The organism is Bacillus sp. FJAT-50079 (genome assembly GCF_018343515.1).
Lineage (GTDB): Bacteria > Bacillota > Bacilli > Bacillales > Bacillaceae_C > Lederbergia.
On sequence record NZ_JAGYPD010000002.1, the window covers coordinates 634385 to 678210 of the forward strand.

The 43826-nt window shown below is 38.7% G+C and carries 36 protein-coding genes and 1 riboswitch (1 of these 37 cut by a window edge); of the genes, 6 read left to right on the forward strand and 30 right to left on the reverse strand.

Going from position 1 to position 43826, the window contains the following annotated elements; genetic code table 11:
• Together KHA95_RS07045 and KHA95_RS07050 are read right to left on the reverse strand one after the other, a co-directional pair.
• Window positions 1-272, reverse strand: partial view of a diaminopimelate dehydrogenase gene (locus KHA95_RS07045; RefSeq protein ID WP_213136768.1) — the start only. 715 nt of this gene lie to the left of the window's left edge; the window shows 272 of its 987 coding nt (coding positions 1-272); its start codon is at window positions 270-272; its stop codon lies beyond the left edge, outside the window.
• Between the two features lie 18 nt (window positions 273-290).
• Complete coding sequence (locus tag KHA95_RS07050; RefSeq protein WP_213136769.1) at window positions 291-1646, reverse strand: TrkH family potassium uptake protein; 1356 nt, start codon at window positions 1644-1646, stop codon at window positions 291-293.
• A gap of 186 nt (window positions 1647-1832) precedes the next feature.
• Here KHA95_RS07050 and KHA95_RS07055 point away from each other — a divergent pair, with 186 nt between their 5' ends.
• The gene (locus KHA95_RS07055; protein ID WP_213136770.1) at window positions 1833-2030 is read left to right on the forward strand and encodes an alpha/beta-type small acid-soluble spore protein; all 198 of its coding nucleotides are present in this window, start codon (window positions 1833-1835) and stop codon (window positions 2028-2030) included.
• 89 nt (window positions 2031-2119) lie between these two features.
• On the opposite strand, the gene KHA95_RS07060 is transcribed toward KHA95_RS07055, so the two are convergent.
• The 3 genes from KHA95_RS07060 to KHA95_RS07070 form a co-directional block, all read right to left on the reverse strand.
• On the reverse strand, window positions 2120-2887 hold the full coding sequence (locus KHA95_RS07060) for a TerC family protein (RefSeq protein ID WP_213136771.1): 768 nt from the start codon (window positions 2885-2887) through the stop codon (window positions 2120-2122).
• Window positions 2888-2940: 53 nt separating this feature from the next.
• A riboswitch (yybP-ykoY riboswitch) is annotated at window positions 2941-3084 on the reverse strand.
• 59 nt (window positions 3085-3143) lie between these two features.
• Window positions 3144-4727 carry a peptide chain release factor 3 gene (locus tag KHA95_RS07065; RefSeq protein ID WP_213136772.1) on the reverse strand — a complete coding sequence of 528 codons (1584 nt, stop codon included), beginning with the start codon at window positions 4725-4727 and terminating at the stop codon, window positions 3144-3146.
• Window positions 4728-5873: 1146 nt separating this feature from the next.
• Window positions 5874-6926 carry a M42 family metallopeptidase gene (locus KHA95_RS07070; RefSeq protein WP_213136773.1) on the reverse strand — a complete coding sequence of 351 codons (1053 nt, stop codon included), beginning with the start codon at window positions 6924-6926 and terminating at the stop codon, window positions 5874-5876.
• A gap of 67 nt (window positions 6927-6993) precedes the next feature.
• Between KHA95_RS07070 and KHA95_RS07075 the strand changes: the two genes are divergently transcribed.
• Window positions 6994-7428 (forward strand): SACOL1771 family peroxiredoxin, encoded by a 435-nt coding sequence (locus KHA95_RS07075; RefSeq protein ID WP_213136774.1) that lies wholly within the window; start codon window positions 6994-6996, stop codon window positions 7426-7428.
• 109 nt (window positions 7429-7537) lie between these two features.
• Here KHA95_RS07075 and KHA95_RS07080 read toward each other — a convergent pair whose 3' ends face one another.
• The 3 genes from KHA95_RS07080 to xylA form a co-directional block, all read right to left on the reverse strand.
• Window positions 7538-8914, reverse strand: coding sequence for a VWA domain-containing protein (locus tag KHA95_RS07080; protein ID WP_213136775.1), 1377 nt, complete (start codon window positions 8912-8914; stop codon window positions 7538-7540).
• Window positions 8915-9147: 233 nt separating this feature from the next.
• Window positions 9148-10647, reverse strand: coding sequence for a xylulokinase (gene xylB / locus KHA95_RS07085; RefSeq protein WP_213136776.1), 1500 nt, complete (start codon window positions 10645-10647; stop codon window positions 9148-9150).
• A 73-nt stretch (window positions 10648-10720) separates the two neighbouring features.
• On the reverse strand, window positions 10721-12049 hold the full coding sequence (xylA, locus tag KHA95_RS07090; RefSeq protein WP_213136777.1) for a xylose isomerase: 1329 nt from the start codon (window positions 12047-12049) through the stop codon (window positions 10721-10723).
• A 153-nt stretch (window positions 12050-12202) separates the two neighbouring features.
• Between xylA and KHA95_RS07095 the strand changes: the two genes are divergently transcribed.
• Window positions 12203-13372, forward strand: coding sequence for an ROK family transcriptional regulator (locus tag KHA95_RS07095; protein ID WP_213136778.1), 1170 nt, complete (start codon window positions 12203-12205; stop codon window positions 13370-13372).
• Window positions 13373-14096: 724 nt separating this feature from the next.
• Here the strand turns inward: KHA95_RS07095 and KHA95_RS07100 are convergent.
• The 15 genes from KHA95_RS07100 to KHA95_RS07170 form a co-directional block, all read right to left on the reverse strand.
• A complete protein-coding gene (locus tag KHA95_RS07100) occupies window positions 14097-14765 on the reverse strand; it encodes a YesL family protein (protein WP_213136779.1) in 669 nt (222 codons plus the stop codon).
• A gap of 80 nt (window positions 14766-14845) precedes the next feature.
• Window positions 14846-15487: a hypothetical protein gene (locus KHA95_RS07105; protein ID WP_213136780.1), complete on the reverse strand. Its 642-nt coding sequence runs from the start codon at window positions 15485-15487 to the stop codon at window positions 14846-14848.
• A 170-nt stretch (window positions 15488-15657) separates the two neighbouring features.
• Window positions 15658-16494 (reverse strand): sugar phosphate isomerase/epimerase family protein, encoded by an 837-nt coding sequence (locus KHA95_RS07110; protein WP_213136781.1) that lies wholly within the window; start codon window positions 16492-16494, stop codon window positions 15658-15660.
• Window positions 16495-16605: 111 nt separating this feature from the next.
• Window positions 16606-16920 (reverse strand): L-rhamnose mutarotase, encoded by a 315-nt coding sequence (gene rhaM, locus KHA95_RS07115; RefSeq protein WP_213136782.1) that lies wholly within the window; start codon window positions 16918-16920, stop codon window positions 16606-16608.
• A 14-nt stretch (window positions 16921-16934) separates the two neighbouring features.
• Complete coding sequence (gene bglB, locus KHA95_RS07120; protein ID WP_213136783.1) at window positions 16935-18020, reverse strand: beta-galactosidase BglB; 1086 nt, start codon at window positions 18018-18020, stop codon at window positions 16935-16937.
• A 183-nt stretch (window positions 18021-18203) separates the two neighbouring features.
• Window positions 18204-20186, reverse strand: coding sequence for a beta-galactosidase (locus KHA95_RS07125; protein ID WP_213136784.1), 1983 nt, complete (start codon window positions 20184-20186; stop codon window positions 18204-18206).
• Window positions 20183-20875, reverse strand: coding sequence for a rhamnogalacturonan acetylesterase (locus tag KHA95_RS07130; RefSeq protein WP_213136785.1), 693 nt, complete (start codon window positions 20873-20875; stop codon window positions 20183-20185). Before KHA95_RS07130 ends, KHA95_RS07125 begins: the two co-directional genes overlap by 4 nt.
• A 13-nt stretch (window positions 20876-20888) precedes the next feature.
• Window positions 20889-21647, reverse strand: a complete 759-nt coding sequence (locus tag KHA95_RS07135; protein WP_213136786.1) for a DeoR/GlpR family DNA-binding transcription regulator — start codon at window positions 21645-21647, stop codon at window positions 20889-20891.
• 36 nt (window positions 21648-21683) lie between these two features.
• Window positions 21684-22940 (reverse strand): L-rhamnose isomerase, encoded by a 1257-nt coding sequence (gene rhaA, locus KHA95_RS07140; protein ID WP_213136787.1) that lies wholly within the window; start codon window positions 22938-22940, stop codon window positions 21684-21686.
• The gene (gene rhaB, locus KHA95_RS07145) at window positions 22937-24358 is read right to left on the reverse strand and encodes a rhamnulokinase (RefSeq protein WP_213136788.1); all 1422 of its coding nucleotides are present in this window, start codon (window positions 24356-24358) and stop codon (window positions 22937-22939) included. The genes rhaA and rhaB overlap by 4 nt, the downstream gene beginning before the upstream one ends.
• Window positions 24359-24373: 15 nt before the next feature.
• Window positions 24374-26443: a bifunctional aldolase/short-chain dehydrogenase gene (locus KHA95_RS07150; RefSeq protein WP_213136789.1), complete on the reverse strand. Its 2070-nt coding sequence runs from the start codon at window positions 26441-26443 to the stop codon at window positions 24374-24376.
• Window positions 26444-26601: 158 nt separating this feature from the next.
• On the reverse strand, window positions 26602-26922 hold the full coding sequence (locus KHA95_RS07155; RefSeq protein ID WP_213136790.1) for a cupin domain-containing protein: 321 nt from the start codon (window positions 26920-26922) through the stop codon (window positions 26602-26604).
• 27 nt (window positions 26923-26949) lie between these two features.
• Window positions 26950-27606 carry a YesL family protein gene (locus tag KHA95_RS07160; protein WP_213136791.1) on the reverse strand — a complete coding sequence of 219 codons (657 nt, stop codon included), beginning with the start codon at window positions 27604-27606 and terminating at the stop codon, window positions 26950-26952.
• 24 nt (window positions 27607-27630) lie between these two features.
• On the reverse strand, window positions 27631-28935 hold the full coding sequence (locus KHA95_RS07165) for a Gfo/Idh/MocA family protein (protein ID WP_213136938.1): 1305 nt from the start codon (window positions 28933-28935) through the stop codon (window positions 27631-27633).
• 3 nt (window positions 28936-28938) lie between these two features.
• Complete coding sequence (locus tag KHA95_RS07170; RefSeq protein ID WP_481748415.1) at window positions 28939-30042, reverse strand: glycoside hydrolase family 88/105 protein; 1104 nt, start codon at window positions 30040-30042, stop codon at window positions 28939-28941.
• 291 nt (window positions 30043-30333) lie between these two features.
• Here KHA95_RS07170 and KHA95_RS07175 point away from each other — a divergent pair, with 291 nt between their 5' ends.
• From KHA95_RS07175 to KHA95_RS07185, 3 genes are read left to right on the forward strand one after another with little or no spacing between them, the layout of a single operon-like run.
• Window positions 30334-32634 (forward strand): helix-turn-helix domain-containing protein, encoded by a 2301-nt coding sequence (locus KHA95_RS07175; RefSeq protein ID WP_213136793.1) that lies wholly within the window; start codon window positions 30334-30336, stop codon window positions 32632-32634.
• Window positions 32635-32650: 16 nt separating this feature from the next.
• The gene (locus KHA95_RS07180) at window positions 32651-33553 is read left to right on the forward strand and encodes a pectinesterase family protein (RefSeq protein WP_213136794.1); all 903 of its coding nucleotides are present in this window, start codon (window positions 32651-32653) and stop codon (window positions 33551-33553) included.
• A 25-nt stretch (window positions 33554-33578) separates the two neighbouring features.
• A complete protein-coding gene (locus tag KHA95_RS07185; RefSeq protein WP_213136795.1) occupies window positions 33579-34376 on the forward strand; it encodes an alpha/beta hydrolase in 798 nt (265 codons plus the stop codon).
• A 457-nt stretch (window positions 34377-34833) separates the two neighbouring features.
• Here KHA95_RS07185 and KHA95_RS07190 read toward each other — a convergent pair whose 3' ends face one another.
• The 7 genes from KHA95_RS07190 to KHA95_RS07220 all read right to left on the reverse strand — a co-directional run bounded on the left by KHA95_RS07190 (window position 34834) and on the right by KHA95_RS07220 (window position 43826).
• Entirely contained in the window at window positions 34834-36387 is a 1554-nt protein-coding gene (locus tag KHA95_RS07190) for a glycoside hydrolase family 43 protein (RefSeq protein WP_213136796.1), read from the reverse strand.
• A gap of 1 nt (window position 36388) precedes the next feature.
• On the reverse strand, window positions 36389-37948 hold the full coding sequence (locus KHA95_RS07195) for a glycoside hydrolase family 43 protein (RefSeq protein ID WP_213136797.1): 1560 nt from the start codon (window positions 37946-37948) through the stop codon (window positions 36389-36391).
• A gap of 227 nt (window positions 37949-38175) precedes the next feature.
• Window positions 38176-39024, reverse strand: a complete 849-nt coding sequence (locus KHA95_RS07200) for an AraC family transcriptional regulator (protein WP_213136798.1) — start codon at window positions 39022-39024, stop codon at window positions 38176-38178.
• Between the two features lie 350 nt (window positions 39025-39374).
• Window positions 39375-40385, reverse strand: coding sequence for a dienelactone hydrolase family protein (locus KHA95_RS07205; protein WP_213136799.1), 1011 nt, complete (start codon window positions 40383-40385; stop codon window positions 39375-39377).
• A 29-nt stretch (window positions 40386-40414) separates the two neighbouring features.
• Complete coding sequence (locus tag KHA95_RS07210) at window positions 40415-41935, reverse strand: glycoside hydrolase family 28 protein (protein WP_213136800.1); 1521 nt, start codon at window positions 41933-41935, stop codon at window positions 40415-40417.
• A 21-nt stretch (window positions 41936-41956) separates the two neighbouring features.
• Window positions 41957-42832, reverse strand: a complete 876-nt coding sequence (locus KHA95_RS07215) for a carbohydrate ABC transporter permease (RefSeq protein WP_213136801.1) — start codon at window positions 42830-42832, stop codon at window positions 41957-41959.
• 100 nt (window positions 42833-42932) lie between these two features.
• A complete protein-coding gene (locus KHA95_RS07220) occupies window positions 42933-43826 on the reverse strand; it encodes an ABC transporter permease (protein WP_213136802.1) in 894 nt (297 codons plus the stop codon).

Here is a 43826-nt window from a genome sequence, read left to right on the forward strand (position 1 = left end):
GTATTAAACTGTTTTGCAAATTCAGGACCTTGTTCAGGTAAATCAGTTGCCGAGCCACCGCATAAAATCATGACATCAATTTTGTCTTTGTATTTTTCGGCATCAGCAATCGATAAAACTTGTACACTCTTATCTAGAAGGGTGACAGAGTTTGGGTCACGTCTTGTGAATACAGCGACTAGCTGTAAATCAGCCGTTTTTTGAATTGCAGCCTCCACTCCCCTGCCTAAGTTTCCATAGCCGACAATACCAATATTAATTTTCTTTTCCATTTTGTACTCCCCCTCATGTTAGCCAATAATGACTCGCTCTTTCGGATAGTGATAATCCGGCGCTTTTTCATTTGTTCCAAGTGTTAACAAGAATGATAAAATACCTATTCTCCCAATAAACATTAACAAAATCAGCAGCGATTTTCCAATCATAGATAAATCAGGTGTAATGCCCATAGAAGCACCGCAAGTTCCGAACGCTGAAGAGACTTCAAAAATAATCGCGATCAAACTTGCATCCTCTGTTATGGCAAGAATCAAAACAGAAGAGCTCCATAAAATAACAGCAAGCAATAAAACAACAAGTGATTTTAATACATCTTCATGATGAATTTCTCGCCGAAAAATTTTAATCGTCGTGTTTCCTTTTGCAAAATGATAAAGAAATAAAATATTTACTGCAAAGGTCGTTGTTCGGATTCCACCTCCAACCGAACTCGGCGAGGCTCCGATGAACATAAGTGCAGACATAAATAAAATCGTCGGCAATGATAACTCGTTAATATCTAATGTTAAAAGCCCCGCACTTCTCATCGTTGTCGATTGAAATAATGCGTAAAAAATCGATTCATGCCATGATTTATCTGCACTAAATCGGCCATACTCAAAAATGAAAATAATTATGGCACCAAATGCTAGCAATAAAAAATAAGTTGATGTTGTTATTTTTGTAAATAAACTAAACTTAAACCTTCGCTTCTCATCCTTATGTAAAATAAACTTTTTCACTTCAATCCATACCGGAAATCCGATCGCACCTAAAATGATGAGAATCATCGTTACAAATTGAACAAAATAATCCTTTGCAAATGGGATTAACGACTGACCAGTAATATCGAATCCAGCGTTTGTCGTTGCACTTACAGAGGCAAATAATCCTTGAAGAAACGCCTCCTGCCACGTAGGAAAATATTTTAAATAGTAAGCACCGAGTACGAATGCACCAATTGCTTGAATGAGTAAAATTAAGAATAAAATTTGCTTTAAAAGTTCAACGAGCCCCGCTAAATTTAATTGATTTTGATCTGTACGAATTAATTGTCTCTGCTTCAATCCGATTTTTTTGCCTAAGATCAGCCAAAAAAAGGTGCTAATTGTCATAATGCCAATTCCACCAATTTGCAGGACGAACATAAGCATAAAAATTCCCGCACTCGTAAACGTATCAGGAATACTAATTGTACTTAATCCAGTTACACTCACAGCACTCGCAGCTGTGAACACCGCATCCATAAACGACCATTCCGCACCCTCCTGACGGGCAAACGGGAGGCTTAATAGGCCGGCCGCAAACATCACCGTAACTAAATAGTACGATACGATAATTCGAAATGGTGTTAACCTTGATATCGGGTATCTTCCAATTCGGTTCATTCAATATGATCTCCATTCTTAACCATTATTCTTCTATATTAAAGAAAAAACCAATTATGTCAATTTCTAAATTCACGTAATGATTGCCCCTGATTCATATTAAAGACAATTCCCCTCACATTTTCCAGACATGCTTTCTCAAAAAAAACTCATACTAGTAGTAAGAAATTCAAAGGAGAGATGATCATGGCAAGACAAAGCAATAAATTACTCGTTCCCGGGATTGAACAATATTTAGATCAAGTGAAATATGAAATTGCTCAAGAATTTGGCGTTACACTCGGCTCTGACACGGCTGCGAGAGGCAACGGATCTGTTGGCGGTGAAATTACAAAAAGACTTGTGAAGCAAGCACAAGCCCAATTAAAGGGATATAGTAAATAATAATAAAAGGTCGCCCAAGTTTAGGGACGACCTTTTTCCGATTGAACAAAAAGAAATCAATTGCATATGATGAAGACAAACGGCTTTTGTTAGTTTTCTTGTAATACAGCAGCTTGTTTTTTCGAGACAAAATATCCACCAGCTGCAATACCGATCAACACAATCCAAAACGTCATTTTCCACCCTGCTGATTCAGGGAAATGCTCATTTAAGATCTGTACTTGCGGGTGTGAAAGGGTAAAAACGGTTAATTTCACTCCGACCCAACCGACGATTAAAAAGGCTGCTGTTTCAAGGGCTGGATAGCGTGCGAGCAATTTTACGAATGATGTTGCGGCAAAGCGCATAATAATTACACCGATGAGTCCACCTAGCAACATGACGATAAATTGCCCAGCATCAATTCCCCCGATGTGGAAGAGTCCAGTAGGCTTTAATGTGACAGCAAGTGCAACGGCGGCAAGCATCGAATCTATCGCAAAAGCAATGTCTGCAATTTCTACTTTTAATACCGTCATCCAGAACGAACTGCCTTTGGAAACATTCACCTTTGTTTTTTCTTTCTCACTATTTTTCCGGTGTTTGATCATATGATGAACTGAAAGAAAGATTAAATAAGCTGCACCTATCGCTTGGATTTGCCATACATTTACAAGAAACGTAATCGCGAATAATGCGGCGAAGCGAAAAATAAACGCTCCAACTAGCCCATAAAACAAAGCTTTTTTTCGCTGTTTTTCTGGTAGATGCTTAACCATAACGGCCATAACAACCGCATTATCAGCGGCTAAAATCCCTTCAAGACCAATTAGTACAAGCAATACCCATCCATACTCTAAAACCATTGACATATCCATAAAATTTCCTCCCTTTGTTTGGCAAGGGCTTTTGGTCATATGGATAAAAACACAAAAAGACCCTTGCCGTAATAGGCAAAGGTCTTGCTAGACAAAGTTCTTGTCAACAAAGCCGGTGAAATAAATTCACGAAATGACGACTTTGTTTCAGGTGGATCGATTGATCACACCTAACGCTACTCCCCTTTGACAAAATGTCAACTATTTCCTTGTTACTATCATTATAAATCATCTTTATCAATGTGGCAAGAACATTTTATTCCGCTTCTGCATCCATCGGGTTACTTAGGTTGATTTCTGGGTGTTTCTGCTGAAACCAACGGAGGGCAAATTCATTTTCAAACAGAAATAATGGCTGATCGTAACGGTCCTTCACAAGCTGACTGCGTTGGCTCGATAATGATTCATCAAATTTATCATTTTCAATCCATCTCGCTATTTTTGATCCAATTGCTTCCATCGACACTTCAGAATTGTATTCATTTTTCATTCGATGCTCAAATACTTCAAACTGAAGCTGCCCGACTGCCCCTAAAATATAATCTTCCATTCGATATGTTTTATAAAGCTGAATCGCTCCTTCTTGCACAAGCTGTTGTACACCTTTATGAAAGCTTTTTTGTTTCATCACGTTTTTCGGCGAGACCCTGACGAATAATTCGGGAGTAAACTGGGGCAGTTTTTCAAACTGAATGTTATCTTTCCCAGCAAATAATGTGTCACCAATTTGATATGTTCCTGTGTCGTACAATCCAATAATATCTCCGCTAACTGCCGCATTGACAGTCGTCCGGTCATCAGCTAAAAATTGAGTCGATTGCGAAAGCTTCATCTGTTTTCCTGTTCGAGCAAGCGTTACACTCATTCCCCGTTCAAACGCCCCCGAGCAAATTCGTAAAAAGGCAATCCGATCGCGGTGAGCGGGATTCATATTCGCTTGAATTTTAAAAATAAATCCAGAAAATTCTTCAGCCGCAGGATCAATTTCTCCATCACTCGCTTGTCGCGGCTGTGGCGCGGGTGCAAACTCTAAGTACGTTTCCAAAAAAGTTTGAACTCCAAAATTCGTTAAGGCACTTCCAAAAAATACAGGCGTCAACATGCCATTATTGATTTTTTCTTCGGAAAACTGATTGCCCGCCTCATCTAAAAGCAAAATTTCCTCTAATGCCTGTGTGTATAAAGCCGATTCTTTTAACGAATGATCCCCAACGATTTCACCGTCATCATCAAGTGCTAAGAAACGATTTTCTTCCTCCACTCGGAATTGCTCAATTCGTCGATGATGGCGATCATAAATTCCATAAAATTCTTTTCCCATTCCAATCGGCCAATTCATGGGATATGATTCAATCCCTAACACTTCTTCAAGCTCAGCAAGCAAATCCAATGGCGGTCTTCCTTGCCTGTCCAATTTATTAATAAAGGTAAAAATAGGAATACCCCTCATTTTACAAACCTTGAATAACTTCAATGTTTGTTCTTCAATCCCTTTGGCTGAATCAATAATCATCACCGCGCTATCAACAGCCATTAACGTTCGATACGTATCCTCACTGAAGTCTTGATGTCCCGGCGTATCGAGAATATTGATTCGATATCCATCAAAATCAAATTGCATTACGGAAGATGTAACTGAAATCCCCCGCTGCTTTTCAATTTCCATCCAATCGGACGTTGCATATTTTCCTGTTTTTTTCCCTTTGACTGTTCCTGCATCACGAATCGCTCCACCAAATAAAAGCAGCTTTTCCGTAATCGTCGTCTTCCCCGCGTCGGGGTGGGAAATAATTGCAAACGTTCGTCTTGATTCCACTTCTGTTTTTAATGTTTGTGCCATCACTCATATTCCTTCCATCTTTCAGTCTTTTTCTATCATATTCCTAGATGTGTTCGATAGCAATAAAAAAATGTATAGATCCTTATATAGCGGGCAATGAATCTGTCTAGCTTAGACGACTAAGAAGCTCGAACGGCAAAGCTCTTCCTTATGGACATGATTTCGGTTAATCTCCGGAATGCAAGCGATTAGATTCGGCCTTATAGACTTGATTGCGATTAAATGCCTTAAAGCTGAGGATTAGAAGATGCCTAAGAGACCCGATTTCGATAAATGTTAGGGAGCTGTCCATTAGAACATGCGCCTAATGGACTTAATTTCGTTAAATGCCATGTGCATGGACATTAGAACTCGCCTAATCGACTCTTTTACGATTTAACGCTATGTACTTGGACATTAGAACTTGCCTAATCGACTCTTTTACGATTTAACGCCATGTACTTGGACATTAGAACTTGCCTAATCGACTCTTTTACGATTTAACGCCATGTACTTGGACATTAGAACTCACCTAATCGACTCTTTTACGATTTAACGCCATGTACTTGGACATTAGAACTCGCCTAATCGACTCTTTTACGATGAAATGCCATGTACTTGGACATTAGAACTCACCTAATCGACTCTTTTACGATTTAACGCCATGTATCTGGCCATTAGAACTTGCCTAATCGACTCTTTTACGATTTAACGCCTTGTACTTGGACATTAGAACTCACCTAATCGACTCTTTTACGATTTAACGCCATGTAAATGGACATTAGAACTCGCCTAATCGACTCTTTCACGATTTAACGCCTTGTACTTGGACATTAGAACTCACCTAATCGACTCTTTTACGATTTAACGCCATGTACTTGGACATTAGAACTCGCCTAATCGACGCTTTTACGATTAAATGCCATGTACTTGGACATTAGAACTCACCTAATCGACGCTTTTACGATTTAACGACTTGTACATGGACATTAGAACTTGCCAAAGAAACTAGATTTTGATCAGTGGCAAAAAACTGCCCCTTAAATTAGATTATTAACAGAAACCTCTTAAATTTGCTGCTCTTGAACTATCGGCTTCAAAATCTAGACGTAAATTATTTAAATTCCTACAAGCTAATAACTAGTTTGTATTTTCCTAACGCATACATCAAATGACTAATGGAGATTGGATATAAGCGATTAATAATTTTTCTGTATTCATTAAAGATGATTCATGTGTTCTTTCAAATGCATGTGATGATTCAATCCCAGGTCCGATCAGGCCATGAACAATATCATGCCCTGCTTTAATCGCGGCGGATGCATCTGAACCGTAATATGGATAAATATCAACGCGATAATCGATCTTATTTTCCCTTGCTAAATTGACGAAATGCTTACGCAAACCATAATGGTAAGGTCCACTTGAGTCTTTCGCACAAATGGAGACGGTGTATTCATCGGATGATTGACCTTCCCCAATCGCTCCCATATCAACTGCGACATACTCAACCGTTTCAGTTGGAATATTAGAGTTGCCCCCATAACCAATTTCTTCATTATTTGAAATTAAAAAATGAGTCGTATATGGAAGCTCAATTCCTTCCTCCTGAATCCATTTAATGATTCGCAGCAAGATCGCCGTACTCGCCTTATCATCAAGGTGACGTGATTTAATAAAACCACTCGCAGTCAATTGAACGCGCGGGTCAAAAGAGACAAAGTCGCCAACATTAATGCCTAACATCCTCGTTTCCTCTGCATTCGTTGTCTTTTCATCAATCCGAACTTCGATATTTTCGTCATTTCTTTTTGCCTCACCGGCGTCTTTATAAACGTGGACAGACGTTTGCTTCATTAAAATCGTGCCCGAATACGTATGGCCCGTTTCCGTTTCAATCGTACAGTACTCTCCTTCGACCGCATTCCAACGAAAGCCGCCAATCATCGAAAGCTTCAATCGTCCGTTCGGTTTAATTTCTTTTACCATTGCTCCTAATGTATCGACATGTGCAGTAAGCATTCGGTGTTTTTCATTATTTTTTCCAGGGATCGTAATGAGCAGTCCACCTTTGTGATTCCTTTTCATTTCAATGTTAAGCCCTTTCAAATATTGCGCACAAAATTCGATGACCTTATTTGTATTGCCAGTGGGACTCGGTATCGAAACGAGCTCTTTGATTAACATGACAATTTCCTTCAAATGTGTTGTATACTTCATAAGTGGACACCCTTTCGTACATTTATTTTTTCTTGAAATCATCATAACATGTGAGGTGAATTTTTCATTGCAAAAACATTCATTTTTATTAGAGGCAAAATGGCCAGGCGGAAGAAATAGCGTCGGAACGATCGATGCAGGAAATTTAAAAACAGAAGTGTCGATTCCACCAGAGATGGATGGGCCTGGAGTTGGAACAAACCCAGATGAAATGCTGCTCGGGGCTGCTGCCACTTGTTACATTATTACACTTGCGGCGATGCTTGAGCGTGCATCGATTCCCGTCAAGACACTAACAATGCAATCTGAAGGGATTGTAGAAGTCGAAAACGGCGTCATTACATATAAAGAGATTATTCACCGTCCCACTCTACAATTGGTTGAGAAAGCAGATGAGAAAAAGGCAGCAGTGTTGGCAAAAAAAGCGGAATCAAGTTGTATGATCTCGCGAGCGCTTGCCGGTAATGTTGTGATTGGGCTTGAACCTCAAATTTATAGCTAAATTTTTATTAAAGGCATTTTCAAACAATTATTTTCTCCCTATATGTGATTTTTATAAACCTCTAAAAAAGCGATGGAACATTAAATGCTGTTCCATCGCTTTTAGGTAATCATTGATTTTTTTTATCAATTGTCTCGTTAATCTTTTTATTGCCCTCGTCGACGTAGTCCCTCCATTGTTGGTTACCGCTATCGACGCTTTCTCTCCAAGCTTGATTCCCTGTATCAACAGCATATCGCCATTTTGCATCACTATAGTCAACGATCATCGAAAACATTTGAAAGACTGGATGACCATGATCTTTGAATCGTTCCTTTAAATAGTTTTGGGCGGTTTTCATTCGTTCCTTTTCTCGGTTGCTTTTTTCTTTCATACTTTCTTTTGTACTAAAAGCTAATTCTTTCTTTTCTTCTTTAATTTCGAAGGCCTTTGATTTTCCTTCTTCTTTCCATTCCAGCCATTTTTCCTGGATTTCCTCATATTGTGCTCTCATATATTTTTTTAGATCGAGTTCTGAATTCACGTAAGTAAATTCTCCCTTACCCGCTGTCGCCACTTCTTTCAGCAGTTTCTGTCCTGCATCATCATCTACGTCAAAGCCGATAATATTCACAACAGTCTCAATATCTGCTGCAACTAACTCTTCAGCCGCTTTTACTGGGTCACCGTCACATGTTTCGATTCCATCACTAACAACATAGACAACGACATCATCGGCACCCTCAGGGATGTCTTCTTTCACTGTCTCCAAGCCAAGAGCGATCGGCGTCCAACCCGCTGGTTTTACTTGATCAAGTGATTGCTGAAACTCTTGCTTGTCAAAATTGCCATTATAAAGATTCTCCGAACTGCTGCACGATAATTGTTTATCCGCATCGCTTCCGCTTCCTTTATGACCATAGACACGCATAGAAATGGTCGCATCTTCGGGCACTTGTTCAGCAAACTCCATAACAGCTGCTTTGGCAGCCTCCATCCTTGTCTTATTACCAGATGCCGCCTTCATACTCCCACTCGCATCAATTAAAATAGCATAATGGGCGGTTTTTAATGTTGGTGAATTTACCGTTTCATCAGGTCGGTCAATGTTCACCTCGACACTGGAATCAAAGCTCACAAGAGTTTCCATTTCTTCATGATAATCTTCGGATAGCAAATAGATCATTTCTTCCAAGTACTGTTCTTTCGTTAAATCATCTGGTAATTGTTCAAGTGCTTCATTCACCTTATTTTCGTCATACTGGTCACCACTATAAATGCCCGGATAGCGCAATAATTCCTTTTCTATATCCGTTAATTCACGATTTGCATTATGTATCTCATAATACTTAATTTCTTTTGGCTCATACCCTGTTTCTTCCTGTATTTCTTCAGTTTCTTTTTGTTCAGAAGGCTCTGCCTCAGACTTAACTGATTCATTGTCTTTTGATGAACATGCTGCGAGTAAAATTAACATGATGATGATCCCAAATAAACGTTTATTCAATTCGACTCTCCTTCAATCACTTTTTCCTCATCATATCTCAATTTCCTTTCTCCTTGAAGGTGTCGAAATTCCTATTTCATGCGGTTTCTCCTATATCTATATAACTAGTCCATCGAATTTTAAATCTTGCTACCCGCCCCCAGAAAGTGAAGTATCTAAAGCGTCAATCAATATACATGAACAAACAAAAGTGTCCAAAATGTCAATTTCTCAGACTTTTGGACACTGTGTCATTATTTTCTATACACAAGCAACTCCTCATTTAGTTGCTTCGTAGATTTGTACACATCTTGATATAACTTGAATAATTGCTTATATTTTTGAACATTTTCCTCATTTGGTTTATACGATTCCGTAATCGAAAGGAAGGCGTCTGCACATTCCTGCAATGAAGCAAACCAGCCAGAGCCAAATGCCGCAAGCATCGCAGCCCCCATTCCAGGTCCTTGCTCACTTGCAAGCTTAACAATTTTCACGTTAAAAATATCAGCTTGCATTTGCAGCCAATGCTCATTTTTTGCACCGCCGCCAATCGATACAACTGTATCAATATTCTTACCGTTTTCTCTGAAAATTTCGATCGACTCATTTAATGAGAACGTAATTCCTTCTAGAACAGCACGGACAAAATCTTTTCGTTCATGAGAAGCATCCATGCCGATAAAGCTTGCACGAATCGCGGAATCTGCATGTGGCGTTCTCTCTCCTACTAGATACGGGGTGAAAAGTAAACCATTCGCCCCCACTGGTACATCTTCGATTCCTTCAAGTAACGTATCGAAATCAATTTCTTCTGCAAAGACATCCTTAAACCAGCTTAAACTATATCCAGCTGCTAACGTAACCCCCATCGTATAAAATCCATCCGCTTCACCATGGTTGAAATAATGGACTTTACCGGCAAAATCTTGATCGCCTCTCGCTTCATAGGAAAGAACAACACCAGACGTGCCAATGCTGCACATCGTATTTCCTTCAGATAGAATCCCTGATCCAATCGCACCACAAGCATTATCTGCTCCACCCGCAAACACTTTGACTGTTTTAAACAATCCCGTTTGTTCTGCTATTTCATTCGTAATCGTTCCAGTCTGTTCATGAGATGCAACGAGTGGCGGACAAAGTTCAATATTGATACCGAGCAGCTCACACATATCCTTGCTCCACTTTTTCCCTGCTACATCAAGCAGCAGCGTGCCAGCCGCATCTGAATATTCACTATGCAAAAGCCCTGTTAAACGGTAGCGCAAGTAATCCTTTGGTAACAAAAAGATCGCCGATTTTTCAAACACTTCCGGCTCATGTTCTTTCACCCAAAGCAGCTTTGGTAAAGTAAATCCTTCTAATGCCGGATTTTTAGTAATCTCCAGCAGTTTCTCTTTGCCGACGACTCTTTCAATCTCTCTGCATTGCTTCGTCGTTCTCGTATCATTCCAAAGAATCGCATTTCTTAACACTTGATGATCGTGATCAAGCAGCACTAAACCGTGCATCTGTCCAGAAAAACTCATCCCTTCGATGGCTTCAATATTACCTTCAAATTGATCAACAAGCTCTGCTAAACCAGCGATCGTTTTCTCTACCCATTCCTCTGGATTTTGTTCACTATATCCCGATTTTTCTTGAATGAGCGGGTATGATTTAGAGACCTCCTGGCAAACCTCTCCTTTTTGATTCATAAGTAAAATTTTTACCGCACTTGTCCCTAGGTCGACTCCAATTACATATTTCACAAATGCTCACCTTCTTTTAGAATAATGGAAAAAAGGTGCTGGAAAGATGAACGTTCCCAGCACATGATGATCATTAACCTTGATTCGCTAATGTTTCTAATAAATATTGATTTACAATTGCTTTTAGACGCTCTTGTCTACCGGAAATATTTTTAATTTCTCCTAATTGCAATGCATACGCTTCAAGCTTATGGAAATCTGTACGTCCTTCCACAATATCAAGACCAATACCTTCAGTGAAGCTTTTGTATCTTTCAGCAATGAAATCTTCTAATACGCGGTCTTCAAGTAATTTATGCGCTACTTTTAGGCCAATTGCAAAGCTGTCCATTCCAGCAATATGTGCGTGGAATAAATCTTCAGGCTCAAACGAACCTCTGCGCACTTTTGCATCAAAGTTTAGTCCACCTTTTCCTAGTCCACCGTTTTGTAAAATTTCATACATTGCTAGAGTTGTAGAATACAAGTCTGTCGGGAATTCATCAGTATCCCAGCCAAGCAATGTATCCCCTTGGTTCGCATCAACCGATCCAAGCATGCCATTGATTCTAGCGACACGCAGCTCATGTTCAAATGTATGCCCCGCTAGCGTAGCATGGTTCGCTTCAATATTAAATTTAAAATGCTCGTCAAGACCGTAGCTCTTTAGGAAAGCGATTCCAGTTGCAACATCAAAATCATATTGATGTTTTGTCGGCTCTTTCGGCTTTGGTTCAATTAAGAATGGACCATCAAAACCAATTTCTTTTGCATAATCAACAGCCATATGGAAGAAGCGTGCTAAGTTATCTTGTTCTAGCTTCATATCTGTATTTAATAGCGTTTCGTAGCCTTCACGTCCACCCCAGAATACATAGTTTTCTGCGCCAAGCTCTTTCGCTGTTTCCAATCCTTTTTTCACCTTTGCTGCTGCGAATGCATATACATCTGCATTGCTTGATGTCGCTGCACCGTGAACGTATCTTGGATGCGTAAACATATTTGCTGTGTTCCAAAGCAATTTCGTTTTACTATCTTTCATATAATCTTTGATCATTGCTGTAATCACATCAAGATTTTCATACGTCTCTTTCAACGTATCTGCTTCAGGAGCAATATCAGAATCGTGGAAACAGAAAAATGGAACATTTAATTTTTCGAATAACTCGAATGCAGCCTCAACACGTGCTTTTGCTAAATCCATACCTTGGTATTTGTCCCACGGACGCAACATTGTTCCAACTCCGAAAGGATCAGTTCCATTCGCAGTAAATGTATGCCAGTAAGCAACGGAAAATCGTAAAAGCTCCTCCATTGTTTGTCCATTTACAATTTCCTCTGGATTATAATACTTAAACGCAAACGGATTTTTAGAACGTGCACCTTCATATTGAATTTTACTCACATTTTCAAAATAAGCCATAATGAATGCCTCCTCATAATTTTTGATGACGTTTTCATTGTCTGAAAAAAGTATACCACAACAAAACTTTCTTTGTCCATTGGATAAACAAAGTTTATTTTTATGATAAAATATTGGATAATAAGTTCATACATATATAAGGAGTAGAAAATCATGAATGTCACATGGAATCAACAGGTTGTGAAAAAAGAAAATAAAACGCTCGTCTTGCAAATCATTCGAAATCATGAGGAAATCTCTCGAGCCGATATTGCTCAACGTTCTGGCTTGAATAAAGGAACCGTATCATCGTTAGTTGCCGAATTATTGGAGGAACAGCTCGTGCTTGAGAAAGGCCCTGGTGTTTCAAGCGGTGGCAGGCGTCCTGTCATGCTAACGTTCAATCATGCAGCTGGTCATTCAATTGGGATTGATCTCGGAGTTAATTATATTCATGCCGTATTAACCGATTTAAGTGGCACAATGATCATGGAGCATTCTAATGCATATACATCCTCTTCGATTGAACAAACGATGGATATCGTGAAAGAACATATTCGTAAATTAAAAGAAAGCGCCCCACCAACTCCGTACGGAATTACTGGAATTGGCATTGGTGTACCCGGCTTAATTGATAAGGATAGCGCCGTCTTACTGGCGCCAAACCTCGGCTGGAAAAACTCTTCGATTCGAAAAGAAATTGAAGCGGCTTTTGACATTCCTGTTATCGTTGAAAATGAAGCGAATGCCGGCGCATATGGGGAGAAAGTATTTGGTTCAGGCAAGGATATTGAAAATCTCGTCTATATTAGTAGTGGAATTGGGATCGGAACAGGTATTATTATTAATGGAGAGCTTTATAAAGGAGTTAGTGGCTTTTCAGGAGAATTTGGTCATATGACCATCGATGTAAATGGAGAAACTTGCAGATGTGGCAATATCGGTTGTTGGGAATTGTATGCATCTGAACAATATCTTCAGCGAAAAAATCCCACTCAATTAATGATTGATGATCATTTTCTTGATCACTTAATTGATAGTGCAAAACAAAATGATCCGAAAATCATCGAATTGTTCGAGCAAACAGCCAATTATTTAGGCGTTGGCATCGTGAATATCATTCATGCAATGAACCCGCAGCAACTCATTATTGGCAATCGACTTTCTGCCGCTAAACAATGGATGGAGCCGATTATTCAAGAATATGTTCAAAAGCATGCACTTACTTCACATATGAATCATATTCAAATTACTTTTTCCACCCCTTCATTTCCGGCTACGGCCCTTGGAATGGCGGCATTTTCATTTGAAAGCTTTTTAAGGGAAAGAATGGCGATCATTTAAAAAGAGGCGGTTTACGGAAGGCGCTGAAAATGATGGATTGTTGATTTTGTATTCGGCACTCACTCATTTAAATTTGATGTCTTAATAAAACAGTAAAAAAGTTACACGCCCCGCTTTAAATAAGGATTTTATACTTCTTTATTTTGGTTTGTTAAATCGTTTAACAAAATTTTTACTCCGTTGATTTCCGTTCCAGGCGAACGCTTTCCGGGGGGCGTGCCGGTGAGCCTCCTTGGTCGCTTTGCGCCTTGCGGGACCTCACCTATCACTCTCTCAATCCCTCAGGTCGTCTCCCTTCACTCCAATCAACTAAGGATGCTTCTGTTCAAAAGTCATTGACTTAAATAATGTAAAATCTTAACTCATTTCCGTGAAATACTTTCAATATAAATTCCCCATCTGGAACTTTTAGAAATTCATAAGATGATAGGAATTTTGAGTTAGCTAAAATAGCCTCATCGTGATTTCCAGTAATCATTGATATATCATTTTTCGAAAAAATATTTAAAACTTCATTTGTATCTGGTCCTACAATAAATATGTTCTATTTATTGTCTTTTATCAATCTCACTTAATGCAGAGACGTTTCCGTTCTTGCTCCCTTCATTTTTAAATATATTTGGTATTGTACATAAAGAAAAAACAGACTAAATCGCTACGGGAAATAGTCTGCTAATCACTACTCTAATTTAATTGTCTCCCCCTTATTGGAATTGGTTACAATTTATGCCTCGTTTTTTCCTAGTTCTTCACTTTCCATCTTCTCCTTGCTTTCTTCCTCACGCAATTCTAGTTTTGTAAATGCCAGGTTCGCTCCCCAGGAGATTGCGTAGGCGTAGATACTCACTCCAAACACAGGGATTAGTCCTGGTATTTTCATCATAATAAAATAAACAGCAAAACAAGCTACTCCCATCATAATTGTGACGAATGGAAACATGATCATTATAAAAAACGAATTTTTAAACACTTGAAACAGCCGTACATCGTAATGAACAAAAACAGGAAATAAATACATCAGAACAAGTCCAAAAATAAATAACACGGAAACGAGTGGGAGATGAAAAAATCGGACAAAATCACTTGGGCTTGATTTAATAAATTGGAAATCAATATAAAGTACATAAACGATCAACACAATAATAAGCCCTAATAGATTACTTTTAATAAATTCTTTTTTATATGAAGCCCAAAACGTTTTAAAAACTGGAATATCAGGCTCTCCTCTTACCCATTTGCGCATGACGGCGAACATCGCTGCCGTCGACGGAAAAAATCCGAAAACAATTAATCCAGGAATAAGGAATACAAGCCATAATATATTAATATAGAAAAAGCGCCAAATCCATTCGGATATTCGATAAAATCCTCCCATGATGCCACCCATTTGCATGATGATGCCCCCTAGATTGTGATTAGTCCATTATACTATATTACTATCCTTATTTTCAGCACATTCTGACAAAACACATTCTATTTTTCTTCTACCATATAGGATAGGAAGGTTGAAACATTTGCTTCATTTTTCGTATTTCCTGGTATGCATAATACAACATTCTCATCATAAATTGCGTTTTCAAATAATTTTATCGCTGAGGCATGAATTCCCGTTACTCTTTCATCTTCTGACATATATATTTGATCATCTTGATAAGGCAATGCTTGTGCTCCGCTTAGCTCTTTAATATCCAAAAGATTCCCTTCGAGATTCATTTCATCGAAGAAGCTTTTCTCGACGAGTAATACATCAATAAATCCTCCGGCAAGTTCAGCTGCCATTTTCTGCAATCCTACTTGCATTTGTGGGTCGATGTTAGTTGTAGAGAAAGGAACAGCTTGAATGCTAATCTCATACTTATCCCGTTCTTTCTCATTTAGAAGTTCGACATTTATCTTCTCCGTTATATCCTCAATTTTTGCCGTGTCCATTTTTTCCCCGACGATCATAATATTCAGCATGACATCCTTTTTATTAATGATTCCATTTATCGTCGTTGAAGCGATTACAACTAATACAATGACGCCGATCATATGGAATTTATAATAATGCCATATATAGTTTACTCTTTCTTTTCCACTCATTGGTGCCAAAATCTCTTTTAAGCTTTTCTTCATTCATTCCACTACTTTCTTATGCTTTTTAAACAATGATCTAACTCTATTTTAGCCTATATTTCAGCTCATAGACAGATGCTATTTTTAGAAAAGATGAAAATTCTACTAAATAACAAAATATAGACTCAAAGGAGCCGTCATTCGACGATCTTTTGAGTCTATTTTGTCATTTACGCATTTTCATATTTTTCTCGTAAAAATGCAATACTATCATCGATGTACGGTTCTGTTGTGCTTTCCATCAAGAAATTAATTTGAGGCTTGATTGGCTTAATTAACTTCATCACGAAATCATAGTTTAATAGGCCTTTACCGACCGCAGTAAATTCAAGCTTACCATTTTCGATAACGAAATCTTTGGCGTGAACGATTGCAATTCGATCGCCGAATAGATCAATCGCCTCTTCGATAATTCCCTCTTGATTTTCATACGTTTCGGCAGTAAGTAAATTCACTGGATCGAAAATAACTTGTAAATTATTCGAGTCAACAAGGTCTAACAATCTTCTCATTAGTTTTGGTGTGTATAAAGGATGATTCACGCCTGCTTCAATTCCGACAATGACACCGAATTTTTCCGCTTCAGCAACAAGCTCCTTTACACTTTCGACAACATCAAGGAATGGTTTTTCATGAAAGTTATCAACCGTGTAACCCATTTTGGCATTTACATTTCCAGTCTCTGTTCCGACAATGCTGCATCCGAAATCTCTTGCATAGCGGATATGCTCTTTAAAGCGATCAAGTGCTTTTTGACGCTCCTCCAAATCAGGGTGAATCATATTTATGTAACAACCTAGTACGGCAATTTGAATGTCATGCTTTCGAAATGCTTTTCCAATATGATGAGCAAAACCTGGCGATAAACTGCCTAGGCTCGTATTTAAATCTGGAAACGATTTCCCAAGTGCTAGCTGCACAGCCGATAATCCTTTACTAGCTACTTCCTCAACAAGCTCTTCCAGTGGACGATTTGAAATATCATGTGCTCTAATTCCTAAATTCAACTTTTATCACCTTTCTTTATATCGCTACTTCTATCAATCTGTAATCCGCTTACATTATATCATATACAAATGCCATGAGCCCCGAAAAGGACACATGGCACGGGATTGTCATTAATTCAAATAAAATACTTGTTTAAGAGCTAATGAAACTGGACTATGATCCTCATTTGTCTTCATTAATGGCGCCATATATTTCCACCATCTTTGACATACATCTGTTTCAGCCATTCGTTCCCATTTTTCTTCGCTTTCAATTTCAACATAAGCGAATAGCTGTCCTGTTTTTTCATCTAAAAAAATCGAGTAATGATGTGCGCCATGTGCTTTTAATTCAGCAGCCATTTCTGGCCAAAGTTCATTATGGCGCTTTTCATATTCTTCATATGCATGTTTATGAACATACATAATCGAAGCTTTTCGAATCATGTTTGCCTCTCCCTTTAAATATTGAAGTATAAATACTCGACTAATGCAAGAATCGCCATCGATTGTCCATAAGGCATAGCTGTAACGGGAATTTCTTTATAAAACTCCAATGTTTCACCCATCGCGGTTCCTGCGGAAACATGCTGAAGCTCTCCTATTTCATTAATATTGTCAATTACAGCTTGGACCGCTTTCATGCCCATTGGCAAATAATTTGTACTTACATAACGTTGGCGAACTGCCTTTAATGTTCCAAAGCCAAAGCCTGCTGTACAAGAGGCTTCTACATACGATGTTGGATCTAGTAATAATGTATGCCATAACCCATTTTCATTTTGACATTTTTCAAGTGCTTCTAGCTGACGATCAAGTGTGTCAACGAGTACTTGACGAACAGCATCATCCTCATGAAGGTCAACTAAATCTAAAAACTCAGGAATCGCAATCGTTATCCATGCATTCCCTCGCCCCCATAAAGCTTCAGCAAAATTATGATTTCCTTCAAATGTCCAGCCATGAAACCATAATCCCGTTTTTTTATCGAATAAATATTTAATATGAATGATAAATTGCCTTTTTGCTTCCTCTACATATTCTTGCTTATTAAGCAAAAGACCGATTTTTGCCAACGGCAGCACACTCATCATTAATGTGTCATCCCATAGCTGCCCATTATTTTCCGACCCAAAAACGATATGTTGAAATCCTCCATCCTTTGTTCTTGGCATATCATGATAAAGCCAATCACCCCACGTTTCTAAATAGGGCAAATACGTAGGATTGTTCGTCTCCTCGTATAAATACGCTAATGTTAACATTTGTACCATCGTATTTACATTTTTCTCAACAGGAGGTTCTTGGAATTGGCGTTCAAACCAATCAATGATCATCGCCAACACGTTTTCATTCTTTGTTAATTTATAATATTTCATCATGCCATAAAGTCCAACGCCTGCTGTCCATTCCCAATAATGAAAGCTTTTGTTATCTATGAATCTCCCATCTGCAAGCGGGATTGCATATTTGCCATCTGGATCATTCAAATTAACTAGATTGTTGATAAGCAATTCAATTGTCGCTTCAATTTTTTGCCTTTGCATTTGATGTCTCTCCTTTTCAATGTAGGTATTGACTTCCGCTTCAGGCGGACGCGGCGTGCGATGAGCCTCGGGCCAACAGATGTTGGTCACGAAGCCATTGCCATACGATGTGGCGTCTCACGTTTACCGCATCTCCCGCTGGAGCCGCCTTCCGCTCTAGTCAACTAATAGAAAATAACAATTTTAAAATTGCAAAATTCGATACTCATACGGCTTTACTTCAAGCATTCCACGATGTACAGACTGATTCGTTATCACATCAACTGCAGCATCAGGTAGTGTAACTGTACCGCCTTCTCCATTCATATTGACAATTACCCAGATTCTTTTGCCGTTACCCTCCCTTGGGGCAACAATTGTCCCTTTGGATACATCTGTCATAAGATCAACATTCGCTTCTTTTGCATAATGAACAAATAACTTTTGTAATAACTTCTCTCCAGCTTCCTCCATTGGCAATGAGCCTAGCATAACAATTTTTCCTTTACCTCTAACACATTCTGTAATAAAAGCCTTTCCAGCGGCGATGCCTGATTCTACTTCACCGATTGTTTTTGCTTCAAGCGGCTGAAATACCGTGGACCATAATCCGAGTGGGGCCGAAGTTGCAAAAGCTTTGCCGTTCGAACCCGTTCCGTCCATTGGAAAAGTAAATAATGATTCAACACCGGCTATTTCATCTAATAGACCGAGTGCAGCATCCGTATGAATTGTATGATGCTCCGTTCTTCCTCCAGTTAATGGTCCAATTATCCAAATGCCGCCGTTTTCCACAAACTCTTGGGCACGTTCAATATATTCCTTCGATAAATAATGAATAAAAGGAGTAAACAATACTTTATATCCTGTTAATTCAGCACCCTCTGGAATGAGGTCGCGATGAATCCCTGTTTCTAGCAACTGCCGATAATATTCATTCACAAGTGCTTTATATTGTAATCCTTCATGTGGTTCTGTTTTCATAAATACTTTTGCACGATCCGAATACGTTAATGCCACATCTGCTTGACTTGCAGTTGATTCGAGCATGATCGGTTCGATTGCTTTTCTTGCTTTTTCCACTTCTAACACATTTTTATAGCCGACCGTCGGTTTTCCCCATGCACTAAGTACAGATCCATGTGGTAGCTCACATCCGGTTCTTTGCTGGCGCCATAACCAATAACAAAATCCTTCACCGCCTAGTGCATAGGCAGCTACCGCCTCCGCCCGTAAATAGCCATCCTGATGCGGAGAAGCATAGCTTGCTAATGAAGCAGCATGTGACGGACTCGTTTCCATTACCCAAAATGGTCTATCCTTTTTCAAATTTCGCCATATGTCACAGTTAAATAAATACGCATGGGCATTTTCCTGTGTTGCATACGTATCAAATGAAGCAAAATCCAATGATTCGAATAATCTTTCATTATCTACGGAAAACATCGTAGTACTATTATGGGTAATCGGAGCATGTGAATATTTCCGAATAATCACCGCTTGCTCATCGGCAAACTCAGCAATTTTATCCATGGAAAAAAGCTGATACATCGTTTTTAATGAGGCATTATGTAAAAATGGTGCTGGGTCTGGCTGGGGAACTTGATCAAAGGACTGATAAAGCTGACTCCAAATTTGTGTCCCCCAAGCCTCGTTCAGCGCATCAATCGTTCCATAGCGTTGTTCAAGCCATTCATGCCATAATTGATTGCACGTATCACACATGCATTCAGCTACATGACACTTAAACTCATTATCTAGTTGCCATCCAATCACTCCTGGGAGCTTTCCAACGGATTTAGCAATTTGCTCGGTAATGATGGCTGCTCTTTCCCTAAAATAACGATTGTTTGTACATATATGTTGTCTAGACCCGTGAACCATTATTTGATTATGGCCATCACGATACATTCTCTCAGGGTGTTGATGTGACATCCAAATCGGCGGCGTCGGTGTCGGGGTACACATCACCGTTTCAATTCCATGTTCGTAAAGTTTATTGATAACGCTCTCAAAAAAGTGAAGATCAATTTTTCCTTCTTCAGGCTCCATTTTCGCCCAGGCAAATTCCCCTATTCTTACAACATTTATACCCGTTTCCTTCATCATTCTTATATCTTCTTCAATTATTGCCTTATCCCATAATTCTGGGTAATATGCCGCTCCATGATATAGCTTTTTGCTCATAGGGAAACCTCCTCATATAAAAAGGTCGCTAGCTGAGGAATCGATTCTTTGATTCCTTCAATGACTAACGCCGCAACTTGCAAAGCACCCGTTTCACAAAAATGAGTATTGTCTTCAATTCCTTCTGGATAATTCGGATGCTCTCCACGTTCAAACATAGTAAATAATGACCTGGAGCCTTCGGCACCAAGCGACTCGTATAACCGTTTCGTTTTTTCCAATAGGTCGATGCATGGAACATCCATTTCACATGCGATTTCTCGCGTTGCTTGCGGATAATCTCCTAGCGTATGCACGAGCCTCCCTAGTTCATCAAATTTTCTTCGATTTACTGAGGTGAGTAAGATTGGAATCGCTCCTTTCGCCCGTGCCTCATTAATATATGTTGCTAGGTTTTGTTTATAAGTCGTAGCCGCCTCTGTTCCTCTTGGTTTCTGGTCATTATGACCGAATTGGATGAATAAATAATCGCCCGCTTGGATGAACTCTAAAATAGTTTGAAGTCTGCCTTCAGCGATAAACGTGTTTGTGCTAGCGCCATTTTTCGCATAATTATGAACGCTGACATTTTCATAAAAAAAAGCTTGAAACATCTGTCCCCATCCTGCCATTGGTGCTCGATCAGCTACATATGTAGCGGCTGTTGAATCACCCGCAATAAAAATAGAGACATTTCCGCTAGTACTCATTAGCTAAACACTCCTAAACGAGGATAATCGGTACATTTTGATCCACCATTGCCTCATAATGGTTACGCTCAATATTTGTATCAGAGATAATCGTATCGATCTCATGTAATTTTGCAATATGCATAAACGTTTGAAGGCCAAATTTACTTGAATCCACAAGCAGAATGGTTGTTGTTGCAATATCGATCATTTTCTTTTTGACGAGCGCTTGCCATTCATTTGAATCGCTTAAGCCTTTTTCTGCATCAACACCTTTGCACGATATAAAAGCTTTATCGACATGGTACGCTTCAAGTGAACGCTCTGCCAATGGTCCGCCAAAGGAAAGCGATTTGGCAAGCAGCATACCGCCTGTTGAAATGACCTTTACTTGGTCTTTTACACTCAATTCAGTAGCTACTTTCATCGAATTCGTCAATACCGTTAAGGGCATATTCGGTAATTCTCGTGCCATATACCAAGCCGTCGTACTTGCATCAAGAACGATTTGGTCACCCATTTCAATATATTTCACTGCTTCGAGCGCAATCCGTTTCTTTTCCTGCGCATTCATAATTTCTCTTTCCGTATATGGAAGCTCTTGTTGATCTTTAACGATGCTTACTGCACCGCCATGACTTCGCCGTAGTTGCTGGGCCTTCTCTAACTTTTCAAGATCTCTTCGAATCGTCTCTTCCGTTACAGAAAAGGCCTTACTTAACTCAGAAACCCTTATGCTTGATCTTTCATTTACTAATTCCACTATCTTTCTATGTCTTTCTGCCGCAAGCATCTTTTTCACACCTTTTGGGGCATGGTTGTCCAAGCCCTAATTTCGTTTTAATAATTCTTCTTGTTCGTACGTTCGAATCTGTTCTAACCAATTTTCCCTTACAGGTACCCCTTGTTGCTCACAATAATAATCCCAAATTGCTCCAAATGGGTATGTTTTAAATTCTTCTATCAAAGCAAGTCTTTCCGTAAATTTACTTTCATCTTGTAATTTTTTCATATAATCATTTGGTGTTAATAGAGCATATAGTAATGCTTTAATCATATTTCTTGTCCCAATTGTCCATGCCGCAACCCGATTGATGCTCGCATCAAAGAAATCAAGTCCGATCATCACTTTATCAAGCGCATCATTGCGAACAATTTCTAGGGCAATTTCACGAAGTTCGTCATCGAGGGCGACAACATGGTCACTATCCCAACGAACAGGTCGCGATACGTGTAAGGCAAGCTTATCACTATATAATAGCATGGACGAAATCTTATTTGAAACCGTTTCGGTTGGATGGAAATGTCCTGTATCTAGTAAGCATAGTTTATTATTTTTTAGAGCATATCCATAATAAAATTCATGTGAACCAACGACGAATGATTCTGAACCAATGCCAAATAATTTGCTTTCAATCGCATCAATATGATAATTCTCATCAACATCTACTGCAAAAATTTGATCAAGTGATTCTTTCAATCTTTTTCGCGGTGTCAGGCGATCGCTCGGCATATCTTTAAATCCATCAGGAATCCAAATATTCGTAAGACAAGGAGTATTTAGCTCCTTTCCAAAATATTCGCCGATCTTTCTGCTTGCAATACAATGATTCACCCAAAACTCGCGGATTTCTGGATTCGGATGGGAAAGCGTTAATCCATCCTCAGCCTTCGGATGAGAAAACAATGTCGGGTTAAAATCAAGCCCAAGTCCATGTTCCTTCGCCCACTTCACCCAATGTTCAAAATGCTTTGGTTCAAGTTTATCCCTTTCGACTACTTCTCCATTCGTCTCAGCATAAATTGCATGTAAATTGATGCGATGTTGTCCAGGAATTAATGACAATGCCTTTTCAAGATCTTGGCGGAGCTCTTCTGGATTCCTTGCCTTACCAGGATAATTTCCTGTTACATCAATCCCGCCGGAAAGCTCGCTTGCATTCACTTCAAAGCCAGTGATATCATCGCCTTGCCAACAATGAATAGAAATCGGCACTCGTTTAAGCGTTTCCAATACTTCGTCTACATTAATCCCCCATTTTTCATATACTTGCTTTGCATACTGATAGCTTTCTTGTATATTCACTTCATATCTCGTCCTTCCATTGAAATATATGTTTGAATTGCAAAGGATCGCCGGATCATTTGTCTAGCTTCGAGAAGATTGTTCACCTTTTTAAGCGCCATCAATTGAAGAGATAGATTACCAATGGCAGTCGCTTCGATCGGTCCGGCATACACTTCTTTTTGGGTTACGTTCGCGATTAACTGATTTAAATATTCGTTTTGACTTCCGCCACCAATCACATTGATCTTAGAAAATCTTCTCCCTGTGATTGCTTCAATTTCTTCAACCGCTTGTTTATAGCTTTCAGCTAAGCTCATAAAAACGGTTCGAGCAACTTCCCCTGGGGTTATCGGAATCGCCTGTTTCGTTTCACGGCATTCATTCCTTATTTCTTCGATCATATGATGGGGTAGTAAATAGCGATCATCATTCACGTTCACAATCGATGTAAAATGGCTCGCTTCCTTCGCCATTTGAACAAGCTCACTGAATGAGTATTTTTTTTGGTAATTTCTCCTTACTTCTTGGATCATCCATAGCCCCATAATATTTTTTAAAAAGCGATACGTCCCTTCCACTCCACCTTCGTTCGTAAAATTACTCACATACGAATTTTGCTTTGTTATGGGAAATTGATTTTCCACACCAATTAATGACCAAGTTCCTGAGCTAATATAGATCGTATCTTCCTCTTCCGGAACAGCAGCGACCGCTGAGCCTGTGTCATGGGTTGCAGGAAGAATGACTTCTAGATCGAAGCCAAACTCTTCTTGCAATTCTGGTCGTAATTGCCCTAAAATCGATTTTGGACTTTTGATTTCCTGAAACATTTCAACGTTAATTCCAAGGTTTTTTAATAATGATTGATCCCAGTTTTGCTCGTCTGCCTTCATTAACTGCGTCGTTGTCGCATTCGTATATTCATTCGCTTTTTTTCCAGTCAGCAAAAAGTTTAAATAATCCGGAATCATTAAAAACGTCTTTGCTCTTTTAAGCAGTTCAGGGTGATTTTTTTTTAACGAATACAATTGAAAAATCGTATTAAATTTTTGAAACTGAATGCCTGTTCTTTCATATAATTCTTTTTTACCGATCAGCTGAAATACTTCTTCCATCATGCCATCCGTTCTGCGATCACGATAGGCAACCGCATCTGTTAAAAGCTCGTCATTTTCATCGAGTAATACAAAATCTACTGCCCATGTGTCAATGCCAATGCTGGCGGGACTCATGCCAGCTTGCTTGCTTTTATGAATCCCTTGTTTGATTTCGTTAAATAAATGCTCGATATCCCAGCAAAGTTGTTTATCTTTCTGAATAAGTCGGTTTTCAAACCGATGTAATTCTTGAATTGTTATTTTTCCATTTTGTACTTCACCGGCGAGGACTCTTCCACTTGAAGCGCCAATATCAACCGCTAAATAATGCTCGGTCAATCGTAACACCTACCTTTATCTAGTAAATGCCGCAGGGACACCACCGTCAACAGTGATCATGCACCCAGTTGTTTTTTCTGCTTTGGAAGAGGCAAAGAAAGCAATTGCTTCCGCAATATCATTCGGGAAAATATTTACGAGCAATGTTGTTCTTTTACGATAATGTTCATCTAATTGTTCTGGCTTAATCCCATATGCGGCTGCTCTTTCCTCTTTCCAGCTCGATCCCCAAATTGCTGATCCTTGTAATACCGCATCCGGAAGGACAGAATTCACACGAATACCGTATTCTCCACCTTCTGCGGCAATACATCTTGCTAAATGGGTTTCAAGCGCCTTCACTGAACTATATGCTGCTGCATTTTTTCCAGCGTAAATCGAGTTTTTCGATCCGACAAAAATCATATTTCCTCCGACGCCTTGCGCTTTCATTTGTTTAAATGCTTCTCGGGCTACGAGGAAATAGCCTGTTCCAAGTACATTCATATTCAAATTCCATTCATTCAAAGAAGTTTCATCAAACGGACTTGATGTAGCTAAGCCAGCATTATTAACGATAATATCAACGCCTCCATATTGAAGAGCTGCTTTTTCAAATGCTGCTTGTACCTCGTCTTCTTTCGTCACGTCCATTTTCACTGCAAACGCTCGATTCGCACCGTATGTTTCATTAATCTCCGCTGCCGTTTTCTCTGCACCTTCAATATTTAAATCAGCGACAATGACGTGTGCGCCTTCAGATACGAGGCGACGGCATGTTTCACTGCCAATTCCACCCGCTCCACCTGTTACAAACGCAATCTTGCGAGAAAATTCCGCTTCCGCAGGTGCCAGCGTCAATTTGTATAGCTCAAGTGGCCAATACTCAACATTGTACGATTCATTTTCACTTAAGCTAACAAATTCACCTAATGCAGTTGAACCTTTCATCACAGCGATCGCCCGATGGTATAAAGCACCGCTTACTTTTGAATTATTAAAATCTTTTCCTGTATTAATCATGCCGATTCCTGGAATTAAAATCACTCGTGGTGCCGCTTCAAACATTTTATCTCCTTCATGTTTATTGCGATCGAAATAGGCTTCATATTCTTGTTTAAAGCTGGCAACGCCTGCTTTAATTTTTTCAATCAGTGCTTCCACGTCATTTGTTGCTGGATCCCAATCAATATAAAGCGGTACTCGTTTTGTATGGACGAGATGATCCGGACAGGCCGCTCCAATTTGCGATAAACTTGGCGCATTTTCACTATTCACAAACTCCAATACATCTTCACCACGATCAAATGTGATGATCATCTTCTTTTGATCGCTTACACTCCCGCGAATAACAGGCATCACTTTTGCTAAAATCTCCTCAGCCTCTTCTGTTTTCAACGATTCATATTTTTGACCACCGAAGGAAACCGTCGCATCTATTTTTTTAGCAATATATTGTTCTGCTTCATTAATAATCTCAATTGTTTTATGATAGCTTTCTTCGGAAGTGTCTCCCCATGTAACAAGTCCATGCTTTTCCATTAGAACAAGTTCTGCATTCGGATTATTTTTCACTCCTTCTGCGATCATTTTCGATAATGTAAAGCCTGGACGTACATATGGAACCCAAACAAAGCGATTGCCAAACAGCTCCTCTGCAATTTGCTTTCCATTATCAGCGCAGCAAATGCGAATGATCGCATCTGGATGTGTATGATCAACATGTTTATATGGTAAAAACGCATGAAGAAGCGTTTCAATCGATGCCCTTGGATGTTTACTATCAATCATACAATGTCCTAAATAAGCAACCATTTCTTCGTCGCTCATCTCATCACGCTCTATCAATGGCCGAATGTCGTCTAAATTTAGCCCAGTAAAGTTATGCGCTTTCATAGTTGCTAAATCTGAACCACTCCCTTTCACCCACATGACTTCAACCTCTCTGCCGCGAAAATCCTTTTCCGTCGTTTTCATTGATGTATTTCCGCCACCCCAGTTACAAACCGTTCGATCCGTACCTAGCAAATTTGATCGATACACCAATTGTTCGACTCCCATCGGTAGCGTAGATGCTTTTTCTGAATCCCATAAGTTTTGAACCATTGAAATTCCTCCTAATTTTATTTATGTTTGTTTTTCTTTGTTTATCTTTAATTTAATCATACAACACTTCTGTTTATTTTTGAATAGATATTTTCAAAAAAATCACAAATAAAAAAATACTGCCACCTATCCAACGGATAAATAGCAGTATTATTTGTTCATTCTCTATCTAATAAATCTTCCCTAATTGGGGTAAACACATCCAAAATCGCAGAAGCTTCAAGGGCTGTTACCGAATGTTTCGCATTGCTAGGAATAAAAATACTATCGCCTTTTTTAAGAATCGTTTCCACTCCATCGATATAAAAGGCCATTTTCCCTAATAAACAATAAGACATTTGTTCATGAACATGTGAATGCTCATAGCCCTGTGCATTTTTCTCAAAATGAACTTCCATCATCATTAATTCATTTCCGGCATTGATAATATTTCGTTTTACTCCAGGCTCGGCATTTTCCCATTGTCCAATTTTCCCCATTGTCAATCACCCTTATTTAGTCGGATTTTACGCGTCCTCGTTAACGAGTTCCAAGCGCTGTTCATTTTTTACCGCTTTATTTTCTACTCTTGCAAAAACTTGTAGTGCGATCCACATAATCATGTATGCAAGTAAACATAAGCTAAAGAACGGAATTAAACCTGGAAGAAGGCTTAACCCAGTGTATAGGAGCATCGCGCCAATGATCATCATAAATGTAAAGAGAGGATATGATAGACCAAAGACCGCTGCATACTTAAAGTATGTTTTCAAGCTGCCATTAAAATGAACGTAGACTGGAAAAATGTAAAGCAAAACAACGAGATAAACAAAACTAATAGCAATAATCGCATAGCGAACAACTGTATACAATATACCGGCGGTTGGTAAATATGCCAAGTCTACATATAAAATAAAGCCAACTAAAGCTAAAAGGAAACCAAGGAGATTCGCCTTAAGAAATTCCTTTTTATATACGTTCCAAAACGTTTGGAATATTGGAACGTCTGTTTCTCCCATTACCCATTTTCGATTGATCGAATAAAGGGCAACCGTTGCCGGTGCGATTCCAAAAACCCCAAGCCCAAGAACAGTAAATAAAAACCATAGGACATTTGCGTAAGCAATCCGTGAAATAAATTCACAGCTGCGAAAAAATAGTCCATCAAATCCTCCAAATTTCATACGATCGAACCTCCTTGGCAAAGCTTATTGCTGAATAATGTTTTTTTGTTCTGCGTTTAATAATTCCTCAATCTTAATCGGGCGGTTTTCTTTTGCGGACTTCCAAACACCTTCACCAACGGCGATCGTGTATGCACCCGCTTCTGCCCCTGCTAAAATTTCATAATTCCGACGAGGATCCACACCTAAGAAGATGTCATTAAGTAAGATCGGGTCCCCTCCACCATGCCCTCCTGGTGTTTGCACGACATGAATGATTTCTTTCGAACCAAATAATGGATAATAATCAATCGTCTGTTCAGGTACTTCAAACGGCACACGGCTTGGCGCATGCCATTCCTGTGTTTCAATTCTTCCTTTTGTTCCATTAATTGCTAAGCGATAGCCCTCGTATGGAACCGAAAAATTAATAGAATAGCTTAATAATGCACCTTTATTATATTTAACAGTAGCTGTATACGTATCTTCTATATTAATCTCTGAATCAAAGATGCACTGATCAGGACGATAGCCTGTGTATTGCTTATCATTCATTTCATCCATTTTAATATGATCATCTTTTACCGCTGACTGAAGTGTCCGTGGATTCCATCTCATATAATAATCACAATCATTTTGTACATGGCATGTTCCACAATAACGATTATCTGTTGACGGATCCGGATTTAATTCCCCGTCTGGTCCATAATAATTTAATGCACCATAAGAAAAAACTTCCTCTGGATATTGATCAATCCACCAATTGACTAAATCAAAATGGTGAGTGGATTTATGGATGGACAGCCCTCCGGAAAATTCCCGCTGGCGATTCCAACGCTTAAAATAACTAGCTCCATGATATGTGTCAATATACCAGTTCAGGTCGACAGATGTAACGCGTCCGATTTTCCCTTCTAAAACCATCTCTTTAATTTTACGATGGTATGGGCTATACCGGTAATTAAATGCGACTGTTACTTTTCCTTTACTCTTCTTCTCTGCTTCGAGAACTTTCACGGCATCTTTAGATGTTGTAACCATCGGTTTTTCCGTGATGACGTCAATATCTTTGGCAAGAGCCTTTAATATATAGTCGATATGCGTGTCATCCCTACTTACAACGATGATCGCATCTGGCTTTGTTTCCTGAATCATTTGTTCAAATTGGCCGTCTTTATAGCTATTGGCAGCAGCAAGCTCTGGAAATCGCTCCTTACAAATATCAATTCGACGCAAATCGCTATCCAATAGACCTACAATTTGATTCCTCTCAGAAAACTCTGTTACAAGTGGTTGGATGAACATACTCATTGCGCGGTTACTAACCCCGCATATCGCAAATGTTTTCATCATTTATTCTCCCCCAACAAGCTTTTCCATTTCCATACAGGCCATGATAAACGCACCTGCTCCGTGCAAATCGTTTTCACTGCGCTCACGTGTAATGTAATAATCATATACTCCGATCGATGTACCGATCACAATATCTTTAAGCGTAATGTCACCTGATTCAGACTCTTCCACTTTATGCTCGATGATTCCGTTAAATCCATGTTCTGCATACTTCGCAAATTCTTTGCCGACATAGTTCTTTGACACTGCTTTGGCAATGACGTAAACGAATAAGCTCGATGCAGAAGTTTCAAGCCAATTATCTTCACGGTCAATTTTATCGATAATTTGATACCATAATCCGGTTTCTTTATCTTGGTATTTTACTAGATTCGTCACATAGTCTTGAATAAATGTAATCCAATCTGCTTTTTGTGGATGATCTTCAGGCAATAGATCAATCATATCAATGACAGCAAGCCCGTACCAACCAAGCGCACGTCCCCAAATCTCCGGAGCTTTTCCATTCGGTAATGACCACGGTTGTACAGCTTTCTCATCCCAACCATGGTGATAAAGTCCATTTTCCTCATTGACAGTATGTTTTCTCATTAATTTTTCTTGGTGGATGACCATATCAATCAACTCTGGTTCATTAAAATCATTAGCATAATGCAAAGCAAATGGTCCACCCATGTATAAACCATCTAGCCACATTTGGTAAGGATATTTATCCTTATGCCAAAATCCGCCTTCACTTGTAAGATTAAGCGTATTAAATAAGTCGCGTAGTTTTTCAGCCGCAATTTGGTATTTCTTTTCCCCTGTTGCTTTGTAAAGAGGGAATAATAATAATCCTGCTTGAATTGAATCAAGCTCATCTCTAGCAAAAAGGAAATTGCCATTTTCATCAATGAGATGATCAACATACGCTTTGTAATAATCAAAGTATTTTTGATCATTCGTTTCGTTATAAACTAAATCCATCCCACATAAAAAAACACCTTGATGATAATGCCAACGGCTAGCAGGAGGTAATTCCGGTGCTGTAAATCTTCCCATTAATGTATCACATGTTTTTTGAGCCCAATATAAAGGTGTTTTCGTTTCAGTTTGATTCGTCAAAGTCATGTACATCCTTTCGAAAGAAAATAATTTTTTCACTGAAAGCGTTACCAGTAGTTCTTCTTTAATTTATTACATTTATTACATAAAATCTATAATCATCTTTACCTACTTGTCGCTTTTACTCGAAATCAATGAAATTACACAGATAAACTAATGAATTGAACACGATGTTATATAATGATTATGATGATATGATTGTTATTGCTAATCATTCCATATATAATTAAATACGACTTTTGTTAATTTTAATATGCGATTAGCTTTCACATGAACAATTTGGGGGGTAAAATGAAAATACAAAAATCAACAAGTTTCTTTTACAAAATTATTACTTTTGTTAGCGTTTTAAGTATTGTACCCGTTGTCATTATAGGCATTTTTTCTTTTATTACATCTTCCGACGTCATTGAAAAAAATGTCGCTAACGAAAAACAACATAGCATCTATCAAATCCAAACGAATATCGAACAAATCTTAAAAACGGTGGATCACTCTCTCACTCATTTTTCTACCTCCTACCATATTAAGGAAGCTCTTCGTGAGCCTTTAGTTACAGAGCAATTCCAACTATATAATCAATTGAGGGAGGAAATGGGGCATCTCCAAACATTCGATACGAGAGTTGGGGACGTTGTTCTTATTAGCTATCCAAATAAGTGGCTCGTTAATAATTATGGGTTGCAGCGATTAGCCGATGAGCAATTAGCCGATATTCAAAACACCTATTCGGTATTAGCGACAAAATCGACATGGATGCTTGAAGAACGAGAACAACCGTTTTATAAAAAGGTGAGTGGAAATTCTTGTCCTTATCACATTACCCTTGTAAAGCAAATTCCTTTAACGAGCTCTAATAAGACGGGGATGGCATTAGCCAATATACCAACATGTTCTTTTTCAGAATTATTACAGCATAATAATGATGCAGAGACGATTGTTATTTTAGATAGTGATGGAACGGTAATCGCTCACTCGGATAAGAGTAATGTGGGCAAAACATTTGCTTATGAAAATATTGTCCCATTATTAGAAACGACAGAATCAGAGCACGGACAATTCGATTCTGTGTTGGATCAAATTGATTATAAAATCACATATCGGAAATCAATTTATAATAATTGGACTTACTTATCCCTTGTAAAGCTAAGTGATTTAAGCAAGCAATCACATTCAATCGGTTGGTTTACCTTTTTTGTTTGTTTTATCATCGCCGCTATGTCCTTGCTTGTCGCCTTAATCGGCTCAAAACGAATTTATCGCCCTGTTCAGCGTTTACAGGACGTTCTTTTACGTTCGACTATCCCGAAGGCGAATACGAAAGCAAAGAATGAATTTGATATGATTGAAACCCAAGTCCAACAAATGTTGCAAAAAAATGTTCATTTAGAAGAAACGCTTCAAGGACAAATCGGTCAATTAAGACAATTCTTTATGCTCCGATTATTAGATGGAAAGTTAAATGAGGAGGAGCTCCCGGGAAAATTAAAATATTTCGATTATGACCAAGACTTCCGTCGCCTTAGTCTTCTCGCTTTGCAAATTGATTCTCCTGAGGATGCCGGTTTTGCGAGAAAAGAAGAAGACGTCTTATTATTTGTCATTAATAATTTAATCGAAGAATTGATCCCGAGCTCACATCGGATGACGCCAATTGTAAAAAATAATATACAAGTGACAATCTTATATAGTAGACATGAAACAAAAGAACATCACATTTATTATTTAAACAATATTGCTGAAACGATCCAGCAAAAAGTAAGAGAAGATTTAAATATTTCAGTGAGCATTGGAATAAGTGAACCATTTAATAGCGTAAGTAAAGCTCCACTTGCATTTATGGAAAGCCTTGAAGCATTAAAGTATACGTTAAAATACGGAAAAGAATCGATTATTTTCTTTGAAAGTTTAGAAAGAGCACAAGCTTTCCACATTTATTTCCCGAAGCAAATTGAAAATGAACTTTTCGATGCGATTAAATTAGGAGAAATAGAACAAGTTGACAATTTACTCGATCAATTGCTTGATGCGATCTTCGAAAAGGATTTAAATCATTTGCAATATCAAATTTCACTCGTTCGTTTCTTAAATGACTTAATTGAACTTATGCAAACATTAGGGATTGATGTGTTAGAGCTAGAAGATAATAAGTCAATGTTCGAAGCAATATATGAGCTAAAATCATTAAGTGAAGTAAGAAACTGGTTTGCGGATATGATTATTTATCCGCTTATGACTAAAATCGAAAAAAGATCAGAATCTCAGTATAAAAATATATCCGATAATATTATTCATATAATTCAAGAGGAATTTGAAACCGACCTTACACTCGAATCAATTGCAGCACGATTACATTATAATCCAAATTATTTAAGCAGCATTTTCCGCAAAGAGATGAATATTTCATTCAGTGAATATTTATCGATGTATCGATTAAATATGGCGAAAAAATGGTTGTTGGAAACTGACATGTCTGTGAAAGAAATTTCCGAAAAGCTTAATTATAAAAATCCACAAAATTTTATCCGGTCATTCCGTAAAAGTGAGGGAACAACTCCTGGAAAGTACCGTGAATCGAAAAAAGCATTTTAATAGAGGAGATTTTGATATGCTGAATTTTGTAGTTGCTCAAAATGGAAAAGGTGATTTCACAACGATTCAAGCTGCTGTGGACGCCGTTCCTGTTCATCCACGTGAAGAAGTAAAAATTTACGTGAAAGCTGGCATTTATGAAGAAACAATTTTCATCCCCGACAATAAGCCGGGGATTCGTATCGTCGGGGAAGACAATGAACGAACGCATATCGTTTATGGCAATTATGCAAAAATGAAGGATTTAAATGGGTGTGAGATTGGGACATTTCAAACAGCTGTCGTCTATGTCCATGCTGATGATTTTATTATGGAAAATATTACAATCGAAAATCACGCAGGATTCGGTGAGGAAATTGGACAAGCCGTTGCCCTTTATATTTCTGGTGACCGCTGTGTATTTAATCATGTCCGCTTATTAGGAAACCAAGATACCCTCTATTCTTCAAAAGGGCGTCATTATTTTCTTGATAGTTATATCGAAGGTCATGTAGATTTTATTTTCGGTGCAGGCACTGCAGTTTTTGATAATTGTACGATTCATAGTTTACGCAGCGGATATATTACCGCTGCCTCTACCCCAAAGGAACAAGAATTCGGCTTTGTCTTTATTAATTGCCGATTAACCGGCAATCACGAGGCTGACACTGTCTTTTTAGGTCGCCCATGGCGTCCTTTCTCCCATACGGTTTTTATCAAAACATGGATGGGTGAACATATAAAGCGCAGCGGCTGGGACAATTGGCGTGATGAAACCAATGAAACGACTGCCCGTTATTCTGAGCACCAAAGCATTGGTCCTGGGGCACGTTTAAATGAACGTGTACAGTGGTCGAAGCAGCTATCAGATGAAGAAGCCCGAACATACTGTTTGAAGCATATTTTTCATGGAGCCGATGTGTGGTTGCCAAACTTCTAATCTATTAATGGAGGATTAAGATCAAATGCAATTATGGGAAAATGAAACGCCATATGCAAAAGGAAATTCAGCGGAAGATCGTCCATATCTCGTTCCATATATCGTAAATACAAACGAAAGTCATGCAGCGGTTATTATTTGTCCCGGTGGCGGCTACCAACGCCGCGCTGATCACGAAGGTGAGCCGATTGCCAAATGGCTAAATCGCCTTGGTATATCTGCTTTTGTTCTTCATTATCGAGTTGCTCCATATCAACATCCTGTCCCTTTGCTTGATGTGCAACGCGCGATTCGCCTTGTACGCCATCGTGCACATGAATGGAAGATTGATCAGGGGAAAATCGGAGTACTCGGTTTTTCAGCCGGAGGACATTTAGCCTCAACGGCCGCAACATTATTTGAGTTGCAAGCTGATGAAAGCGTAGATGAAATCGATCAAATCAGCTGCCGCCCAGACTTAGCCATCCTCTGCTATCCAGTCATCTCCTTTGAACAATATGTTCATGAAGGATCGATGAATAGGCTGCTTGGAGAAGAGCCTGAACAATCACTTAAAGAGCTTTTATCAAGTGAAAAAAATGTTTCGGCAAACACTCCCCCTGTTTTTCTTTGGCATACAGCCGATGATGCGGCAGTTCCAGTTGGGAATGCATTAATATTTGCTGAAGCGTTAAGTAAACAGCAAATTCCATATGAATTACATATTTATCAAAATGGACGGCATGGACTTGGTTTAGCAGAAGAAGAGCCTGACGTCGCAGCATGGATACAAACATGTGAAATTTGGCTAAGAAAACAAAGTTTTATACAAAAAACGCTTTAATAGTGAAAGATGGGATTGAAGAAGTCCTGTTAATACGTGGGCCATTCATGCTTCTGGGGGGGCGCTTTCCGCTCTAATTAACTGTGCTTGCTAATAATTAATATTCAAAAACTAGAACAAAAAGATATAATGCCCTAATCATTTTTTAAGAGCATTATATCTTTTTTTATAATAATATTGAATAGTTGGTATTATGGATCAAAAGCAAAAATAAAGCGTCGATGTTGATTCCAGTGAAAGGCGAAAGACCCCAGCAGGAAAAACGAAGAACGGGACCCCTTAAGTGCGCTCAGCACTGAGGAGGCTCCCGTTCCGCTTGCGGACAAAAATCAACACTTATATTCGAATAGATTTAAAGGAGCAAGAATGTTATACTGCTATTTTTGAAAAACAATTGTTTTTCCATCATCTCCAGAGAATTTAAAGGCGATTTTTGTATGAGAAAACAATTTCTCGTTCAATTAAGACCTACATATTCAAAGTAATCAAAATCAGCATAGTTTTCACTTGTACTTCCATTACTTGTCGCATACATGCCGATATATGTACCGACAAATCCTCCTGCTACTTCTGTGCTTAAAATTCTTCCATCTGCATGTTCATAGACGATCTGCCATTCCTCCGCATGGTCCGCAAAATAGAAATTATAGCTTTGTCCATATGCTTCCACTTTGTAATATACTTGTTCTCCCTCATAAGGGATCGATGAAAGCACCTCTTCTATTCCATCCACCCTCTTCACTAATTGAATGTTTGCTTCCACATATTCCAAGCGGTATTGAAAATTTTGATTTTGTAGTAATACGAGACCTGCCGCCTCGTCCTTATTTTCCGGACGAAAATCCATTTTTGTTCTTACTGAAAAATCGATATGCTGTTGCCTTCTGCCAATAAAGCTCGGATTTACCACATCAGTAATTGTCTCTCGTTTCGCATATAAGCGCAAATATCCCGGGCGTTCGGTAAGTGACCAAAACTCACCACGTGGAGTACGAATGAAATTCCATTGAAATCCAAGTGTTTCCGAATCAAAATGATCACATACAGGCTCAGATGGCCATCTTTTTTTCTCCAAATTAGGGCGAATGCCTTCCATTTCGACGATCCCTTTTCCTGGATTAACAACTGGCCAACCGTTTTCCCAAACAAACGGCACTAAAAATGATTCTCTACCTAAGTTGCAGAAATCGCCGCCATATGGACGTGAACCTAAACAGACCATCCACCACTCCCCATTTTGGGTCTCAACGATATCTGCATGGCCGATATTGACAATTGGATAATTTCCGCCCAAATGACGATGAGTTAAAATCGGATTTGTTTTCGCTCCTTCATACGGACCAGTAATCGATTCGCTTCGGGCAATCGTGACGGAATGCGTAAAGCCCGTGCCACCTTCAGCAATGATTAAATAGTACATGCCATTCACTTTATATAAATGAGGTGCTTCTTGTGCATGAATATACTTCAAAGCCCCATCCCATAAGCTATACTTTTCTCCAACAAGCTGCTTCGTCTCCAAATCAAGCTCCTGCATCCATATTTCCATATGCTTTGGATATTGTTGTCCGCTTGGTGGTCGCCGATTTGCCGTCACATATACTTTTCCATCATCATCAAAGAATAATGATGAATCGATTCCAGGACAATCGTCCAACCAATATGGGTCAGACCATGGCCCTTCAGGATTTTCAGCTGTTACAAAAAAATTTCTTCTTGCTCCAGTAACGCTTTCAACAAAGGTTGTAATCATATAAAATAAACCATTATAATAACGAATCGTCGCTGCATAAATCCCTTTTGAATTCGGTGTACCATCTAAGTTTAACTGACTCGGTCGATCCAACACATGTCCAATTTGTCGCCAATGAACAAGATCCTTACTATGAAAAATTGGGACGCCAGGAAAATATTCAAAGGTCGAAGTGATTAAATAGTAGTCCTCTCCAACACGACAAATCGATGGATCTGCATAACAGCCTGAAATAATTGGATTTTTAAACGTTGGCATTTTATTCTCCTCCTGCTTCATCAATATGAAAATATTGAAAGTCAGCATAGCTCGAATAAGTATTGTTCTTTTTACTTAAACAGAAAATACCGACTTGAGCTCCAATCCATTTTCCTACCGTTGCAGTAAATTGATGACCGATTCGATGGAACTCTCCTTCATCAACACGATAACTGAATGTGCAGTTAGCGCCCACATCTACTTCCAAGCGCAAAAACAAACGACTCCCATTTATTTGTACAATCACTTCTTCTCTTTCATCTTCTTCATGAGTACCAGTTACAAAAATAATTTCATGACTATCATTCGCTTTTTTAATTGCGATTCCAGCATAGTCTAATCCAAGAACGACAAGTCCACTGCGATCCTCATCCGATTGGAAGTGAACATTCACTTCGGTTGTCACAGAAAAACGTTCCGCAGGAAACTTTTGCGTAAGCACATTTGGTGTATCGTAAATCTTATCCACGCCTTCTGCTTGAGTAATGCTATATAAGCGAAGACAATCACCATTTAATGAATACCATTCTTTTTTCCAATTCGCCCGCCATTGCCATTGAAGACCTAAATCCCTTTTCGTAAAATCATCACTCATTGCTGGAACAACGATTGGTAACGAAGCTCCAATATCCGGCTTTTTCCATACACTTACAGGTTCTCCAATCCCATTTTCATCTTGATTATGTCCCATGACAGGCCAATCATTTTCCCAATGCATCGGTTGCATATGGACGATCCTGCCGTACGCCCCTTTATCTTGGAAATGAAGAAACCACGATTCCCCAGATTCCATTTCAACCCAGCCGCCTTGATGTGGACCATTGATGTCTGTATTGCCTTGTTGTAAAACAATTTTGTCTTCATATGGCCCATATATATTTTTGGAACGCAAAATCGTTTGCCAACCTGTCGCTACTCCACCTGCGGGAGCAAATATATAATAATATCCATTTCTTTTATACATTTTTGGTCCTTCAATCGTTTCATGATCGAGATTCCCATCAAAAACATGAACACCTTCATCGAGTAATTCAGTACCATCCGCTTTCATTTTACTTATATGTAAAATGCTTTTAAATCCAATTCTACTTTTTGCAAAAGCGCTTACTAAATATGCTTGGCCATCATCATCCCAAAACGGACATGTATCAATCCAGCCTTTTGTTTTCTTTACTGCATGCAAAGGAGTCCATTCACTTGCAGGATCTTTTGCAGTACTCATGAAAATTCCTTCATCAGGCGTCGCAAAAAACACCCAAAACTTTCCGTCATGATATCTAATACTTGGTGCCCACACACCTTCTCCATGCCTTGGCAAATCAAAGTGGGAAAATGGTAATTCCTGTACAATATGATTAATAATTTGCCAATTTACAAGGTCCTTTGAATGTAAAACAGGCAAACACGGAGACATATTAAAACTTGATGAGACCATATAAAAGTCTTCACCAACACGAATGACATCAGGATCTGAATAATCCGCATGCAAGATTGGATTTTGATACATACCATTACCTAAGTCAGCCGTCCAAACACTTGATTCAATTATTTTCCGTTCCATGGTTTCCCCTCCAATAATATGCACATGCAAAACGATCTACATTAAGCTTTTTCTCACTCTAGTTCCTCTTCTCCCTGACTTTAAAAGAGTGAATTAGTAGTTTAAGTTCAAACTATATAATGATTATAGTAAAAACTAACATACGAATCTTGCTCTTTTTCACCCTCTTTTCACAAAAACTTTGCTTATTTTGACCTATTCAACTTTACAATTATATTAATGAAGCATTAGTTTGCTGTTTTTCGATATTTTAATGGGGATGTATGGGTATTTTCCTTAAAGACTTTATTGAAATGGGCAATTTGAGTAAAGCCAACTAAACTTGCGATATCAATAATCTTAAGATTCGTTTCACGCAGAAGCTTTTGTGCTTCTTTGATCCTCACAAGTTGAATATATTTGCTTATATTAAAGCCTGTAACTCTTTTAAACGTTCTACTAAGATAGCTAGGACTAATATAAAACTCATTGGCGATACGATTAAGTGAAAGATTTTTACAGAGATTTTTATTAATATATGAGGCAATGTCCAACATTTTTTGATCAACAATATTCGTTATTTTATCTTTAACATCGGTATTATTCTTCGTATATCTAAATATACTTATTAAAAGCATGAAAAGTAACGACTTTATATATAACTCATATTTCTCTTTTTTCAGTTCACACTCGTTCAGCATTTCATTTAAGAGTCGCTCCACAACCATTTGTTCTTTCACAGTAAAATGAATTTTATTAGGTAGCTCTTCTAGATCATTCAAATCAAAATTTTCTCCGCTAATCTGGTTTTCGATAAACTTCATGTTAAAATGAATAACGATTCTTTCAGCATCCATTTCTTTAATACTAGATGTTTTATGCACATCATAAGGGTGAATAATCACTATGTCACCTTTTCCTGCGCGAAATAATTGATCATTGACAAAGAAAAGTTTTTCTCCACTTAGTAGATAATATAGTTCAAAGCTATTATGAAAATGGGTTTGTCTCATTTCCGTATAGCTTTTTTCATTTACATATCTAATTCTAAAGATTTCATTTTGTAAATCATAACTTTTAATTGTAAGATCATCCATAGGGCTACTCCTTTAATATCCCATTTAAAATGTATAAACTTTCCTTTTTGCTAAGAAAAGCGCAAGCGCCTGTTTAGCGACGTACTTCCTTTCACGATTCTGACGAGATCTATGGATCAACGGCTATAACCGAATGGAGGAGGCTAAATTCGCGACGTCCTGTGGCAACGCCGTTTCGTGCAGGCCTAAACAAGCCGATGTTGACTTATCGTACAGCTAGTCGCTGGGCGCCTTAGCTAGACAGAGAAATCTGATTTTTGAAATGAAAACGATAAAAATTTTATACTTTCTTTACTTTTCAAAAAAACGGGCATAGCGCCCGTTTTTTTTTGAGAACGGCTAAAGACTTATTAGTTAAGTTGTTCTAAAAGCCATTTATATGATTTTTCCCCATTAATTTCATGACCACCGTCAAAAAAATGTGAAATTACTTCTTTTTCTGCATTAAAAGCATGATAAATTTCTTCAATTTTTTCTAATGCCTGTTTAACCGAATGATCTGGAAATAGATGATCTTGAATACCAGCTTCTACAAAAAGTGGTCTTGGTGCTATCAAACCAATCAATTCAGGCATTTCAGCATATTGTAAAATGCCAGGTATATAATTATCTAGGCAATGTCTCCTCGCCATAATGCTTTCTTTAAATGTACTTGTATAGCCTGAAACAACCACTGCTTTAATCCGTTCATCAAGGACGGAGGTAAATGCTGCAACAAGTCCTCCTCCCGAAATTCCCATACAACCGATCTTTTCCATATCCACATCGTTTCGAGTAGCTAAATAATCAAGTGCACGACTACATTCAAAGATTCGTAAACTAGCTATTGTTTTTCCAAATAGTAAAAGTTGGCTTGCGATTGAATAACAAGAGTTATCCTCCACTTTTTCTGGTGTATATCCCGGGGTATAGCGTCTCTCGCCAAAACCTATTAACTCTGGTGCAACGACGATCAAACCTTTTTTAACCAGTTCTATCGCAAAATCTTTATGATAGCCCGGATCATCCTCACGTTCTGTTCCATCCGGATTAATTCCGACAATGTCTTTGTTTCCATACCCATGCCCATGCAAAGCAAGGACAGCTGGAGATGGCTGTCCTTGTTTTTTGTTAGGTATTAATACATACATTTGCATTCGCAGGTTGGGCAAAGTTGTAATTTCAATACTATATCTTGTATAATCATTCTTTTTCGTTTCTTCTAGAACTTTCGCTTGTAATGGTTCCTCGCTAGAGAAATGTCCTAAAGAATCGCGAAATTGATCAATCAAGTTCTCTTTCCAGTGCGTATCATAGGTTGTCGAATGCTTTTTAATTGTTTCTTCATACAAATTGTTAATGAAGGAATGTTTTGCCCACATTTACGATACCCCCGAATGATTTTATTTAATTAGTTGTTCTTTACAATTTCATTTTCTTTTGCATATGAATCTGCTAATTGTTTTGCTTGACGTCCTGCAATGTACACATTTTCCACTTGATTTAGCTCAACGACCGGTGTTCCCTCATGAACTTGTTTCATCGATAGATGGCTAATTTCTACATCGTTGGATTGCTCAACGATCAATGCCGGACCTTGGCGAGTTTCCACTCGGACGCGATCCAAGACTAATCCTTCAACATATTTGCCGTAAATACCAGCCCCTGCCATAACCAATTCTTCACGAACCATGTCGGGCTCTCCGCCAACCTCGGCAGGATCTGTCGTCATTTCAAGTGTAATATTGCTCAATGAAATATCGGATACTGGCATTTCTGGGAGGCCGTAAATAAACCCAGCTGCTGCGCGACAGTTTTTAGCTGTAATATTACGTAATTGGATATGGTCAACAACAGGAGTTTTTTCCGTTACTGGAATGGCTTCCTGAAGATTAACTGTTGGATCATTCTCATTTACACCGTGACGATAAAAAGAGTTAATGGCGATTGGGCAGAGCACATCTTCCATATAAATATTATTAACTAGAACGTTCTTTACGTACCCGCCACGTTCACGATTTGTTTTTATCCGAATTCCTCTATCCGTCCCAATAAATACACAGTTAGAAACAGTAATATTTTTCATGCCGCCTGACATTTCGCTTCCAAGTACAAAGCCACCGTGGCCGTGGAGCATCGTACAGTTTGTAACAGTCACATTTTCCGTTGGCTTGCCGACTCTTCTTCCATCTTCGTTAATACCAGACTTTAAGACGAGGCAATCATCACCGACATCAAAATGAGTATTGGACACTCTTACATTTGAACATGAATCGATATCAAGTCCATCTCCATTCGGCGTATCTGACGGATTGATGATCGAAACATTATTCACCGTTACATGGTTACAGTAAACGAGATGTGTATTCCAAAAGGGTGAATTTTGTAATGTAACGCCGTCAATTGTCACATGTTCGCAATCGATTAATTGCAATAGTGCTGGTCGGAGAAATTGCGAATCCCATTCAACAAGATTCGTTTCAATCGGTTCCATATATTCTGCGTTTAATCGGGCAATTTCTTTCGTCGTTTCAGATGTATATGCCTTACTATTCAATCTTAATTGTGCATTTACATCCCACCAAGCTTTTCCTTGTCCATCAAACGTCCCTTCCCCTTTAATAGCAACATTTTTCAAATTGTTACCATAAATAAGTGGAGAATATCCATAACATTCATATCCCGACCATCTTGTTTTTACTGGTTGATAAGCATCAAAATCGTCCGTAAACTTGATAAGTGCCCCAGCGTCTAAATAAAGCGTAATATTGCTCATTAATTCAATTGGTCCGGTAAAGTACGTACCCGCGGGAATAAATACTGTTCCACCGCCATTTTTAGCACATTCATTAATCGCTTCAGCAAAAACAGCTGTATTATCAGTAACTCCGTCTGCTTTTGCTCCAAAGAGAGTAATATCATACTTATACATGTTCTTCCCTCCAACTATTCATTATTCTTTCAACGATCCTAGTAATGCACCTTTTGTAAAATGCTTTTGCAAGAATGGATACACTAACAATACAGGGATCGTTGCGACAACGATAACGGCCATTTTTACCGTAATTTCTGGTGGCGGTATATCCGTAAACTCTGCACTATCATAGTTCATACCGCTCGCAAGCACGACGATTTGCCGAAGCAATACTTGTACAGGCCATTTCGCTGAATCGTTAATATATAAAATCGCATGCATATACGTGTTCCAGTATGTGACCGCATAAAACAGGGAGATCGTTGCGATCGCTGGCATTGAACATGGGATCACAATTCGGAATAGAACCCCAAAATCATTACAGCCATCAATTTTCGCCGATTCAACTAATCCTTCTGGAAGCCCTTGGAAGAAGCTCCGTAAAATGATCATGTTAAAGACGTTGATTGAAACGGGAATGACGAGCGATGCAAGCGAGTCAAGCAAGCCCGTTTGTTTAACGACTAAGAACGTCGGGATCATCCCACCGTTAAAGAGCATTGTAAAAATTACGAAGAACATAATTTGTTTACGTCCGACTAAATCTCTGCGTGACAATCCATATGCCGTAAGCGTTGATAGGAACATACTCCATAACGTTCCTAATAACGTGACACCGATTGATACTAACAATGCTTTAAAAATCGTATCCGTTGAGAAAATATATTTATAAGCCGCTAAGCTAAACTCTGTTGGAAACAGTACAAATCGTTTTTGTGCAAGCTCGGCACTTGTTGTAAATGAACTCGCAACAACGTGAATAAATGGCAGCACTGTCACGAGTGCAATAATGACAAGTAAGAACGTGTTCGTATAATTAAACAGACGGCTGCCTAGTGATTTATCTTCAACCATCAATTTCCCTCCTATTTAAGTAGTACAGGCCCTTGATTAGCTTCTCAAAGATCCAATAAATATTAAAATGAGCTTTGAGAAAAGCGCCGGCACTACACCATTAATAGATTCCTTCTTCGCCGACCTTCTTCGCTAGTCTATTAGCACCCATGACGAGAATCAATCCGACTAATCCTTTGAACAAGCCGATCGCTGTACTGTAACTGTATTGCCCTTGCTTTAAGCCTGTCACATATACGTACGTATCAAAGATTTCTCCAACCTCACGATTCGATGCGTTCAATAATAAGTAAACGTGTTCAAAACCAAGCTCTAGCACATCACCGATTTTTAAGATTAAGAGAATAATGATCACACTTTTGATCGCTGGCAATGTTATATGCCAAATTTGTTGGAAGCGATTCGCTCCATCCATCCGAGCTGCTTCGTACATCGAAGGGTCAACCGCCGCAATGGCAGCCAAGAAAATGATCGTTCCCCATCCAGCTTCACGCCAAATGATTTGTGTAATGTACATCGGTCTAAACCAATTTTCATTTAAAAGGAAGTTGATTTTTTGGAAGCCAAACATTTCTAACAACCCATTCACAAGTCCGCCGTCCATCGTAAGCAACACATAACTGATCGATACGATAATAACCCAGCTCATGAAATGCGGGATGTAAATTAATGTTTGTACGGTACGCTTAAAAGCATGGACACGTACTTCGTTTAACATCAACGCCAAGATAATCGGAATCGGGAAGTAAATGAATAAGTTTAACCCGAATAAAATGAGTGTGTTTTTAAAGATCATCCAGAAGGTTGGTTCAGAAAAAAGACGAATAAAATGTTCAAAACCAACCCAATCACTGCCGCTAATCCCTTTATATGGTTTATAATCTTGGAAGGCAATAATCAGACCATACATCGGAACATATTTATAAATAAAGAAATAAAGTAGACCTGGTGTGATCATTAAATACAGCAATTTGTTTTTCTTAATTCGACGCAT

Bases quoted from the DNA above. Each gene is read 5' to 3' on its own strand.
- KHA95_RS07160 (WP_213136791.1), bottom strand. From the start codon at position 27,606: ATGAAATTTGGAGGATTTGATGGACTATTTTTTCGCAGCTGTGAATTT.
- rhaM (WP_213136782.1), bottom strand. From the start codon at position 16,920: ATGATTCGAAAAGCTTCGATTATGTATGTTCATAAACATGCATATGAA.
- KHA95_RS07050 (WP_213136769.1), bottom strand. From the start codon at position 1,646: ATGAACCGAATTGGAAGATACCCGATATCAAGGTTAACACCATTTCGA.
- KHA95_RS07060 (WP_213136771.1), bottom strand. From the start codon at position 2,887: ATGGATATGTCAATGGTTTTAGAGTATGGATGGGTATTGCTTGTACTA.
- xylA (WP_213136777.1), bottom strand. From the start codon at position 12,049: ATGGCTTATTTTGAAAATGTGAGTAAAATTCAATATGAAGGTGCACGT.
- KHA95_RS07130 (WP_213136785.1), bottom strand. From the start codon at position 20,875: ATGAGTACTAGCGGAAATGTCTCTATTTTTATTGCGGGTGATTCAACA.
- KHA95_RS07220 (WP_213136802.1), bottom strand. From the start codon at position 43,826: ATGCGTCGAATTAAGAAAAACAAATTGCTGTATTTAATGATCACACCA.
- KHA95_RS07135 (WP_213136786.1), bottom strand. From the start codon at position 21,647: ATGCTTGCGGCAGAAAGACATAGAAAGATAGTGGAATTAGTAAATGAA.
- bglB (WP_213136783.1), bottom strand. From the start codon at position 18,020: ATGCAAAGGCAAAAAATTGAAGCGACAATTGAATTGCTTATCAACAAT.
- KHA95_RS07210 (WP_213136800.1), bottom strand. From the start codon at position 41,935: ATGTATAAGTATGATATTACTCTCTTTGGAGCAAAAGCAGACGGAGTT.
- KHA95_RS07095 (WP_213136778.1), top strand. From the start codon at position 12,203: ATGAATGTCACATGGAATCAACAGGTTGTGAAAAAAGAAAATAAAACG.
- KHA95_RS07185 (WP_213136795.1), top strand. From the start codon at position 33,579: ATGCAATTATGGGAAAATGAAACGCCATATGCAAAAGGAAATTCAGCG.
- KHA95_RS07150 (WP_213136789.1), bottom strand. From the start codon at position 26,443: ATGGTTCAAAACTTATGGGATTCAGAAAAAGCATCTACGCTACCGATG.
- KHA95_RS07105 (WP_213136780.1), bottom strand. From the start codon at position 15,487: ATGAAGAAAAGCTTAAAAGAGATTTTGGCACCAATGAGTGGAAAAGAA.
- KHA95_RS07065 (WP_213136772.1), bottom strand. From the start codon at position 4,727: ATGGCACAAACATTAAAAACAGAAGTGGAATCAAGACGAACGTTTGCA.
- KHA95_RS07125 (WP_213136784.1), bottom strand. From the start codon at position 20,186: ATGAGCAAAAAGCTATATCATGGAGCGGCATATTACCCAGAATTATGG.
- KHA95_RS07195 (WP_213136797.1), bottom strand. From the start codon at position 37,948: ATGGAACGGAAAATAATTGAATCAAGTGTTTGGACGGCTGACTTAGGT.
- KHA95_RS07155 (WP_213136790.1), bottom strand. From the start codon at position 26,922: ATGGGGAAAATTGGACAATGGGAAAATGCCGAGCCTGGAGTAAAACGA.
- KHA95_RS07190 (WP_213136796.1), bottom strand. From the start codon at position 36,387: ATGCCAACGTTTAAAAATCCAATTATTTCAGGCTGTTATGCAGATCCA.
- KHA95_RS07175 (WP_213136793.1), top strand. From the start codon at position 30,334: ATGAAAATACAAAAATCAACAAGTTTCTTTTACAAAATTATTACTTTT.
- KHA95_RS07180 (WP_213136794.1), top strand. From the start codon at position 32,651: ATGCTGAATTTTGTAGTTGCTCAAAATGGAAAAGGTGATTTCACAACG.
- KHA95_RS07205 (WP_213136799.1), bottom strand. From the start codon at position 40,385: ATGTGGGCAAAACATTCCTTCATTAACAATTTGTATGAAGAAACAATT.
- KHA95_RS07215 (WP_213136801.1), bottom strand. From the start codon at position 42,832: ATGGTTGAAGATAAATCACTAGGCAGCCGTCTGTTTAATTATACGAAC.
- KHA95_RS07055 (WP_213136770.1), top strand. From the start codon at position 1,833: ATGGCAAGACAAAGCAATAAATTACTCGTTCCCGGGATTGAACAATAT.
- KHA95_RS07165 (WP_213136938.1), bottom strand. From the start codon at position 28,935: ATGAAAACATTTGCGATATGCGGGGTTAGTAACCGCGCAATGAGTATG.
- KHA95_RS07070 (WP_213136773.1), bottom strand. From the start codon at position 6,926: ATGAAGTATACAACACATTTGAAGGAAATTGTCATGTTAATCAAAGAG.
- KHA95_RS07100 (WP_213136779.1), bottom strand. From the start codon at position 14,765: ATGCAAATGGGTGGCATCATGGGAGGATTTTATCGAATATCCGAATGG.
- KHA95_RS07200 (WP_213136798.1), bottom strand. From the start codon at position 39,024: ATGGATGATCTTACAATTAAAAGTTATGATTTACAAAATGAAATCTTT.